39 protein-coding genes, 1 tRNA gene, 1 pseudogene and 1 riboswitch (1 of these 42 cut by a window edge) are annotated in these 57671 nt (G+C 61.0%); of the genes and pseudogenes, 19 read left to right on the plus strand and 22 right to left on the minus strand.

Annotated elements, in window-relative coordinates:
* Window positions 1-298: 298 nt before the first annotated feature.
* From HMPREF2980_RS08270 to HMPREF2980_RS08290, 5 genes are all read right to left on the minus strand, one after another.
* Window positions 299-371, minus strand: a tRNA-Asn gene (locus tag HMPREF2980_RS08270).
* 215 nt (window positions 372-586) lie between these two features.
* Window positions 587-2713 (minus strand): DNA primase, encoded by a 2127-nt coding sequence (gene dnaG / locus HMPREF2980_RS08275; RefSeq protein ID WP_070691338.1) that lies wholly within the window; start codon window positions 2711-2713, stop codon window positions 587-589.
* Between the two features lie 132 nt (window positions 2714-2845).
* Complete coding sequence (dusB, locus tag HMPREF2980_RS08280) at window positions 2846-4012, minus strand: tRNA dihydrouridine synthase DusB (protein WP_049341672.1); 1167 nt, start codon at window positions 4010-4012, stop codon at window positions 2846-2848.
* Window positions 4013-4233: 221 nt separating this feature from the next.
* Window positions 4234-5211 (minus strand): GNAT family N-acetyltransferase, encoded by a 978-nt coding sequence (locus tag HMPREF2980_RS08285; RefSeq protein ID WP_049353282.1) that lies wholly within the window; start codon window positions 5209-5211, stop codon window positions 4234-4236.
* 128 nt (window positions 5212-5339) lie between these two features.
* Window positions 5340-6719, minus strand: a complete 1380-nt coding sequence (locus tag HMPREF2980_RS08290; RefSeq protein WP_044150674.1) for a glycine--tRNA ligase — start codon at window positions 6717-6719, stop codon at window positions 5340-5342.
* Window positions 6720-6951: 232 nt separating this feature from the next.
* On the opposite strand from HMPREF2980_RS08290, the gene HMPREF2980_RS08295 reads away from it, so the two are divergent.
* On the plus strand, window positions 6952-7167 hold the full coding sequence (locus tag HMPREF2980_RS08295) for an RNA-binding S4 domain-containing protein (RefSeq protein ID WP_005507051.1): 216 nt from the start codon (window positions 6952-6954) through the stop codon (window positions 7165-7167).
* A gap of 418 nt (window positions 7168-7585) precedes the next feature.
* Here HMPREF2980_RS08295 and HMPREF2980_RS08300 read toward each other — a convergent pair whose 3' ends face one another.
* Window positions 7586-8338, minus strand: coding sequence for an alpha/beta hydrolase (locus tag HMPREF2980_RS08300; protein WP_070691340.1), 753 nt, complete (start codon window positions 8336-8338; stop codon window positions 7586-7588).
* A gap of 94 nt (window positions 8339-8432) precedes the next feature.
* Between HMPREF2980_RS08300 and HMPREF2980_RS09655 the strand changes: the two are divergent.
* A pseudogene (locus HMPREF2980_RS09655) lies at window positions 8433-8714 on the plus strand (MerR family transcriptional regulator); the annotation flags it as partial.
* A 72-nt stretch (window positions 8715-8786) separates the two neighbouring features.
* Window positions 8787-9248: a TipAS antibiotic-recognition domain-containing protein gene (locus HMPREF2980_RS09660; RefSeq protein ID WP_246823716.1), complete on the plus strand. Its 462-nt coding sequence runs from the start codon at window positions 8787-8789 to the stop codon at window positions 9246-9248.
* Between the two features lie 137 nt (window positions 9249-9385).
* On the opposite strand, the gene HMPREF2980_RS08310 is transcribed toward HMPREF2980_RS09660, so the two are convergent.
* The 3 genes from HMPREF2980_RS08310 to HMPREF2980_RS08320 all read right to left on the minus strand — a co-directional run bounded on the left by HMPREF2980_RS08310 (window position 9386) and on the right by HMPREF2980_RS08320 (window position 12971).
* Window positions 9386-9736: a MerR family transcriptional regulator gene (locus HMPREF2980_RS08310; protein ID WP_070507770.1), complete on the minus strand. Its 351-nt coding sequence runs from the start codon at window positions 9734-9736 to the stop codon at window positions 9386-9388.
* 356 nt (window positions 9737-10092) lie between these two features.
* Complete coding sequence (locus HMPREF2980_RS08315; RefSeq protein ID WP_210399299.1) at window positions 10093-11436, minus strand: homoserine O-acetyltransferase MetX; 1344 nt, start codon at window positions 11434-11436, stop codon at window positions 10093-10095.
* A gap of 188 nt (window positions 11437-11624) precedes the next feature.
* Window positions 11625-12971: a bifunctional o-acetylhomoserine/o-acetylserine sulfhydrylase gene (locus tag HMPREF2980_RS08320; protein ID WP_070643958.1), complete on the minus strand. Its 1347-nt coding sequence runs from the start codon at window positions 12969-12971 to the stop codon at window positions 11625-11627.
* 103 nt (window positions 12972-13074) lie between these two features.
* Window positions 13075-13187: riboswitch (SAM riboswitch) on the minus strand.
* A gap of 340 nt (window positions 13188-13527) precedes the next feature.
* On the opposite strand from HMPREF2980_RS08320, the gene HMPREF2980_RS08325 reads away from it, so the two are divergent.
* The 5 genes from HMPREF2980_RS08325 (at window position 13528) to HMPREF2980_RS08345 (ending at window position 19941) form a co-directional block, all read left to right on the plus strand.
* Entirely contained in the window at window positions 13528-14514 is a 987-nt protein-coding gene (locus tag HMPREF2980_RS08325) for an ABC transporter ATP-binding protein (RefSeq protein WP_070691345.1), read from the plus strand.
* Entirely contained in the window at window positions 14511-15371 is an 861-nt protein-coding gene (locus HMPREF2980_RS08330) for an ABC transporter permease (protein ID WP_070604765.1), read from the plus strand. The genes HMPREF2980_RS08325 and HMPREF2980_RS08330 overlap by 4 nt, the downstream gene beginning before the upstream one ends.
* Window position 15372: 1 nt before the next feature.
* The gene (locus HMPREF2980_RS08335; RefSeq protein ID WP_070691347.1) at window positions 15373-16218 is read left to right on the plus strand and encodes an ABC transporter; all 846 of its coding nucleotides are present in this window, start codon (window positions 15373-15375) and stop codon (window positions 16216-16218) included.
* An 84-nt stretch (window positions 16219-16302) separates the two neighbouring features.
* A complete protein-coding gene (rsgA, locus tag HMPREF2980_RS08340) occupies window positions 16303-17535 on the plus strand; it encodes a ribosome small subunit-dependent GTPase A (RefSeq protein WP_070691349.1) in 1233 nt (410 codons plus the stop codon).
* Window positions 17536-17763: 228 nt separating this feature from the next.
* Window positions 17764-19941 carry a S9 family peptidase gene (locus HMPREF2980_RS08345; RefSeq protein WP_070691352.1) on the plus strand — a complete coding sequence of 726 codons (2178 nt, stop codon included), beginning with the start codon at window positions 17764-17766 and terminating at the stop codon, window positions 19939-19941.
* Window positions 19942-20453: 512 nt separating this feature from the next.
* Here HMPREF2980_RS08345 and gatB read toward each other — a convergent pair.
* From gatB to HMPREF2980_RS08390, 9 genes are all read right to left on the minus strand, one after another.
* Complete coding sequence (gene gatB, locus HMPREF2980_RS08350; protein ID WP_070667176.1) at window positions 20454-21959, minus strand: Asp-tRNA(Asn)/Glu-tRNA(Gln) amidotransferase subunit GatB; 1506 nt, start codon at window positions 21957-21959, stop codon at window positions 20454-20456.
* The gene (gatA, locus tag HMPREF2980_RS08355; RefSeq protein WP_070691355.1) at window positions 21959-23563 is read right to left on the minus strand and encodes an Asp-tRNA(Asn)/Glu-tRNA(Gln) amidotransferase subunit GatA; all 1605 of its coding nucleotides are present in this window, start codon (window positions 23561-23563) and stop codon (window positions 21959-21961) included. The genes gatB and gatA overlap by 1 nt, the downstream gene beginning before the upstream one ends.
* A 15-nt stretch (window positions 23564-23578) precedes the next feature.
* Window positions 23579-23875 (minus strand): Asp-tRNA(Asn)/Glu-tRNA(Gln) amidotransferase subunit GatC, encoded by a 297-nt coding sequence (gene gatC, locus HMPREF2980_RS08360; RefSeq protein WP_005507016.1) that lies wholly within the window; start codon window positions 23873-23875, stop codon window positions 23579-23581.
* Between the two features lie 215 nt (window positions 23876-24090).
* Window positions 24091-24840 carry a transglycosylase family protein gene (locus tag HMPREF2980_RS08365; RefSeq protein WP_070686401.1) on the minus strand — a complete coding sequence of 250 codons (750 nt, stop codon included), beginning with the start codon at window positions 24838-24840 and terminating at the stop codon, window positions 24091-24093.
* A 697-nt stretch (window positions 24841-25537) separates the two neighbouring features.
* A complete protein-coding gene (ligA, locus tag HMPREF2980_RS08370; RefSeq protein ID WP_070691544.1) occupies window positions 25538-27721 on the minus strand; it encodes an NAD-dependent DNA ligase LigA in 2184 nt (727 codons plus the stop codon).
* A 284-nt stretch (window positions 27722-28005) separates the two neighbouring features.
* On the minus strand, window positions 28006-28899 hold the full coding sequence (locus HMPREF2980_RS08375; protein WP_070691358.1) for a PP2C family protein-serine/threonine phosphatase: 894 nt from the start codon (window positions 28897-28899) through the stop codon (window positions 28006-28008).
* Complete coding sequence (locus HMPREF2980_RS08380) at window positions 28896-30047, minus strand: adenylate/guanylate cyclase domain-containing protein (RefSeq protein ID WP_049345199.1); 1152 nt, start codon at window positions 30045-30047, stop codon at window positions 28896-28898. The genes HMPREF2980_RS08375 and HMPREF2980_RS08380 overlap by 4 nt, the downstream gene beginning before the upstream one ends.
* Before the next feature lie 291 nt (window positions 30048-30338).
* The gene (locus HMPREF2980_RS08385) at window positions 30339-30827 is read right to left on the minus strand and encodes a glucose ABC transporter permease (RefSeq protein WP_070691360.1); all 489 of its coding nucleotides are present in this window, start codon (window positions 30825-30827) and stop codon (window positions 30339-30341) included.
* A 108-nt stretch (window positions 30828-30935) separates the two neighbouring features.
* On the minus strand, window positions 30936-31877 hold the full coding sequence (locus HMPREF2980_RS08390; RefSeq protein ID WP_070691363.1) for a biotin--[acetyl-CoA-carboxylase] ligase: 942 nt from the start codon (window positions 31875-31877) through the stop codon (window positions 30936-30938).
* Window positions 31878-32097: 220 nt separating this feature from the next.
* Here HMPREF2980_RS08390 and HMPREF2980_RS08395 point away from each other — a divergent pair, with 220 nt between their 5' ends.
* The 6 genes from HMPREF2980_RS08395 to HMPREF2980_RS08420 all read left to right on the plus strand — a co-directional run bounded on the left by HMPREF2980_RS08395 (window position 32098) and on the right by HMPREF2980_RS08420 (window position 41085).
* The gene (locus tag HMPREF2980_RS08395) at window positions 32098-32379 is read left to right on the plus strand and encodes a YciI family protein (protein ID WP_070691366.1); all 282 of its coding nucleotides are present in this window, start codon (window positions 32098-32100) and stop codon (window positions 32377-32379) included.
* 311 nt (window positions 32380-32690) lie between these two features.
* Entirely contained in the window at window positions 32691-34292 is a 1602-nt protein-coding gene (locus tag HMPREF2980_RS08400) for an acyl-CoA carboxylase subunit beta (RefSeq protein ID WP_070691369.1), read from the plus strand.
* Window positions 34293-34357: 65 nt separating this feature from the next.
* Window positions 34358-34756 (plus strand): acyl-CoA carboxylase subunit epsilon, encoded by a 399-nt coding sequence (locus HMPREF2980_RS08405; RefSeq protein WP_012903982.1) that lies wholly within the window; start codon window positions 34358-34360, stop codon window positions 34754-34756.
* 298 nt (window positions 34757-35054) lie between these two features.
* The gene (locus tag HMPREF2980_RS08410) at window positions 35055-36143 is read left to right on the plus strand and encodes a restriction endonuclease (protein ID WP_070507799.1); all 1089 of its coding nucleotides are present in this window, start codon (window positions 35055-35057) and stop codon (window positions 36141-36143) included.
* 491 nt (window positions 36144-36634) lie between these two features.
* The gene (locus HMPREF2980_RS08415) at window positions 36635-39097 is read left to right on the plus strand and encodes a restriction endonuclease (protein ID WP_070691372.1); all 2463 of its coding nucleotides are present in this window, start codon (window positions 36635-36637) and stop codon (window positions 39095-39097) included.
* A 230-nt stretch (window positions 39098-39327) separates the two neighbouring features.
* Window positions 39328-41085 (plus strand): DUF885 domain-containing protein, encoded by a 1758-nt coding sequence (locus HMPREF2980_RS08420; RefSeq protein ID WP_070691375.1) that lies wholly within the window; start codon window positions 39328-39330, stop codon window positions 41083-41085.
* A 150-nt stretch (window positions 41086-41235) separates the two neighbouring features.
* Here HMPREF2980_RS08420 and HMPREF2980_RS08425 read toward each other — a convergent pair whose 3' ends face one another.
* Both HMPREF2980_RS08425 and HMPREF2980_RS08430 read right to left on the minus strand, forming a co-directional pair.
* On the minus strand, window positions 41236-42528 hold the full coding sequence (locus tag HMPREF2980_RS08425; protein WP_070634135.1) for a glutathionylspermidine synthase family protein: 1293 nt from the start codon (window positions 42526-42528) through the stop codon (window positions 41236-41238).
* Window positions 42529-42662: 134 nt separating this feature from the next.
* Window positions 42663-43604: a hypothetical protein gene (locus tag HMPREF2980_RS08430; protein WP_070691379.1), complete on the minus strand. Its 942-nt coding sequence runs from the start codon at window positions 43602-43604 to the stop codon at window positions 42663-42665.
* A 445-nt stretch (window positions 43605-44049) separates the two neighbouring features.
* Between HMPREF2980_RS08430 and HMPREF2980_RS08435 the strand changes: the two genes are divergently transcribed.
* The 4 genes from HMPREF2980_RS08435 to HMPREF2980_RS08450 all read left to right on the plus strand — a co-directional run bounded on the left by HMPREF2980_RS08435 (window position 44050) and on the right by HMPREF2980_RS08450 (window position 50253).
* Window positions 44050-45465, plus strand: a complete 1416-nt coding sequence (locus tag HMPREF2980_RS08435) for a dicarboxylate/amino acid:cation symporter (RefSeq protein WP_070691381.1) — start codon at window positions 44050-44052, stop codon at window positions 45463-45465.
* Between the two features lie 333 nt (window positions 45466-45798).
* On the plus strand, window positions 45799-46506 hold the full coding sequence (locus HMPREF2980_RS08440) for a Maf family protein (RefSeq protein WP_070691384.1): 708 nt from the start codon (window positions 45799-45801) through the stop codon (window positions 46504-46506).
* A 150-nt stretch (window positions 46507-46656) separates the two neighbouring features.
* Entirely contained in the window at window positions 46657-48477 is a 1821-nt protein-coding gene (locus tag HMPREF2980_RS08445) for an acetyl/propionyl/methylcrotonyl-CoA carboxylase subunit alpha (protein ID WP_070691387.1), read from the plus strand.
* A gap of 375 nt (window positions 48478-48852) precedes the next feature.
* Window positions 48853-50253: an MFS transporter gene (locus tag HMPREF2980_RS08450; RefSeq protein ID WP_070691390.1), complete on the plus strand. Its 1401-nt coding sequence runs from the start codon at window positions 48853-48855 to the stop codon at window positions 50251-50253.
* Between the two features lie 158 nt (window positions 50254-50411).
* Here HMPREF2980_RS08450 and HMPREF2980_RS08455 read toward each other — a convergent pair whose 3' ends face one another.
* Window positions 50412-51830, minus strand: coding sequence for an NAD(P)H-quinone dehydrogenase (locus tag HMPREF2980_RS08455; protein WP_070691393.1), 1419 nt, complete (start codon window positions 51828-51830; stop codon window positions 50412-50414).
* Window positions 51831-51984: 154 nt separating this feature from the next.
* Entirely contained in the window at window positions 51985-55734 is a 3750-nt protein-coding gene (gene mfd / locus HMPREF2980_RS08460) for a transcription-repair coupling factor (RefSeq protein ID WP_070691396.1), read from the minus strand.
* Between the two features lie 555 nt (window positions 55735-56289).
* On the opposite strand from mfd, the gene HMPREF2980_RS08465 reads away from it, so the two are divergent.
* Window positions 56290-57671, plus strand: partial view of a fibrinogen-like YCDxxxxGGGW domain-containing protein gene (locus HMPREF2980_RS08465; RefSeq protein ID WP_070691399.1) — the 5' portion only. 985 nt of this gene lie beyond the right edge of the window; 1382 of the gene's 2367 nt are visible here — the first part of the coding sequence; the start codon lies at window positions 56290-56292; its stop codon lies off the right edge, out of view.

Genomic DNA, 57671 nt, shown 5'->3' on the forward strand with positions numbered 1-57671 from the left:
CCCCGCCGAGGGCGTAAGCCCGAGGACCTGGAGGGAGCGCCCCAGCGCCTGCGTATGGCGGAGTGGTTACTGATTCATGACTTGGAGAGAACGTTCCGACTGGACTCGAACTAGCGAGGCGAAGATTTTCCGAGCGCGCGAGGAAGTAAAACCCGTTACCCCCGCCGAGGGCGTAAGCCCGAGGGCCCGAAGGGAGCGCCCCAGCGCTCACGAAGGGTGGAGTGGTTACTGGTTCGAGCCAGAGTAACGTATATAGCAAGAACCCCGGAACTTCGTTCCGGGGTTCTTGCTATATCTGCTCCCCCGACTGGACTCGAACCAGTAACCCTTCGATTAACAGTCGAATGCTCTGCCAATTGAGCTACGGGGGATTATTTTGTTTTTGTTGTTTGGTTTCCCTTGCAACGAGTAATAACTATACCGGGGCTGTTTGGGCTCCGCAACTCGAAATAGCGTGAAGTGTATCACTCTTTAGATTGGGAGCTTGGGCTCCGGTTAACCCGCGCTACTCCCCCACCCCCCCCCCGGCTGTCTGCGGAACGTAAAACGTTGAGCAGACAGCCGGGGCTCTCACAAGGAACCGCACCTAGCCGCGCTGTGCGGCGAGCTGTCGGCGGCGCATTTCCAGTTCGAGAAGCTGACGCTGTACCGCTTCGAACTCTTCGTCGTCGGGGTTGGCGCTGAGCTGTTCCAGGCGCATCATCAGGTCGGATTTTTGGCGGGCGATTTGCTGTTCGAATAGGGCGTTGAGCGCACCAGTCACAAAACCGGGCAGACGCTCAGCGCTACTGACCGGTAGCGGTGAGACGGCGAGCTCTGCGATGGCGGGGTGTACGCCCTCCACAGCGCCGGAGCGCACGCAGTTAATCCATTCGATGCCGGGGGTGGGCGCCATGACGGTTGCCGCGTGAATAATGCCGGCGGCCACCTCGCGGTGGGTGCGGTAGCGGAACTGCACAGTGGCGAGGTTACGCCACTGTTCCACACTGATGAGCTCGGGGTGCTGCAGGGCAATCTCAAGTGCCGCCTTTTCGAGGCGGGCAACCGGGTCGCGCGGGTCGGGGGTGAGGAATTCCTCGACGGCGGGGGCGGTCACCTCCGGCTGGGGTGCGGCGGGCTGAATGCTACTCGGCGGGTGCGCGGCAGCGTTCTGCCCTGCGTAGGCGCTGGGTGCGGCGTGGTCTTCTGGTGGCGGTGCGTCGTAGGCGGGGTCGTAGGGCGCGTCAGCATGAACTGCGCCCTGAGCACCCGCGTAACCCGGCGCGCCCACGTAACCCTGAGCGCCCCCATAGCCCGGCGTGCCCGACACTCCCTGCGGCCCCTCATTCAGACGCTCGTAACGCGGCGCGGCGGCGGTAGCCTCCGCCTGCTGGGGGCGAGAAAGCTTCGGGTGGTTCTGCGCGTACGCCACGGCACGCTGAATCTCGTCCAGCTCCAGGCCGAGCTGGCCGGAGACCTTACGCATGTAGGCGGGGCGCAGGTCACGGTCCTTAATGCCGGCAATAATCGGGGCGATAGCGCGCATCGCCAGCACGCGGCCCTCCAGGGTCGCCAGGTCGTACTTGGCGAGGGTCGAATCAATCGCGAACTCGAAGAGCGGGCGGCGCGAAGCAATCAGCGAGCGCACGGCGGCGTCGCCCTTGTGCAGGCGCAGATCGCAGGGGTCCATGCCGTTCTCGGCTACCGCTACGAAGGTCTGCGCGACGAAGCGCTGATCCTCCTGGAAGGCTGCCATGGCGGCCTTCTGTCCTGCGGCGTCGCCGTCGAAGGTAAAGATGATTTCGCCGCCGGAGCCGTCGTCGGTAATCATGCGGCGCACCATCTTGATGTGGCCGGGACCGAACGCGGTGCCGCAGGTGGCTACGGCGGTGGTGATGCCGGCAAGGTGTGCCGCCATGACGTCCGTGTAGCCTTCCACGATGACGACCTGCTTGGTCTTGGTCATATCGCGTTTTGCCAGGTCAATGCCGTAGAGCACCTGGGATTTCTTGTACAGCTGCGTCTCGGGGGTGTTGAGGTATTTGGGGCCCTGATCGTCATCGAAGAGGCGGCGGGCACCGAAGCCGATGGTTTCTCCGGCGATGGTGCGAATCGGCCACATGATGCGGCCGCGGAAGCGGTCGTACAGGCCGCGGTTACCCTCCGAGAACATACCGGTCGCCTTCAGCTCCTCATCGGTGAAGCCCTGGGAACGAAGGTGCTTGAGCAGGTGGTCCCAGCCGCGCGGGGCGTAGCCGACACCGAACTTGCGGGTTGCGGCGGGGTCGAAACCGCGGGCGCCGAGGAAGCGCTGCGCCTCCTGAGCATCAGCGCTGTATAGGTTGCGTTCAAAGAACTCTGCGGCAATCTTGTGCGCATCGAGCAGGCGGCGGCGCATACCCGCCTCGTAGCGGGCGCCGGGCTTACCGCCCTCATAGTGCAGGGTGTAACCAATACGGGCGGCTAGACGCTCCACCGTCTCAACGAAGCTGGTGTGTTCCATCGCCATAACGAAGGAGTACACGTCACCGGATTCACCGCAGCCAAAACAGTGGTACGAACCGACCTGCGGGCGCACATTGAAGGAGGGCGTGCGCTCGTCGTGGAACGGGCACAGCCCCTTGAAGGTGCCTATACCGGCGCTTTTGAGGCTCACATAGCCTTCAATGATTTCGCGGATATCGGTACGGGCGCGGACTTCGTCAATGTCTTCTTTGCGGATCAATCCAGCCATAAACTCAATTCTACGGTGAGGGTCAACAGGTAGCCTCTGCATGCGTTGCAGGAGCGGCAACATAGCGCACGAACAGGCTCGTAAAAAGGATGCGCCGCGACGCGCAAACAGCACGCCGCGGCACACAAGTGTTTAGCCGCCGGAAATATCCAGCTCAGCCTCCACCAGGCCCAGACGCTCAGCGTCCCCCAGGATGCGCGAATCCAGCCAGCCGTCGGGCAGGTGCGGCTGCTTGGGGCTACCGGCGCGACCTCGCGAACCCTCCACGGCGGCACCAGGGTAACCAATCGAGTGGTCCAGCTGAGCAATCAGCTCACGGAACGTCGCCAGGTCGGGCACCTGAGCCATCTTCGCGCGCAGCTCACCGCCAACCGGGTAGCCCTTGAAGTACCACGCCACGTGCTTGCGGATCTCACGCAGGCCTCGAGTCTCATCGCCGAAGGTTTCCACCAGCAGTTCTGCGTGGCGGTAAATCATGTCCGATACCTCAGTCAGGGTCGGGCGGATACGCTCCGACGAACCCTCAAACGCATTCTGCAGGTCACCAAACAGCCACGGGCGACCCTGGCAGCCGCGACCAATCACGACGCCGTCCACGCCGGTCTGCTCAACCATGCGCACCGCATCCTCAGCGGAGAAAATATCGCCATTACCCAGGATCGGCACATCCGGAATCAGCTCGCGCAGCTGCGCAATCGAATCCCAGTCAGCCTTACCCGAATAATGCTGAGCTGCAGTACGACCGTGCAGAGCAATCGCCGCGACACCGGCATCGCGCGCAATCTTGGCGGATTCCAAGAACGTAATGTGGTCATCGTCGATGCCCTTACGCATCTTAATGGTCAGCGGAATATCGTTGCGGGACGCCTCCTTCACTGCGGTCTGCACAATCGCAGTGAACAGGTCAGTCTTCCAAGGCAGGGCGGCACCGCCACCGCGGCGAGTCACCTTAGGAGCCGGGCAGCCAAAGTTCAAGTCAATGTGGTCGGCACGGTCCTCTTCAACGACCATGCGCACAGCCTTACCGACGTTAACCGCGTCCACACCGTAAATCTGGATGGAGCGGATCTTCTCGTCCGGGTCATGCTCAATAATGCGCATGGACTCGGGCTTACGCTCCACGAGGGCGCGCGCAGTCACCATCTCGGTCACGTACAGGCCGCCACCGTATTCACTGCAGAGACGGCGGAAAGCCTTATTGGTCACGCCAGCCATCGGGGCGAGGACCACGGGGGTGTCAACGGTCAGTTTGCCCAGCTTCAGGGGCGGAAGAGTCAGACGGGGTGCTTCAGAATTCACCCCTATATTGTGGCATACGGGGGCAAATCGGGAACCGGACTCAGCTGAGGGGATACAGCGGGCACAGTACAGCGGCACGGCAGCCGCACGGAGGCGCAGCAGCACAACACAGCACAGGCTCAGCAACCGCAAGGAGGCGCAGGTACGCGAGAGGGGCGGAGGAGCATTCCACTCCCCCGCCCCTTCAGCAAGAGTCAGCCAGCAGGCTGGGTACCGAGAACCTACTCGGTCACGTAAATGTAGGTCGGATCACCCTCCACCGAGGCAGTGCCGGCACGCAGCAGCACGTCGGTCACCTGAACCAGCGCCTCCATGGCGTCGTCAACCTCAACCAGCACCGGGTACTTAGCGCTCAGCAGGGACAGCACCTGCATAATCGCCTCCACGGCACCCTCATTATCAAAGTCATAACCCAGCAGCAGCTCGGTGGCGGTCTTCTCATCCACCAGCGCCGCCTCCGGGTCAGTTTCGAAGGGGTGGTAGCTCACCGCAAACGCAACAATCGGGCCCTTCTTACCCTCTGCGGCCGCCTCACGAATATGGTCACGAAGCACCACGGCGCCAAAGGCACGCACCTCATCCGAGAGGAAGTAGCGGTTCACCGTGCCCAGACCCACCTCAGCGGGAACATCCCACTCATGGGCGCGGCGGTAGAACTCCCAGAGCGCGGCGGTCAGCTCAACCGAACCGGTCGCCAAATCCTCAATCGCCTGAGTCTCGTTACCGTCAGCATCCTCACGCAAAGACACCGGAGGAATCGCACCCGGCTCCACACGCACCATGCGGGAACGCTGAATCAGCTTCATACCGGCCGCCTGCGCGAACTCCTCACCATCGCTAAACGGTGCAAGCTTCACGCGCAGAGCAGTGGTCTGACCGTGCGCCGCCGCAATCTCACGCAACGCATCCAGCAGGGCGGTACCAATGCCCTGACGGCGGTGATCAGCAGCCACCTCAATGTAGGACCACAGGCGCGTCGGATGCAACAGCGAAACAACCACAGTACCCGCAGCCACCGGCACACCAGAAACAGTCACCACCAGGGTGCGGCTAAACGGCGCATCCGTATCCGGGCCGAAAAGGCCACGCTGGCGCTCCTCAACCTCATTGCGGGCAGAGTTCCAAATCTCAAGCAGGGCAAGGTCATCACCCTCCTGCCAAGGGCGAACCTCAAATTTTTCGCTGAGGCGTTCAGCCATATCCGTGCACCTTTCCTTCGCTCGCGTCAAACGTGCCAATCAGTCTAACCAGGGTAGCCCAAATACACGACGGCGGGTAGCCTCTTTCGCTCTAAGAGGCTACCCGCCGACCATGTTATAAATTATTTTTAGCCTGCCAGGCGTGCAGCCAGGTAAGACTTCACCTGATCCAGAGCCACACGCTCCTGGTTCATGGTGTCACGCTCGCGGATGGTCACAGCCTGATCCTCGAGAGTGTCAAAGTCCACGGTGATGCAGAACGGGGTACCAATCTCATCCTGGCGGCGGTAACGGCGGCCAATAGCGCCCGCCTCGTCGTAGTCCACGTTCCACAGGCCACGCAGCTCATTCGCCAGCTTAGTTGCCGGCTCAGACAGCTCAGCCTTCTTCGACAGCGGCAGAACAGCAGCCTTCACCGGTGCCAGGCGCGGGTCGAGCTTCAGCACGACGCGCTTATCCACGCCACCCTTAGTGTTCGGTGCCTCATCCTCGACGTATGCGTCAACAAGGAACGCCATCATGGAGCGGGTCAGACCGAAGGACGGCTCAATCACGTACGGCACGTAACGCTCACCGGTAGCCTGGTCGAAGTACTCAAGCTTCGCGTTGGAGTGCTCATTGTGCACGCCCAGGTCGTAGTCGGTACGGTTCGCAACACCCATCAGCTCACCCCACTCGGAACCCTGGAAACCGAAGCGGTACTCAACGTCAATAGTGCCAGCCGAGTAGTGTGCACGCTCCTCCTGAGGAACGTCGAAGCGGCGCATGTTATCCGGGTTAATGCCCAGGTCAACGAACCAGTTCCAGCAGTCCTCAACCCACTCGTTGAAGTACTTATCAGCGTCATCCGGGTGCACGAAGTACTCGATTTCCATCTGCTCGAACTCACGAGTACGGAAAATGAAGTTACCGGGAGTGATCTCGTTACGGAACGACTTACCAATCTGGCCAATACCGAACGGCGGGCGCTTACGAGAAGCAGTGACCACATTGTTGAAGTTCACGAAAATACCCTGAGCGGTCTCCGGGCGCAGGAAGTGCAGACCCTCCTCATTATCAACCGGACCCAGGTAGGTCTTCATCAGACCGGAGAAGTTCTGCGGCTCAGTCCACTCGCCACGAGTACCACAGTTCGGGCAAGCAATTTCATCCATGCCCTCAGCCGGGCGGCCCTTCTTCGCCTCAAAGTTCTCCAGCAGGTGATCCTGACGCAGACGCTTGTGGCAGGACAGGCACTCAACCAGCGGGTCGGTGAAGGTCGCCACGTGACCGGATGCCTCCCACACCGCACGAGGCAGAATAACAGAGGAGTCCAGGCCAACCATGTCCGCACGGGAGCGGACGAAACGCTGCCACCACTGCTGACGGATGTTTTCCTTCAGCTCTGCACCGAGGGGGCCGTAGTCCCATGCGGAGCGGGAACCGCCGTAAATTTCACCGGCCTGGAAAACAAAGCCGCGGCGCTTCGCGAGCGCAATAACGTTATCGAGGGTGGACTTTTCAGCCATAGTTACTCCTTCTGCCCCGCCACCGGCTGTGACGTGCGTGAGTTCGGGTTCATAAGGGACGCGACCCAGAACGGGGCGCCCGTATTCGCGCTCATCGGCGCAATATGCACACTTTTTGATGCAAGACACTAGGGTACCATCACCACCCCACCCCTGGGTATGCCTACCCGACCCACCACTCCCCCATTTTTACCGGACGCCAGGATGCACCCGGCGGGATAAACTAGGAAGCATGGAAGAAATTTTTATTCGCGACGACATGATCCGCCTCGGCCAGTTCCTCAAGCTCGCCAACCTCGTAGAGGACGGCGCGCAGGCACGCGAGGTCATTCAGCACGGCCTGGTAAAGGTCAACGGCGACATTGAGGAAGCACGCGGCAAGCAGCTGCACCCCGGCGACACCGTCACCCTCAACGGTGTGACCGTGAAGGTTGCGCACGAGGACTAGCCTAACCTCTTATTCCATTTGAGATAGGGCGTCAGGATGAGGGACGGTGTTCGTCCTCGTTCCTTTCCCTACCCCCTACCGGAGGCGGGGCGCGCCGCATATTTCCTCCGCGCCTACGCAGGGGCACCCGTCACCCGGACGCTCCGCCACTCCTCGCTTCGCAACGGAGAGCGTCCGGGCTGACACCCTGAGGGCGCATCCGGAAAACACGGCCGCACCCGCACAGTACCCCAGCGCGGAAAGGCGGTATCGTCCGAACGTGACATCAGGGTGCCCGAAGCGAAGCGAGGGCGGGTTCCCTGTAGGAACGAGGACGATAACCGCCTTTCCAAGTGGAACTGCACAGAACCGAGCGGAAGCAGAACTACACGTAAGGCCCCCGAGTCATGATGACTCGGGGGCCTTCCCTATAGCCGTTTTAGGCGTCAGAGCCTTCCACGGTGCCGGTCGCCTCCGCAACTTTCTGCGCACGAATACGCGGCTCCTTACCCTGCACCTTCACCTCCAGGAACTCGCCCACATGGCGAATCTCCATGGCGCTCACGCCGTGACCCGCACCGGCGTACAGAACCTTAATGCCGTCAGTGTATTTGCGGATCCAGTCGTAGGTGTAGTTCACCATCTCCTGCGGGATGACGGGGTCTTCCTGGTCGCGGCCGAAGAACACCGGCAGCTCGGTCTTCTTCAGCTCCTCATCCTTGAAATAGGGCGAGTCGGAGTCCACGGCGTAGCCGGACAGGCCCACCACGGCGGCGAACTCGCCGGGAGCGTGACGCACCATCGAGGTTGCGATACCCATGCCCTGCGAGAAGCCCAGCAGGGTCACCGAGGCGTACGGGGTGCGGTTCGCGCGTACCCACTCCAGCACGTAGTCGCTGGCCTGCTCGATGGCGCGCTGATCGGATTCGAGCTGCTGGTTTAGCGGGTACCACTGGTAGCCGATAGCGTCCGCAGCGATGTAGGCGCCGGTCGAGTCCGCGGAGAACTGGCTGCCAACCGGCTGCGGTGCACGCATGGAGGCGTAGGTGAAACCCTCCTGCGGAAGGTGCGCCGCCAGGGACAGCAGGTCGTGCTCCTGGGAGCCGTAGCCGTGCAGCATGAGCACCAGGTGGGTGCCTACACGTTCGTTCTCGGGGCGGGTGTATTCGACGACGTATTTGTTTTCGCTCATGCACCCATCTTAGCGAGGACTCCTCCACAAACCTGCACCGCAGGTTCCGCCGCTAGCTTGACCCTCACCTAACGTGAGGTTTTAGAGTGAAACCATGGACGCGAACAGAACACCGCCTGACGGGCAACACGAATACACCGTAGGAGAAGCGGCATCATTGCACGGGCTAACAGTGCGCACGCTTCACCATTGGGAGCAGCGGGGCTTACTCAACCCGGCACATGATGAGTTCAACGGGTACCGGTACTACACCGATACAGACCTTGAACGAATCACCGTCATCATGGGATACCGCGCCACCGGCATGAGTCTTGACGCTATTCACAAAATACTGCAGGACGAAGCGAACAGCACCGAGCATCTGCTCGCTCAGCGGGATATGCTTCAACGCAAAATCGCCGCGTACGGGCGCATGCTTGAAACCATCGAACACCTTTTGGAGGACGCTATGGCACCTAAGAATGAGCAGCTCAGCGCTGCCGAAAAAGCAGAGATTATGGGTGAGGGGTTCAGCCTCGCCCACCAGCAGGAAGCGCAGGAACGTTACGTGAAAACTGACGACTGGGCTGAATACCAGCGCCGAACTGCAACGATGAACCGTGCCGACTGGCAGAACGGCAAACAGCAGGTTGACGAGGTAGAGCAGGCCCTCGTCGAGGCATTCAACCGCGGCGTGCAGCCGGGCAGCGAGGAGGCGAACGCGCTCGCCGAGCGGCACCGCGCCTCTCTGTTCTTTTTTGAGGTCACCCCCGCCAAGCACGCTATTCTAGCCCGCGGCTACGTTGAGGATGCCCGCTTCAAGGCTCACTACGAGAAGCTCGCGACCGGGCTTGCAGAATGGTTGCGGGATGTCATCTACGAGAATGCTCGTGCACACGGTGTCGACCCTGATGAAGCCGCCTGGGGTTAAATCTTTGGCTGAAAATACCCAGTAGCTAGGGGTGAGTAGCTGAGTGTGAAAGCTGAGCACAGAAAAACGCCCGGTATTCCCAACGTTGGGAATACCGGGCGTCGGCGTGCATACCTGCATGAAAATTAGACGGCTATCTAGCGGGTGCCATCGAGGTGACGGCGGTGCTCCTGAATACGGCGATCCAGGTGCTCAAGGTTCTGCTGCAACCCCACAATCTCATCCTCAATCTTCTGACGGGCACGCTCCATCACATCAATAGATAGAGCGTGGTCGTCCGGATTGCTCAAAATCGTGCGAATATCGGCAAGACTCATTCCGGCCTGACGGCAGGTAGCAATAAACCGTGCCGAGGAGATGGACTCCTCGTCAAAAACGCGAGTTCCGTGAGCATCACGGGGCACAGCAATGAGCCCCTCTTTTTCGTAATAGCGCAGGGCGTGGGTGCTCACCCCCAACTGCTCCGCTACCTCTTGAATACTTACCACAGCTTTAATGCTATGGGGTTAGAGCGGGTCTAAAGCAAACCGAGAACCCTTACTCTCCAGTGCAACAGGAGGCTACTTCCGCGGTATCTCGCGGAGACCTTCTAAAACACCTCAAAAACCGGAAAATATTCCCTGACTTGGCACGATACCCGTCAGGCGGGCACAAAGAAACGCCGGGCACTCGCGCTATGCGAGTACCCGGCGTCCTATAACCCAACCGTCAAGGTGAACGTTAATTCTCAACGGAGGGAAGGACAGTTGAGAATACCCAGCCATTCCCTCACAATCCCACACCCACTGTTTGGATAAAACAACATTCAACAGGATGCGTGAAACGCCTTCGGGTGCCGGTCGAGTTAGCGATTAACAGCGCCGTACAGACGAGTCATCGATTCCAAAGCTTCACGTTCACGCTGCGCCTCACTCGGGGCGGCGGATTCATCTTCAACGCCGAGGGCGCGCGCCAGAATCTTCTCCACCTGCTTCGCCTCAATCAGGAAGCCATCATGGCCGTGGTTCGACTCGATAATGTCCACGGTAACCGGGGTGGGCAGCGCCTCCGCCAGGCGGTGCGACTCGTGCGGGAAGAACAGACGGTCCGTATTCACCGCCGCAATCGTCCACTCGCAATCGGTGTGAGCCAGCGCCTGCGCCAGGGTGCCGCGGCCACGAGCCACATCATGCGAAATCAGTGCCTCGTTGACTGCCAGGTAGCTGTTCGCGTCAAAACGCTCAACCAGCTTGGCGCCGTGGTGGTCCAGGTAGCTTTCGATAGCGTAGCGGCCACGCGGCTCACCCAGGGAGCCACCCACGGTGCTTTCGCCGCGGTTTTCCTCGCGACCGAAGCGGTGCTCCAGCTCGGCGGGGCTACGGTAGGTGGTGTGCGCAATACGGCGCGCCAGGGCAAGACCCGCAGTCGGCGCGGGACCGTTGTAGTAGTCGCCACCGGCGAAGTTTGCGTCCGAACGAATTGCAATGTTCTGGGTGTGAGCCCAGGAAATCTGCTCGGCAGTAGCCGAAGGGCCGGAGGCGATGACCGCGCATCCGCGCACCAGCTCAGGGTTGGTTGCCGCCCATTCCAGGGAACGAGCGCCGCCGAGGGAACCACCAATCACGTAGCGGAAGCTGGTCACACCCAGTGCACGAGCCAGGTGCGCCTCCGCACGTACGGAGTCGCGGATACTGACCTGCGGGAAGCGGGAACCCCAATGCTCACCGGCACCCGGGTAGCCTTCGGGAATGATGCTTGCCGGGCCGGTGGAACCGTAGCAGCCGCCCAGAATATTGGGGGCAATCACGAAGTAGCGGTTGGTGTCCACGACCGAGCCGGGGCCAACGATGCCTTCCCACCAGCCGTCCGATTCGATAGCGCGAATCAGCGGGGCGGGCATATCCGGGGTGGGTACGCCACGGGAGACGTGCGTGTCGCCGGTGAGCGCGTGCAGAATCAGGATGGCGTTGTCGCCAGCCTCGTTGAGGGTGCCCCAGGTTTCGTAGCCGATGGTGACCTGCGGCAGGGTTACGCCGGATTCGAGCTCCAGGTCGCCGATGTTCAGCTGACGCAGGTAGCCTTGCGCTTCGGGGTGCTCGCGCTGGGTGCCCGCCACGGGGATGGGTGCGGTGACAGGCTGGTTGATAGTTCCGGATTGTTTGGAGCTGGACAGCGTGGTGCCGGACTGGCTAGTGCTCTGGGTGGTCATGGGGTCCCTTCACTGGGTTGGCCGGCGAGGTGGTGCCGGGTGTGAGCGGGGTACTCGTCTGTGGGTAGAAGAAGCAACAGGTTGGGCGGCAGCAACGCCGCTCAGTCACAAAAAGCTCCGTAACGGGGAATCCGCAGGTGGACCGAAAAACCGTAGCTTTCGGGTCCACCTGCGGGTTGCATCACCGTTTAGGAGAGGGTGTCGAAGCCCAGCTGCAGGTCGGCGAGAATATCGTCGATGTTCTCAATACCGACTGCCAGGCGCACAAAGTTCGGGTACACGCCAATCTTCTCCAGTTCCTCGGCGGAAAGCTGGGAGTGGGTGGTGGAGGCGGGGTGAATCACGAGCGAGCGCACGTCACCGATGTTCGCCACGTTGGAGTGCAGCTTCAGCGCGTCCACGAAGTCGCGGGTCTGCTCCAGGGTTGCACCCTTGAGGGTGAAGCCGAGCACCGCGCCGGGGCCCTTGGGCAGGTACTTCTGTGCACGCTCGTACCAGGGGGAGGATTCCACGCCAGCCCAGATAACCTTGTCAACCTGCGGGTTTGCTTCGAGCCAGTGGGCGACCTTGGTGGCGTTCTCAATGTGGCGTTCGATACGCAGGGAGAGGGTCTCCAGACCGATGCCGATGTTGAAGGCGTTGGTCGGGGAGATTGCGGCGCCGGTGTCACGCAGCAGGGAGACGCGTGCCTTCAGGATGTAGGAGAGGTTCGCACCGAATGCGGAGTCCTTACCCAGGTCGCGTGCGTAGACCAGGCCGTGGTAGCCGGGTGCGGGCTGGTTGAACTTGGGGAACTTCTCGGGGTCTGCACCGTAGTCGAAGTTACCGGAGTCAACAATCACACCGCCGATGGAGGTGCCGTGGCCGCCCAGGTACTTGGTGGCGGAGTGGACGACCACGTCCGCGCCGTGCTCGATGGGGCGCAGCAGGTAGGGGGTGGGCACGGTGTTGTCCACGATCAGGGGTACGCCGTTTTCGTGCGCAATTGCGGCAATGGGCTCAATGTCGAGCACGTCGTTGCGGGGGTTGGGCACGGACTCGCCGTAGAAGAGCTTGGTGTTGGGGCGGACTGCGGCGCGCCATGCATCCAGGTCGTCCGGGTCCTCAACGAAGGTGGTTTCGATACCGAGGTCGGCGAGGGTGTACTTGAGCAGGTTGTAGGTGCCGCCGTACACGGAGGGCGATGCGACCACGTGGTCGCCGGCGCCGGCAATGTTCAGGATTGCGTAGGTGATAGCTGCCTGACCGGATGCCAGCAGCAGCGCACCAACGCCGCCTTCCAGGGAAGCGATGCGGTTTTCGATAGCTTCCTGGGTGGGGTTGTTGAGGCGAGTGTAGATGGGGCCCAGCTCGGCGAGGGCGAAACGGTTCGCTGCCTGCTCGGCGCTGTCAAAGACGAAGGAAGTGGTCTGGTAGATGGGTAGTGCCCGAGCTCCCGTTGCGGCATCCGGCGCCTGACCTGCGTGAATCTGGCGGGTTTCGAACTTCCAACCTGCGGGGTTGGCGGGAGTCGGGACGGTAGTGTTGTTGCTCATGCGTGGCTCCTAATGGGGATTCTTAGGGGGCCGCATGCCGACGGTACAGGAATCGTCGTCGAATAATCCTGTCACGATTGATGTACCGTTTTCGGTCACATCGGTCCCGCGCTTGCGTCACGCTTGTGCGTGCCGCCTGGTCTTCACCCAGGGCACCCCACCGCGGAGGAGGGTTGCCGGCCAGCTAGCTGGGGCTTGTCGCTGGCGCTCTTGACCTGTATTCAGGGTGTCACAGGGCACGGGGCGGGGTCAAGGGTTTTGTGGGTAGACGGCACTTTAAGACATTTCATTGCAAAGATGACGTTTTTTAACGTCCGTAACAAAAAACCGCCTGCAACAAAACGTTGGTGACAATGCCGGGTGGGGCAGCCGGGTTTGGAGGACCCCCTTCCACATACAGTAACCCCCATCACTTTTATCCGCGCTTTTCGGTACACTGAGACTACAACACTGACTACATATACATTCGCGCAGGGCGCGGCTCACTACGCCGTTTATCCTGCTCAGCATCCCTCCGGTACAGGGGCCAGAGGGTCATACCCGAAGGTTACCTACCATGTCTCTTGTTCTTGATGCGGCGCAGCTCAGCCGCGTCTTTGGCAAAGGTGAAAACGCTTTTACCGCCGTCGACCGGGTGTCGCTTCGCGTTAGCTCCGGCGAGATTCACGCTCTCCTAGGCCCCAATGGTGCGGGCAAAACGACGACCGTGCAGATGTGCTCAACCCTGCTCACTCCTACCGGTGGTAGCCTCACCGTGAATGGCGTTGATGCCATCGCTCACCCGCAGCGGGCACGCCGTCACGTGGGTCTCGCACTCGGCGGGGATAGCGGCTTCTACCCGCGCGCCAGCGCCCGCGACAACCTGCTCTTCTTCGCCGATGTTGCGGGGGTTTCCGGGCGGAGCCGGCGGCGCGAGGTGGACCACGCCCTAGCCCGCGTGGAACTCACCGATGCGGCGGCGCGACCCTTTCAGGAGTTTTCCCGCGGCATGAAGCAGCGGTTGCACATCGCTCGCGCGCTGCTCGGCTCCCCCGCCCTGCTCCTGCTGGACGAGCCGACCAACGGGCTCGACCCCGATATCGCCCTGACCGTGCGAACCCTCATCCGCTCCCTCGCGGAGGACGGCGCCGCCGTTCTGCTGACGAGTCACCTACTGGGCGAAATCGAGGACCTGGCGCATACCATCACCGTTTTGGGCGCCGGTTCCGTTGCGGTGAGCGGCAGTCTCGAGGACGTTGCCGCACACGCCGGTATTGCCGCCACGACTGTGGTTCAGGTGGATCCCACCGCCACCGAGGGTCTTGATACACTACGCGGATTCCTCCACGATAAGGCGGCGGTACTTTTTGCCCCGCGTGGTTCCGGCTGGGAACTGACCCTCTACTGGCACGGCGAGCGCGCCACGTTCGAGGCGGGCGAGGCGCACCGCATCCTGGCGGAGGGGCTCGCCGCCGCGAACATCGGGGCACGAACCGAGCCGTACACGCGCCCGGCAACCCTGGAAGAGGCATACCTGGCGATGGCGGAGGGGCTCAAGCGATGAGTACTCAGACGCGACGCTCGGAAGAGTCCCAAACCCGGGGCCAGCAGTACGACCTGAGGCAGGAGTGCGCCCGCCAGCTGCGGCTCATGGGATTTAGCCTGCGACAGTTCCTGACGGTCCCGTACTTTATTCAGCTGCTCATCAGCACGGTGCTCGGGTCGGTTATCCTTCAAGCGCTCGCCGTGCACGCGGCGGCCCAGAGCTCCGCGGGTCACTCCGTTGACCCAACTCTCGCGTGGACCCGCGCGGGCATTGTGGGCATGTGGTCGGTCTGCGTCGTGTCGGCGGGCATCATTAATTTTGAGCGTTTCCGTGGGACCCTCGTGTACCTGTGTTCGGGGTCGATTTCTCCGGTGCGGGTGTTGGCGGCTATCGTTTCGAGCGCCTCCATTGTGGGCCTGGCGGCTTTGCCTCTATCGTGGGCGGTTTGGGCTCTCGTAACGCTAAACCCGCAGGTCACGGACTTTTCTGCCCTCTGGCCGCGCTACGTTCTGGGCGTTCCCCTGCTGTGGCTTGCCTGCTTGTCGGTCACGTTCATGATTGCGGTGTTCTTCGTGGCAACGCCGAACGCTATCGCCTATGAGGAGCTTCTGCTCGTGCCGGTGTTTATTCTTTCCGGGGTTCTTTTCACGACCGTTGAGGCGCCTGCCTGGCTGGATGCCGCGGGCGTGCTCATTCCCCTGCAGGCGCCGGTTCACCTGCTACTTGGGCGTACCGCCATCACTACCCCGGCGGATGCGCTCCTACCCGTGGCACAGACTCTGGCTGTGAGCTTCATCTGGGCGTTGTGCGCCTTCCTCTTTGCTCGGAAGGCTCTCGCCTCCGCCCATCGTCGCGGCACTCTGGGGGCGATGTAGCGTGCGTGTTCTCTCTACTGATTCTCTGCCCGGCGTGGTGCGTCGGGCGCTGTCTACCGCCTCTATTGGCTGGTCATCTTCTATTACCTTCGCAACCCTCGGAACGGCCATCACGACCCTGGTTCTCGTACCCGGTCTTAACGTGCTTTTCACGGTGCTTTTGGGCGCCGACCTCGCCGCGAACGATACAGTACGCATCGGCTGCGCGTCTGCTCTGATTGCCACCCTCAGCTCCGTGGCAGCCGGTATTGTCGCGCGCGTTGCCACCGACCGGTGGATTGGCGTCTTCGAGTACGTGTGTACGGCTCGCCCGGTGGATGCTGGCTACTGGCTCGGTGCGGCGGCGGTACCCGCGTTGCTGGCATCCGTGACGGGTCTGAGCAATGTGGGCATCGTGTGGTTACTGTCCCTCACGGCACCCTCTACCGGGGCGGCTTCGGGGCTTCTGATTGGAGCCATTGCGCTGATGCCGGTTGCGGTTCTGGGCGGGGTCTGCCTGGGCATTTTTGCCGCCGGGCTCGGTCTGTACCTGTCGGATCCGTACACGGGGTCGAATTTTCTGTCGATTATTCTGCCGGTGAGCGCGGGCGTGATTGTGCCGGTGAGCACCTACCCCGGCTGGCTTGCGTGGGTGTGTTCGTGGGTCCCCGGGTCCCGGCTGGTGCAGGCGCTGGATATTTCGGCTTTGGAGACACCCGGCAGCGTTTCGGGCGGCGCCACCCAGGAGCTCTTTGCGTCCCTGGAGGCAGACACCGCCCTGGCGGTACTCTACGCCGCAATCGGATTGGGGCTTACCTTCCTTGCCACCCGCCGTATCCGTGCCGGTGCCCGCGCCTCGCTGCTATAAGTGTTGAAACCCAAGAAAAGATAAAAAGAACAAACCGTTTACTCACCCGCTACCCGGGCGCCGCGACCAAGAAAGACTATTCCTGTGACCGTTACTCCCGCTTCATACACCTTAGAGACTTTAGGGTTCGACCCCTCCTGGCAGGGCGCGGCAATTCGCGCCGCGTTCACCCTCGACGGTACTCTCGAGGATTTCACCCTCGCCCGCGTCAGCGCCGTGCACCGCACCCGCTGCGAGCTACTGACCTGCGAGCGGGGCGAGCTCGTGAAGCTCTCCGCTCCCCTGCGTCCGGTCGAAAACGACTACGGCGAAGAGGAATACCCCGTCGTGGGTGACTGGGTGCTCGCCCAGCCCATCCCCGGAACCGGCGGTGAAACCCACCCCGCAGAGCATAAGCCCCTCGCGATTCTGCCCCGGCGAAGCTACCTCACCCGCCCCAGCGCCACCCGAGAATCCGCGGATCAGCCTGTCGCCGCCAACGTGGATATGCTCTGCATCGTTGAGCCCTGCTTCCCCGAGCCGTCCATCGGGCGAATCGAACGCTACACCGCCCTCGCGCACGCATCCGGGGTGCAGGTCGCGCTGATTCTCACCAAGGGTGACCTGGTGACGGCCGAACAGCTCGCCGGCTACGAGGAATCCCTCGCGGGCGGCGTGGATGCGGTGCTCACCGTCTGCACGGATAACGGCTACGACCCCGCACCGGTCGCGGAACTCGTTGCCGGACGTACCGCCGCGTTCCTGGGCCGTAGCGGCGCCGGAAAATCCACTCTGGTCAACGCCCTGCTCAACCCCGGAGTTGACCCCCGCGAGGATAGCCAAGAATATCAGGTGCAGGTCACCTCCACGGTCCGAGATGCTGACGGCAAGGGGCGCCACACCACCACCAGCCGCCAGATGATTGTTTTACCCGGTGCTGGATACTTCGGTGCTGGAGAATCCGGCGCAGAAGGCTCCGGCACAGAATCCTCAGCTGGCACAGTGCTGATTGACACCCCGGGCGTGCGAGCCCTCGCCGCCACGAGCGATAGCGCTGCCATTGACGAAACCTTCGACGACGTCTCCAGCTACGCCTCCTCCTGCCGGTACAGCGACTGCTCCCACGGCTCCGAACCCGGATGCGCGGTGCAGCAGGCGCTCGCCGACGGTTCCCTCGACCCCGAGCGCTTCGAACGCTACCGCAGGATGATGGCGGAATCCGCGCGCCTGCGCCTGCGTTCTCAGGAGCGCGAGTACCGGCAGAGTAACCGCGCCTTCACGAAGGCGAACAAGGCGGGCCGCCGCACGCTCATGTCCATTAAGGGACGCGCCAACTAGCCGATAAACGCGCACGCCCCGGCGAGGCTACCGCGGGGCTTCCACAGGCTGAGCCGGGCAGCCCCGCACATGCCGCAATATAGTAGCCTGCCTCACTCTTCGATACACTAGAACTAGGCGTGCCCACACTCCCCCGCGCATCCTCCCCGCCACCCGGCGGCGCAGGAACGCGGGCGCAGACGGCACACACCATTCACAAACCCATAACTCAATGAAAGAGGTGGCAGCATGGCTGAACAGAACCTCACCCCGCCCGTACCGAAGAAGGTCGAGCACCGCCGCGAACACCACGGCGACGTCTTCATCGACCCCTACGAATGGCTCCGCGACAAGGAAAGCGAAGAGGTCCTCAACTACCTCAAGGCAGAAGCCGAATACACCGAAGCTGTCACCGCAGACCAGCAGCCCCTCCGCGAATCCATCTTCAACGAAATCAAGGACCGCACCCTGCTGTCGGATCTGACCGTCCCGAACCGTATCGGTGACTGGTGGTACTACAGCCGTATGGTGCCCGGTGGCCAGTACCCCGTCTTCTACCGCTACCCAGCCCTGCACGAAGGCGATGAGGTGGTTCGCTACACCCCGCCGACCGTCACCCCCGGCGAAGTACTAGAGGGTGAAGTCGTCATTCTCGACTGCAACGAATACGCAAAGGACATGGAGTTCTTCTCCCTCGGCAGCTTCCAGCCTGCACGTAACGGCAAGCTGCTGAGCATCTCCGTGGACGAGAAGGGCGACGAACGCTACGAGCAGCGCTTCCTCAACATGGAAACCGGCACCTTCCTCGAAGACACCATCCCCAACATTGCGGCGGGCTCCTTCTTCATCAACCACGCCGAACAGCTCATCTACCTCGTGCCCGACGAGTCGTGGCGCCCCTGGCGTGTCTACGTGCACGACGTCGGGCAGGGCACCGAAGACCACCTGATCTACGAGGAACCGGACAACACCATGTGGCTCGGCGCCGCCATGAGCTCCGACCGTTCCTCCGTAGTCATCACCAGCTCCAACTCCGAGTACACGGAAGTGCGCCTCATCCCCACCCGCGAACCCAAGGGCGAGCCGACCCTGCTCATCCCCAAGAGCGCGGGCATCGAATACTATGCCGAGCCGCTCAACATTGCCGGCGAGCAGCACCTGCTGATTCAGCACGACTACAATGCGTTGAACTCCGAGCTGGTCCTCGCAGATATGCCGCGCGAGGGCGAAAGCCTCGAAGAGTACGCGCAGCGTTGGGTGCCGGTCATCCGCCACAGCGAACACGTGCGCCTGGAGGGCTTCACCTTCACCGCAACGCACCTGGTTGTTACCGCCCGCGCGGACACGACCACCCGCATCTTCCTTGCACCGCGTGAGCAGCTGCCCATCCAGTGGCGCCGCCGCCGCCCCGCCGGTGTGACCTTCATGGAACCTGCCGGCTTCGACGAGGAACTGTACACCGCCTCCGTGCTGCGTGCGGAGAACTACTCCCCCGTGCTGCGTATCGCCTACACCTCGTACCTGACGCCGCGCCGCGTCTACGACTACTTCCCCATGTCGCAGACCCTGCTGCTGCGCCGTGAAACCCCGGTACTCGGCGGCTACAACCGTGAGGACTACCGCGCATACCGCGACTGGGCACCGGCGGCGGACGGCACGCTCATCCCGATCTCGGTGATTCACCGCGCCGACCTGGACATGAGCAAGCCGCACCCGGTCATCCAGTACGGTTACGGCTCGTACGAGTCATCCATGGACCCGATGTTCTCCATCCCGATGCTGTCGATCCTGGACCGCGGCGTCATCTACGTCATTGCGCATATTCGCGGCGGCGGCGAGATGGGCCGCTCCTGGTACCAGAACGGCAAGAAGCTCGCGAAGAAGAACACCTTCACCGACTTCGTGGACGTCACCAGCTACATTGCGGCTAAGCCGTGGGCTGATGAGGCGCGTATCGGCTGCTACGGCGGTAGCGCCGGCGGCCTGCTCATGGGCGCCGTCGTGAACCTCGCCCCCGAAAAGTACGCCGCCTGCCTGGCTGCCGTACCGTTCGTGGATGCGCTGACCACCATCCTCGACCCGGAGCTGCCGCTGTCGGCGATGGAGTGGGAAGAGTGGGGCAACCCGATTGAGGACCCGGAAGTGTACGCCTACATGAAGTCGTACACCCCGTACGAGAACATCCGCCCGGTCCGCTACCCGGCAATTGCTGCGGTGACGAGCCTGCACGATACGCGCGTGCTCTACGTGGAGCCTGCGAAGTGGGTTGCGGCGCTGCGTGAGCAGATTGACCCGTCCTCGCCGGTGCCGCTGCTGAAGATTGATATGTCGGGCGGTCACGGTGGTGGTTCGGGCCGGTATACGCGTTGGCGCGAGATGGCGTGGGATTACGCGTTCCTGATGAGCAACCTCGGCGTTACTGAGTAGGCTATAACCAAGCAAGCCACGCGTTAAAAAGAACGCTCCGTCTGTATCTAAGTGATACGGACGGAGCGTTCTTCGTTTAAATACGTTGCGTTACTGGAGGGACAGTGTTCGTCCTCATTTCTCCCCTCACTAAGCAGGGGCGGGGCGCCGCATATTTCCTCCGCACCTACGCAGGGGCACCCGTCACCCGGACGCTCCGCCATCTCCTCGCTGCGCTGCGGAGAGCGTCCGTGTGACACCCTGAGGGCGCATCCGGAAAACGCGGCCGCACCCGCACAGTACCCCAGCGAGGAAAGGCGGGATCGTCCGAACGTGACATCAGGGTGCCCGAAGCGAAGCGAGGGCGGGTTCCCTGTAGGAACGAGGACGATAACCGCCTTTCCGTGCGGAATCCAAGCGGAACCGTGCATCCCGCGCAGAACCTGGAATGGGACAAGAGAGCACGAAAGAGGCGCCGCCTCCCACCTCGGGAGACAGCACCTCTTTCATTAGAGCCGGGTCAGCAGAAAAGCTTAGCCTTCCACGCCGCACTCAGCCAGGATCAGCTCACGCACGCGGGCAGCGTCAGCCTGACCGCGGGTAGCCTTCATAACCTGACCGACGATAGCGCCAGCAGCCTGAACCTTACCGGCACGGATCTTGTCGGCAACGTCGGGCATTGCTGCCAGGGCTTCCTGAACGGCTGCGGTGAGCGCGCCGTCGTCAGAGACCACGGCGAGGCCGCGTGCCTCAACGATTTCGGCGGGGGTGCCTTCACCGGCGAGGACGAACTCGAGCACCTGGCGGGCGATCTTGTCGTTGATCTTGCCTTCGGAGATGAGCGCTTCGAGGGCGACCACGGTTGCGGGCTCCACGCCGAGGGCGGTGAGCTCAACTTCAGCCTGCTTTGCGCGGCGGGCAATCTCGCCCATCCACCACTTGCGGGCTGCTGCTGCGGTTGCGCCTGCGGCGACGGTCTCTTCGATGACGTCGAGTGCGCCGGCGTTGACTACGTCGCGGAACTCTTCGTCGGAGTAGCCCCATTCGCCCTTGAGGCGGCGGCGGCGCTCTGCCGGGGGTTCGGGCAGTTCGGCGCGCAGACGCTCAATCCATTCGCTGTTGGTGACGACCGGTACGAGGTCCGGTTCGGGGAAGTAACGGTAGTCGTCAGCGTCGGACTTGGGGCGGCCCGAGGAGGTTTCGCGGGTGTCTTCGTGCCAGTGGCGGGTCTCCTGGGTGACCTTTTCGCCGCGTTCGAGGATCGCTGCGTGGCGGCGAATCTCGTAGCGGACGGCGCGCTCGACGGAACGGAGGGAGTTCACGTTCTTGGTTTCGGAGCGGGTGCCGAACTTCTCTGCGCCCTTGGGCATGAGGGAGACGTTGGCGTCGCAGCGGACGTTACCGCGTTCCATACGGGCGTCGGAGATGCCGAGGGAGCGTACGATGTCGCGGATTGCGGCAACGTAGGCGCGTGCCAGTTCGGGTGCGCGCTCGCCGGCGCCGACGATGGGTCGGGTGACGATCTCGATCAGGGGCACGCCTGCGCGGTTGTAGTCGACCAGGGAGGAGGTTGCGCCCTGGATTCGGCCGTCTGCGCCGCCGACGTGGGTGAGCTTGCCGGCGTCTTCTTCCATGTGGGCGCGCTCAATTTCGACGGTGAAGATGGTGCCGTCTTCGAGCTCGACGTCCAGGGAGCCGTTTTCCGCGATGGGGCCGCCAGCCTGGGAGGTCTGGAAGTTCTTCGGGGAGTCCGGGTAGAAGTAGTTCTTGCGGGCGAAGTAGGACTTGTCTGCAATGTCGCAGCCCAGTGCCAGGCCGAGCTTGATGGCGGACTCAACGGCGGTCTTGTTCACCATGGGCAGCGCGCCGGGCAGGCCGAGCGATACGGGGGTGATGTTGGTGTTCGGAGTATCGCCGAACTCGTTGGGTGCGGAGTCGAACATCTTGGTCTTGGTGTTCAGTTCGACGTGCACCTCGAAGCCGAGGACCGGGTCGTACTTTTCGATGGCTTCTTCGAAGCTGAGGACTTCTTCACTCATTACTTGGTTCCCCCAAAGTCAAAGTCGCGGATCAGAGTTTCGGTGTCGGGCAGGCTCTTGTAGAGCGGTGCGCCCCATTTTGCGGTGAGCAGTTCTTCCAGTGCTGCGCCGACGCGGTAGAGGCGTGCGTCTTCGCGTGCGGGTGCGGTGAACTGGATGCCGACGGGCAGGTTGTTCTCTTCGGAGAGGCCGCCGGGCAGGGAGAGCGCCGGGACGCCTGCCAGGTTGACGGGCACGGTGGCGACGTCGCCCAGGTACATGGCCATGGGGTCGCCTTCGGTCTTCTCGCCGAGCTTGAACGCGGTGGAGGGTGCGGTCGGGGAGATCAGCACGTCGCACTTTTCGAAGGCGGCGGCGTAGTCGCGCTGGATGAGGGTGCGCACGCGCAGTGCGGCGCCGTAGTAGGCGTCGTAGTTACCTGCGGACAGTGCGTAGGTGCCGAGGATGATACGGCGCTTCACCTCGTGGCCGAAGCCGGCGGCGCGGGTGGCGGCCATGACGCGTTCGATGGTGACGGGGCCGTCCTCGGGCACGACGCGCAGGCCGTAGCGGACGCCGTCGTAGCGTGCCAGGTTGGAGGACACCTCGGAGGACATGATCATGTAGTAGGCGCTGATGGCTTCGGTGACGGAGGGCAGGGAGACCTCGATGATCTCTGCGCCTGCGGCACTCAGCTCTTCAACGGATTCGCGGAAGCGTGCGAGGACGCCTGCTTCGAAGCCTTCGCCGTTGCCGCCGCCGAGTTCCTTGATGACGCCGATGCGCAGGCCGGACAGGTCGCCCTTGCGTGCGGCTTCTGCGCCTGCCTTGGCTTCTTCAACGAAGTTGCCGGGCTCATCGGGCAGGGAGGTTGCGTCGAGCGGGTCGTGGCCTGCGATTGCTTCGTGGAGCAGTGCGGTGTCCAGGACGGTGCGTGCGACGGGGCCTACCTGGTCGAGGGAGGATGCCATGGCGATGACGCCGTAGCGGGAGACGGAGCCGTAGGTGGGCTTGACGCCGACGCTACCGGTCAGTGCTGCGGGCTGGCGGATGGAGCCGCCGGTGTCGGTGCCGAGTGCCAGGGGTGCCTGGAAGGCGGTGACGGCTGCTGCGGAGCCGCCGCCGGAGCCGCCGGGTGCGCGGTCGAGTGCCCAGGGGTTGCGGACTACACCGAATGCGGAGTGCTCATTGGAGGAGCCCATTGCGAATTCGTCGAGGTTGGTCTTGCCGAGGATGGGCATGCGTGCTTCGCGGACCTTGCGGGTGACGGTGCCGTCGTAGGGGCTCATCCAGCCTTCGAGCATGCGCGATGCTGCGGTGGTGGGCTGGCCCTTGGTGACGATGAGGTCCTTGACGGCGATGGGTACGCCTGCGAGCGGGGGCAGTTCCTTGCCTGCTGCGCGGTCTGCGTCCACTGCGGCTGCGGTGGCGAGTGCTTCTTCAGCGTTGATGTGCAGGAAGGCGTTGAGGCCGCTCTTACCGTCTGCTCGGTTGTCGCTTAGGGGTGCGCCGTCGGTGGCTGCGATGCGGTCCAGGTGTGCCTGGGTGAGCTCGACGGAGGTGATTTCGCCGGATGCGAGCTTTTCTGCTGCTTCTGCGGCGGTGAGCTGGATCAGTTCGTTCACTTGGTTGTTCTCCTCTTAGTCTTCGTCGAGGATTGCCGGCACGCGGAACTTGCCGTCCTGTGCGTCGGGGGCGCCGGAGAGCGCCTCTTCCTGGGTGAGGGTGGTGACGGGTACGTCTTCGCGGAAGACGTTCTCGAGGGGGATGGGGTGGCTGGTCGCGGGGATGTCGGCAGTTGCTTTCTGCGACATGGTCTCAACGGATGCGACGATGACGTCCAGCTCAGACGCCATCGCGGTGAGTTCTTCATCGGTCATCTCAATGAGTGCCAGCGATGCCAGGTGCTTTACCTGTTCAAAGGTGATGGCAGACATGGTTCTCCCGTAGTTTGTTTTCTTGTCTCTTCTCTAGTGTAGTGGAGGTTGCGTTTTCCGTCTCATTGGGGGTTGGAGGGTTTACCTGCTGGTTTGCGTGGTCAGGCGGTGTTCTCCTCCCCTGTTTTCGGGTTAAATGCTCAACGCCCCGCTCCTCGTGTGAGGTGCGGGGCGTTGGGCTACAACGTGTCCACGTTACGCTTGGGGGTTAATCCTTAGGCGGGGATGGTCAGAACCTGGCCGGGGAAGATCAGGTCAACGTTGTAGATGATGTCGGTGTTCGCAGCTGCGATTGCCTGGTAGCCGCCTGCAACGCCGAGCTTTGCAGCGATCAGCGAGAGGGAGTCACCGGGAACCACGGTGTAGGTGCCTGCTGCAGCCTTGGGAGCTGCTGCTACGGGAGCCTCAACTGCCGGTGCCGCTGCGGGAGCTGCGGGAGCCTCAACTGCGGGTGCAGCGGGTGCTACCGGTGCAGCGGGAGCTGCGGGTGCCTCAACTGCTGCGGGTGCAGCCTGAGCTGCAGGAGCTGCGGGTGCAGCCTGTGCCGCGGGAGCGGTGTAGGTCTGCTGGGTCTGCGACTGTGCAGCCACGGTGGTGGTGGGCTCGGTGTAGGTGGGAGCTGCGCCGGTCTTGCCGTAGAGGCCAAGCTTAGCGGAGCATGCGGGCCATGCGCCCCAGCCCTGGATAGCGAGCAGACGCTCGCCAGCCTCGATCTGCTGTGCACGGGTAGCGGTCGCGGGGGAGCCGGACATGCCGACGCCGTTCCAGGACTGCTGGGTGAACTGCAGACCGCCGTAGAAGCCGTTACCGGTGTTGATGGACCAGTTGCCACCGGACTCGCACTGTGCCAGTGCGTCCCAGGTAGCACCGTCTACTGCGTTTGCAGCGGGCATCGACATGGTAGCTGCTACAGCGCCACCGATGGCGAGAGCTGCTGCGGTACGACGAATGGAAGTGTTCTTCATAATGCTCCTTGGGGCCGTCCCCGCTCGTTCCGTCCCCGGAACTCTAGCGCGCCGCCGCTCACCCTTTGATAACGAAGTAGGTTACTCATATTCTGGCTCTACCATGTGAGCGGCTCTCCACCGATTTCATGTCACCGTGAGCGATTCTGCACTTATGTGCGGAATCCGGGTGGCACTTCCTCGATGGGGACGTGCGGTAGAACCGGGCATCGTTTCAAGCATTCCAAGCTTGAAACCACACAGGTGATTCTCTTGCGAGAATCCATCTGGTCTCAAAGATAGCCGAGGTTTTTTATGATTCCAACCTGATTTCAAGTTCACAGTGAACGTCCCGGGTTCTCCCAGGGTTCTTTCAGGTTAAAAGTGCAGGAAACATTAATCAAGACCTAGAACCCCGCGTATCTTAAGGGTTTCACCCCGGAATTTCGGGGTTTTCTAGGGACTTAACCCCGAGTGCACTCCCCCACTGAGCTTTCCGATTCGGGGTGAATGAGCACCACCTTTAAGGGTTTTGAACGGCGTGTAAATATTTTTTAAATATTTCTTCGCTTTGGGAGTGTTTTAAGGCGCTTCCACCTTAAAAGCTGTGGTAATTACAAATGCCAAAAATTGGCATTCAGGCTCTGGAGCACGCACTCCAGAGCCTGAATGCTCTATATATTGCAGGGGTCAGATTCAGATGACCCCGCTACCGGGTCTACTCGGCGGTAGCCTCAACAGCCTCCGGACCACCCTCGAGCAGGGCGGTGAAGCCCTCTTCATCCAGAACCTTCAGACCCAGTTGCTGAGCCTTATCCAGCTTCGAGCCGGCGTTCGCGCCAGCGACCACAAAGTGGGTCCTCTTAGATACAGAACCGGATGCCTTACCGCCGCGAGAAATAATGGCTTCCTTCGCACCGTCACGGGTGTAACCGTTCAGCGTGCCGGTCACGACCACGGTCAGGCCCTCCAGGGTGCGCTCCACGGACTCGTCACGGGTATCTTCCATGCGCACACCGGCGGCAGCCCAGGAGTCCACCACCTCGGCGTGCCAGTCCTCAGCGAACCACTCAATAATAGAGTCGGCAATCGTGGTGCCCACACCGTCCACAGCGGCGAGGCGTTCACGGTCAGCCTCGCGGATCGCCTGCATCGAACCGAACTCCGCGGCGAGCGCGCGGGCAGCGGTCGGGCCCACGTGGCGAATCGAAAGGGCAACCAGCACGCGCCACAGCGGCTGTTGCTTTGCCTTCTCCAGCTCGGCGAAGAGGTTCAGCGTATTCTTCGTGGGCTTCGGCTCGGGGCGTGCCTTGGTCGGCTTGGTGTAGAAGTAGGGCACGCGCTCCATCTTTCCGGTGCCCACACCCTTGACCTTCTTCTCACGTTCGATGGTGACCTCGCGCAGGTCCTCAATGTTGAGGCTGAACAGGTGCGCCTCGGTGGTCAGCGGAGGGGTGTCCGGGGTTGCAGGGCTGGTGAGGGCCTTTGCTGCTTCGAAGCCGAGCGCCTCAATGTCGAAGGCGCCGCGGCTTGCCGCATAGTACACGCGCTCGGTCAGCTGCGCCGGGCAGGAGCGAGGGTTTGTGCAACGCAGGTCCACGTCGCCTTCCTTGCCGGGGGCAAGGGGCGAGCCGCAGGAGGGGCATTCGCTGGGCATGACGAACTCGCGTTCGGTGCCGTCACGTAGGGCAACCACGGGGGCGACAATCTCGGGGATCACGTCGCCTGCCTTGCGCAGCACCACGGTGTCACCGATGAGCACGCCCTTAGCCTTGACCACGTCCTGGTTGTGCAGGGTGGCTCGTTCCACGGTCGAGCCGGAGACGAACACGGGCTCCATAACACCGTAGGGGGTCACGCGGCCGGTGCGTCCCACGTCCACGCGGATGTCCAGTAGCTTGGTGTGCACCTCTTCGGGCGGGTACTTATACGCCACCGCCCAGCGCGGCACGCGGGAGGTGTAGCCCAGCTGAGCCTGGGTCGCAAAGTCGTTGACCTTAATGACGATGCCGTCAATTTCGTGCACCAGGGAGTGGCGCTGCTCGCCGTACTTGTTAATGAAGTCGAACACCACCTCGGTGTTATCGGCGATTTCGCTGTAGGGGCTCACGGGCAGACCCCAGGAGGCGAGCAGGTCGTAAGTCTCGTACTGAGTGGCAATATCCAGGCCGGTGCGCGAACCGATGCCGTGCACGTACATGCTCAGCGGGCGCGAGGCGGTAATCGCCGCATCCTTCTGGCGCAGCGAGCCTGCCGCGGCGTTACGCGGGTTCGCGAAGGGGTTCTTACCTGCGGCAATCATGGACTCGTTGAGCTTCTCAAAATCAGCGGAAGAGATGAACACCTCGCCGCGGATTTCAATCTCCTCGGGGTGGTTCTTGCCGCTCAACTGCTGCGGGATGCTCGCGATGGTGCGCACGTTGTGGGTGACGTCTTCGCCGGTGGTGCCGTCGCCGCGGGTTGCCGCACGCACGAGGGTGCCGTTGCGGTAGAGCAGGTTCACCGCCAGGCCGTCGATCTTCAGCTCGGTCAGCCACTGCGGTGCGCTACCGGTGAGGTTCCGGGCGCTCTCCTCGGTCTTGGTCAGCCAGGCGCGCAGCTCTTCGAAGGAGAAGACGTCCTCGAGGGAGTACATGCGCTGCAGGTGGGTGACGGGTGCGAAGGCCTCGATGGCTTCGCCGCCGACTTCCTGGGTGGGCGAGTCGTTGGCGATCAGGTGCGGGTGCTCCGCCTCAATGATTTCGAGGCGGCGGTAGAGCTTATCGTACTCGGCGTCAGAGAGGAAGGGCGCGTCCTCGTTGTAGTAGGCGCGGCGGGCGGCACGAATCTTATCGGTCAGTTCCGCGTACTCAGCACGCAGGGCCTCGGTAATCTCCACGGTGTTTTCTGCGGTGTTTTCCACGGAGTTTTCTGCGGGGCTCTCTGCTCGAGTCTCGGCGGTGGCAGTCTGCTGGGTGGTGTTGTTCTCAGTCACCCGTCCAGTCTAGCGTTTTTGCTCCGCCTCTCCCCTATCGCTCGTCATATTGGCAGGTTCCTCGCGCGCGAACACTGGCGCAAAAACACCGTAGCCACTTCCCGAATCGCGCTTCCTTAGTTTCTGTGTGCAGATACAGTTCACCCCCACCTCCTGAAGGCACTCGCACGAGTACCCGAAGAGAGCGGGGGGTGAATCATAAGGTATGAAGTTTAGGCCTCGACAGCGTCAGCAACAATCACCGTAATGTTGTCGCGGCCGCCGGAGCGCAGCGCCTCGTGCTGGAGCACGTCAGCGGCGTCCTGCGGGTGGCGAATCGAGGTGAGTACGCGCGCCATGTATTCGTGCGAAAGCTCACCGGAAAGGCCATCGGAGCAGAGCATCAGGCGGTCACCGGCGCGGGCGGGCAGAACCCAGAAGTCCGGTTCCCAGTAGTTGCCGGTACCCAGCGCACGGGTAATCACGTTGCGGCGCGGGTGGGTCAGCGCCTCCAGGGCGGTAATCTGACCCTCGTCAACCAGGTACTGCACCTCGGAGTGGTCGCTCGTGACCTGCTCCAGCGAGGCGGAACCCTCAGAGCCGGGCAGCTTCTCCATGGCGGAGTGGTGAATACCGTCGTCCTCACGTAGCAGACGGTAGGTTCGGGAGTCACCCACGTTGAAAATAACCCACAGGTTACGGTCACCGATGTTGGTCAGCCAGGCGCCAGTGACGGTCGTGCCTCCAGCGCGGGAAAGTGCCTGCTTAATTTCTTCGTTGGTTTCGCCGAGAATATCGTGCAGGCGGTTCAGGGTGCCCACGATTTCGTTGTTGAGGACGGTGTTTGCGCGGCGACGGCGCTTGGCGGGGTCGGATTCGTCAATGGCGGCGAGGCGTTCAGCGTAGGCCTGCTGCTCCTCTTCGCTACGGCCACCGGGCATGGTGAAGAAGGGCGAGTAGGCAAGCTGACGCACGCACAGACGCGATGCTACTTCGCCGGCTTCGTGGCCTCCCATGCCGTCCGCGACCACGCAAAGGGAACCGGCGACGACCATCGAATCTTCGTTATTTTCTCGATGTGCGCCGCGGTGCGTTGCACCACCGGTACGTAGTTTCAGTTCAGTCATGAGAGGTCTATCTCCATTGTGTAGTTCGCGCGACGAGTCACCGCCACGGGGTCTACGTTACCAAAGCTTCTAACGTTTCGCGTCCCTTGAGAGGTGAGAGTATAGCGATTTCCCACCTGTCGGAGCGTGTTTGCTGTCTCATTATCGGTCAGCACGGTACCCGGTTCAGCGAGGGAGACCAGGCGCGCAGCCAGGTTCACGCTGGAGCCGTACACGTCGCCGCGGTTAGCCAGAACCTCGCCCCAAATGAAGGCGACGCGGGCTTCCGGTAGCTGCGGGTCGGCGCCGATCTTTTCGGAGAGCTGCAGGCTAATTTCTGCGATAGTGTCCGGGGTTTCGGTGAGGAAGAAGACTTCGTCACCGAGAGTCTTAATAATGCGACCGCCCAGGGGCGCAATAACGTCCAGGCAACTCTGCTCAAAGTGGTTGATGAGCTGAGAAAGAGCCGCCGCGTCTAGGTTACGTACCAGGGAGGTGTACGAGACCAGATCCACGAATCCTACACCACGCACCAAGGGCAGGCGGGAGAGGCCGGAGGTGGTCACGTTGTTTTCGCGCAATCCCAGGCGCAGGATTCCGGCGTACATCTGACGGCGGTATGCGTACAGCGCCAGACGCTCGAGAACCTCAAGGTAGCGTGGGAAGTCTTTAAGAAGCTTGCGGCGGGCATCATTATCGCTGAGGTTTTCGGTGACCATGATGTTGTGCACGAGCGCCTCAATCTGCCAGGCGACGGTACGGTCGGTCAGTTGACCTTCAGCGCGCACGAGGGATGCCACATATTCCATGCGAATGTCGCCGTCTGCGTCCAACTTCTGCAGGTCGGCGAGCATCTGCACGTCTGTTTCAGTGAAGTAGGGCGAGTGGTTGGCAATTGTCGGGAAGCCTATATTGTGCCAGATACGCTGGGCGGTTTCGAGGGGAAGTCCGGCGCATTCTGCGGCTTCTACGGGGGTGTAGCGGCGCCCCTGTCCCAGGAGCGACTTTTCGAGGGCTCGGATTCCCGCCTTGGATTCCTCGTCGCGGTAGATATTGTTCTGGGCGAGGTTCTGCAGAATTTTGAGGTTCAGCATTTGGGTTTCGGGGCCCATGGTGGCGCCGGTACCCTGCGGAGAGTGCGCAGGTTCATGGTGGTCTGCCGTGCTCATTGCCGCTGCCGCTCCTTTCATATCTGCCGGATCATCTGTTCTGTCGTGCGGATGCGCTGGCGTGTGCCGTGCGTCGATTGTGCACTGCTTCACTGTATAGCGCCTTGTTAATATACCCCTCCGCTGTGGTGTTTGGGTCACAAAAGCGCCCGCACCCTAGGATAGTTTAGTGGAGTAATTCACATTTAAGAATACTCTAATCCGCATTTTTTCGGCAGATTTGGCGGCTGATTTAGGCTCTGAGCCAACCCGACAGATCCCGCCCGAGTCAGCGGCGGGGGCGAAGAAGCTCTAAATATATCGAGAGCGTAGGGCGTAGTAGTCGCGTCGGGCGGCTTTAATTTCTTTTTCAAAACGCTTCGGGTCGGGCACGTAAGTCAGGCGGTGATGCACGCCGCGGCAGACTACGTACACCGAACCGTAGCCTAGCCAGGCTCCCGGGCCGCGCTGTTTTGCCCAGCGCTCCCCCATGGAATCCAGGTAGAGGGATTCATCTCCGGTTCGGGTCATCACACCGCGGCGAACCACGAGCCGGTGGGTGGTCAGCAGGTAGTAGGTGGTTGCCCAACGCCAGGCGGTGCGCACGGCACCGAGCAGGGTACCTACCGCACAGATTGTGCCGAGAGTCCACAGAATCGGTGAGGACCGTGCCGTGGAGGCGAAGGTTGACGCGGCGATTGCAACCAGCAGGTAGGCAAGCGTGGGCAGCAGGGCACCGTAGTGCTGTCGGGTCGCAATGATGACATGCTCACCGGGGTTGAGTTTTCCGCGCAAACGCATGGTGTTCCTTAGCTGTGCTGGTTGTTGTATTCCGGCTAGAGGCGCCGGTTGAGGTGGTGCGGGTTCGTTGAGTGTAGCCGTGCCGGGCTGAAATTTTAGGGGCTGCTTCTAGTGTGCCTGCTGAAAATCTCCGTAGCTACCGTTGGCGGGGCGAAGGTGCTCAATATCGCCCACCGCGTAGGGCTCCAGGGTTCCGTCCTCGCGGCGGATGAGGATGCGCCCCTGCGCGTCGAGGTCTTCAGCAACGCCTTCTACGGTGCTTTCGTCGGGCAGGCTCAGGCGCACGCTGGCTCCGAGGGTTGCGGTGGCAGCGCGCGCCTGGTCAAGCAGGCTGAGGCTCTCCGGGTTGAGCGGGTCGGGGCGTTCCGGGTCGCCGCCGGCGCGCACGAAGGCGCGGTAGCGGCGAGCGAAGATGCTCAGCAGTCGGGTGAGGACCTCGGAGGAGTCAACCGCGGCACCTGTGCATAGACTCAGGCTGGTGGCGGTGGGTACGGGCAGCTGTTCGGCGGACATATTCGTGTTCTGACCGATGCCCACAATAATGCTGCGCTGCCCCTCGGTGGAGCCGCTTTCGGGAACGAGCTGGGCGAGGATTCCGCAGCCTTTGGCACCCTGTGCGATGACGTCGTTGGGCCATTTGAGGGCGGCGTCCACGCCGTAGCTGCGCCAAATATCGACCACGCTGAGCCCGGCGATGAGGGTCAGCCAGTGGTAGCTGCCGTCGGGTAGCTCTCGGGCGAGCGGGTCTGCGGAGGCGTGCGGGCGCACCACAATGCTTGCGGCTAGGCAGGCTCCGGGAGGGGCGGTCCAGGCTCGGGCGAGGCGGCCGCGTCCGGCGCTTTGGTAGAGGCTGGCGTAGACGGAGAGCTCACCGAGCTGTTCACGTTCGGGGTCGGTGCCGTCCATGAGTAGTTCGCGGGCGCGGGTGGTGGTGGAGTCGACTTCATCGTAAAGGTTTACGCTGGAGTACCCGGTTTCCATTGCGATGGTGCGGATGCGCGGCGCATCCAAAACCGAATGATCGCTCTCGATGTGCATGTTCTTCTCCATAGCCTGCACCTTTCTACTCTGTTCGAAACTACTCTGCAGTATGCCGACCCGTCACCGAAACCTGCCAGCTTCTACCGAGTCGCACTGGTTTCTCACCATACCAATTTCTTGCCGCCGGTGATGCCCGCCCGGCGCCCGAGACGGTACATTAGACAGTGAGGGTGCATCAAGCACCGACCGGCTGCGGAGGTTCCTCCGCCCTGCTCGAAAGAAGACCGCTATGGCTTATTACGCAATTACTTACGTTTACGCTGCTCCCGAGGAGCAGGCGAAGTACCGTCCGGCTCACCGCGAGTACCTTGGTTCGCAGATTGAGGCGGGCAACCTGATTGTTTCCGGTCCTCTGCTGGACGGTGAGACTCCCGCCGGCGCTCTGCTGATCGCAAAGGTCGACTCCGTTGAGGCCGCTGAGAAGCTGGTTGCTGGCGACCCCATGAACATTGGTGGCGCGGTTCTGTCTCACACCGTGACCGAATGGAACCCGGTCCTGGGCACCATCTAAATTTTGCAAAGCTAGAGTAGCTTGAACCCCCTTTTCGCCGACAAGGATTGCCGGCGCGAGAGGGGGTTTTCTGCATCGTGTCTCTGCGCTCTAGATGCCTCTTCAGCGCTCTTCGCGCATCATTGCGGGCGGTGCGTGCATAAAAGTGTATCTAGTGTTGATATTCTGGCTTCTCATCTGGCATATGTGGGCTAGTTCGCACTATAGTTGAAAGATATGCACGTTGTTCAAGAGTGCTCTTCGGGCACCTGAGCACCCTATCACCGCAACCACTGGCTCCCGACGATCGGGTGGAGCAGGAACGAGGAATAATGTCCGAGAACCTCCAGCAGGATTTTGACTTGAGCACCACCGCCGGTAAGCTCGCTGATTTTTATGCACGTCGAGAGCGCAGCTTCGCGCCCAGCGGTGAGGCAGCTATTGAGAAGCAGCACGCACGCGGCAAGAACACCGCCCGCGAGCGCATCGACATGCTTCTGGACGAGGGTTCTTTCGTAGAGTTTGACGCCCTCGCCCGCCACCGCACCACCGCATTCGGCATGGAGGCGAAGAAGCCTCTGGGTGACGGTTTGGTCTCCGGTTACGGCACCGTGGACGGTCGCCTGGTTGCCGTGTATTCGCAGGACTTCACCGTTTACGGTGGTTCTCTCTCGCAGGTGAACGGCGAGAAGATTGTGAAGGTGCAGAAGTTCGCTCTGAAGAACGGCTGCCCGGTTATCGGCATTAACGATGGTGGTGGCGCCCGTATTCAGGAGGGCGTGGCTTCCCTGGCGATGTTTGCCGATATTTTCCGCATGAACGTGCGCGCCTCCGGTGTGGTTCCGCAGATTTCGGTCATTATGGGCCCCTGCGCTGGCGGTGCCGCGTACTCCCCCGCTCTGACTGACTACATCATCATGGTGGATAAGACCTCGCACATGTTCATTACCGGCCCGGACGTCATTAAGACCGTGACCGGTGAGGATGTGGACATGGAGACCCTCGGTGGTGCGCGTCAGCACAACTCGGTGACCGGTACCAGCACCTACCTGGCTGAGGACGAGGAAGACGCTTTCGACTTTGTGCGTGAGCTCCTCGAGTTCCTGCCCTCGAATAACCTTGCAGAGTCCCTGCCCCTGGAGCATGACCAGGAGGCGCAGGTGTGCGTGGACGATTTGGATTTGGATACTCTCATCCCGGATTCTGCGAACCAGCCTTACGATATGCGTGCGGTCATTGAGTCCGTGGTCGATGACGGCCATTTCCTGGAGATGCAGGCGCTGTACGCTCCGAACGTGATGATTGGTTACGCCCGCGTTGAGGGCCGCACGGTCGGCATTGTGGCGAACCAGCCGATGCAGTTCGCCGGCTGCCTGGACATTTCTGCATCCGAGAAGGCTGCCCGCTTCGTGCGCCATTGCGATGCGTTCAACATTCCGATTCTGACTTTTGTGGATGTTCCCGGCTTCCTACCCGGCACCGATCAGGAGTTCAACGGCATTATTCGCCGCGGCGCTAAGCTGCTCTACGCTTACGCGGAGGCGACCGTTCCGCTGGTTACCGTCATTACCCGTAAGGCGTACGGCGGCGCGTACATTGTGATGGGCTCGAAGAAGCTGGGTGCCGATATTAACCTGGCGTGGCCCACCGCTCAGATTGGCGTGATGGGCGCTCAGGGTGCGGTGAATATTCTGTACCGTCGTGAGCTGGCTGCTCTGGCGGCTGAGGGTGGCGATGTTGAGGCTCGCCGCGCTGAGCTGATCACCAAGTATGAGGAAGAGTTGCTGAACCCGTACCAGGCTGCTGAGCTGGGTTACATTGACGAGGTTATTGCCCCGAGCGAGACTCGCGTGCGCATTATTTCATCGCTGCGTGCCCTGCACGATAAGCGTGCGTCTACCCCGGCAAAGAAGCACGGCAACATCCCGCTGTAGGCTTCCGTTGTGCCCGCACCGTCTGTGGCGCGGGCCTTCGCACGATTTAGGTTTTCTAAGGAGGCGTGCCTTTGGCAGGCTACAACCCGCTGAGTTATTTCTCATTCGGTAAAAAGAAGGATAGTTCGGAGGCTGCTGAGAGCCCCGAGCAGCTTGAGCGTAGCTCCGCACATTCTTCTGCGCACGCAGATACCGCATCCAGCGCCCCGCCGAAGGATTCTGCTCAGCCTTCGGTAGATGCTGACGCTGAGCAGGAGCCTCTACTGAAGGTGGTTAAGGGCTCCCCCACTCCGGAGGAGATTGCCGCCCTCACCGCTGTGGTTGCGATGATGCAGGCGAGCGCCGCAAAGCAGGAGCAGAACTTGCTGGTGGGTGCCGCTTCGCGCATCCTGAACCGCGGTCAGCGCCTGGGTGTTTCGTTGCGTCCCGGCCCCGGTTCGTGGAGGCGCGCTCGCCCCATGTAATGCGGGCTGCTAACTATGCTTCTTATATTCCCGTCACGCCAGCCGGTGTGACGGGAATATATTGTTTTGCCTCAAATTCAAGATTTATATTGCGTTATTGTACATCTAATGCGCTGGTTCTTGCGGTTTTGTCATATTAGAAACGATAAAGCGATGATGATACGCCCTGATGCTACGATGTATATACCATCACAATAGTGTTAGTAAATTGGCAGGGACCATGGCAAAGATGCTGAATAAAAACCATAGGCCCCCACCGGATGTCTATATCACGCTTCTGTTGCCGACGCTACGGCGCTTGTCGAAGACTGTGCCCCGCACCGCCGCCTATGTTAGCGAGCAGTTGCGGCAGCAGACTAAGGCATTGGGGTCGAAGAAGAACCTACCGGCTCTTGAATCCACCGATTTTGCGGTGGCTGTGCGTACCACCTTGAAAATCTTGGTGGCACTTCGTTATGCCCAGCTTATGCCTCGTTTGACCCCGTGGGAGAAGAGGAAGTACCTGCTCACTCCCCTGGGCGCCGAGCTGACCTGCACCCCGCATCTGCACGGTTCGGTGCCGCCGCGTGTGGTGAAGCAGGTGCAGGCGTTGTGCTCTCAGAGTTTGACGGCAAAAAGCGTGAAGAAGCTGAAGAAGCAGGCGAACGCGCTACTGGAGAATGCGCAGGAGGAGCATCGCCTCATTTTTGGCACTCCTGATACCGGCGTCCTTCATGCTCTGCCGCATTTCTCAGGCGCTGATCATGCTGATGCCGCCACCGCTGCTTATGAGGCAACCGGCGCGGCGCATCTTGCGCATGCTTTGAATTCTGCGGAGGCTGCGGGGTCCTGGCCCGCCGGTCAGTCACCTCTGGATATTATTTTGCGTGCCAGCGATTCGCCGGTGATTCACGCTCAGGCTGAGTTCGCGGAGCATTTTACGCAGGATTTGATTCAGCATATTCACGCGGTGACGCCAGAATATTTTGAGCAGATTGTTGCCGATATTTTTACGGCTCTTGGTTTTAACACCGAGGTAACCGGCGGTGCTGATGATAAGGGTGTTGACGTTATTGCCCGCTATTCTGATGGCCTGGATTTCGCGCCGATTTATATTCAGGTGAAGCATTATTGCGGAACTATGAAGGTCACCCCCAACGAGATTCAGAAGCTTGCCGGTGCAGTGCTTCTGCACGGCGGCCTGCAGGGTGTTTTGGTGACCTGCGGTGCTTTTGCGCATCCGGTTCCCGAGTATTTGCAGGGTTTGCCCGGCGCTCGCAATATTGCGCTGGTTGATCGACACCAGTTGGTGGAGCTGATGATTCGTCACCGTGTGGGTGTTCTTGATGGTGAGGGCGAGTGCGGTTACCGCATTGACGAGGAGTATTTTGCCCGCGGCTTGGAGTAGCCGGGGTGTTTCTGGGGCGAGTTATTTCTCTCCGAATATCTCTGGCCTTCATGCATTTCCCACGTCATTTCACTTAATGTATTTTCACTTTTCCTTGAGGATATTTTTCATATATCGGTTGGTTTTAGAAAACTAGGTTATTTCCTGAACCAGCCGATACAATGGGAGGGTAATGCGTTATATATACTCGCATTATTTCACGAAGTGTATATACCCGTGACGGTATCAGCACTTCACCATAATTTATAGCGTTCTTTCTGAAGTGTTCGTCATAGAAGACGGTACGTGAGCGGAACGTGCTGAGAAATCTACCGTTCCTACTTCTCTTCACGTACTTCTCTTCACAAGGGGTTACCAAAGTGGGTTACCAAAGTGTCGACCCAAAAATAAAGATGGTGTCGCCCAGTATTGTGTGAATATTTTCCCGCTCGAATGACTGCACTTTATGAAGAACGCCTGCACGATAAATAACACTAGATAAGGAGCCCGGCGTGGCTTTTGTGAATAAAACAATGCTCCATATCGATCATTCCGAATTGCACTCTTTGCAGCAGGAAACCTCGTGGGAGGCTCTACCCGAGGAAGCACGCACTCTCAGCATTGCGGCGGCTTTCTCTCTGCTCCGCCATTTTGAGCGCGCGCAGGATCGTGGCGAGAAGGTTTTCTTCCCCGATATGTACACCCCGGTTGGCGTGGACCTGGGTTTCAACATGACTCAGCGTTTCATTGCGGTCGGTGACAATGTCCTCTTCCGTGAGGCACTCAATAAGCTGATTGCGGCGCTGGTCAATGCTGATTATCTTGAGGTGTCCCTCAGCCAGTTGCATCCGGGCAACCTGCACTACACCCTCAGCGAGGCTGGCCGTGAGCTTTTGGGTACCCCGAAGGAACAGCAGGCGCAGGTTCTTCTGCCGGTTCTGCCTCTGCAGAGCGGCGTGTACCTGCACTATCTGAAGCAGTTCTACCCGGTTCTGCTCTCGCACATTACGGTGCGTGAGCTTCTGCCCATTGTCCTGAGCGTTACCCCGTCCTACCCTGCGGCGGCGCCCGTGAAGATTCGCGAGCTGGTGCTGCGTGAGTGCGGTTTCGTGCAGGGTTGGTACGGTCTGTCGTATCTGGAGCAGCGCATCGTGGAGCCGGTGATTGCTCAGGCGTTGAGCCTGCTGACCCGTGAGGGCTACCTGCGCACCAAGACCATTCACGAGCACACGGATTCGCCGCTGACGCTGTACTCGCTGTCCCCGTCTGCGAAGGAGCTGGTGGCACGCCACGAGGAGACTGGCGTGCCCGCAAGCGAGCTGAGCTCCGTGCTGGCGCTGGTTAAGGATGAGGGCACCTCGATTACCGCTGAGGATATTGCCGCAACCGATGCTCTGCTGACCCATATGGGCGTTCTTCTGCTCGATACTCTCAACGACCACGGCGCCGATGTGGAGCTGAGCCTTCCGAGCCTGGAGCAGGTCTTTGACCGCGACGAGCGCATCCAGCAGGCGTCCTCGAACCCCTATTTTGTGCAGATTGACGCGCAGGATTACCTCTACGATGTGCTGATCGCCCACCACTACCTGTCCGAGCGTGAGACCGTCTACTCGTTGGGTCCTGCTTTCGCGCCGGCTATGGCGCAGATGGTTGAGCCGAGCGTTCAGAAGCTGGTGGCTTCGGCTCTGCTGGATCCTGCAGCGGTGGATGCTCTGCCGTACCCGCATCAGTTGCTGTACCCGATTCTGAAGCTCGTGGAGGAGAACCCGCGTATCTCCTACTACGACATTTACGATGAGTTGAAGCTCGCCCTGGATATCCCGTACCTGCAGGGTGAGATTGCTCCGCACCGTTATAAGCTGACCCCGCGTCTGCGTAACCGCTATTCGGTGGCGATGCACGTGCTCAAGGGCGAACGCTACCTGAACGCTCTGCGTGAGGGTACCGGTCGTACTTCCCGCAAGAACCCGGAGCGTTACGAGCTGAGCGAGGCGGGTAAGGAGCTGCTCAAGCGATTCCCGGAGGGTGCTCCGGAGGCGGTGACCGCCCGCATGGCGCCGCTACCGCCGCAGTCGCTCAAGCACAAGCTGCCTCAGGATATTGCGGCTGAGCTGCAGGCTCGTGAGGAGGCTCTTCAGGCTGCTAAGGAGGCACGCGCGGCGGAGCGTCAGGCTCGCCTGGCGGCTCGTGAGGGTGCTTCGCGTGAGCCGCTGGCTCCGGTGCCGGGTGCTTCTCCGGCGTTGTTGGCGCGTCCGGCTGGTTCGCCGGTAGCGGCTCCTACCCAGGCGACTACTGCCCAGGCACCCGCTGAGGTTCCGGCGGCACCGGTCGCTGAGGCTACCGCCCAGCCTGCTGTGTCCACTCCTGCTGTTTCTGCGCCCGTTGTGGCTCCTGCCCAGCCGGTTGTTTCCACTCCGGCTGTTTCTGCTGCTGAGCCCTCGACTGCTCTGCAGGTGGCTGCCACTCAGGTGCGTGAGGCTCTGAAGCGTTACCGTCAGGTCTTCCGCCGTGAGGCTCTGGCTCCGGCGCTGGCGCAGGTGTCTGAGGAGCGTTTCCGCCGTATTGGTTTCGATCTGTTCCTGATGCGCGGCTACACCGTGGAGCCGCTGGAGGCTCGGGGTGTGGACGGCGTGGCGACCCCCGCCACCGGTGAAAAAGAGCGAGCGTTCTACGTTCGTACTCTGCGCCCGGCATCTAACGGCGTGCTGTCCGCGAGCGTTCGGCCTCAGGACATTACCGCGTTCTTCCTGGCAATTCACGCCCGCGGCGGTCAGCTCGGCACCTTCATCACGAACGCCACATTCAGCGATGAGGCGTACGACGAGTTCATCCGCTGCTCGACCAAGTACCCGAACATTCTGGTGGATCTGGTATCCGGCGATGAGCTGCAGGACCGCCTCATTGCGCACCGCCTCGGCGTGGTCCAGAGCGCGAACGGTCTGCTCGGGCTCAACGGTGAATACTTCACCGGCTAAGTCGCCAGCTAGCAGCTTGTAACCCATCTGGGTGACGCCCCGGTCTTCCTCTCCTGCACGTTCAGGAGAAGAAAGCCGGGGCGTTTTCGCGCATCCTCCCCGGTGAGTTGTCCACAGGTGGGCCCTTTTCTTGGCGTTCGGTGCCGCTCAGCACGTAATATTGCCGGTTTAAGCGACCCATATCACCGAAAATCGTGGTTGAAGGCACACCCCTGAGTTAGGATATGAACATGAGCACTTACCAGGAACTTCCCAGCATCTACCGATTGAAGCGCTCGCTGACCGACGTCGATCAGATTGCTAACGAATATTTTGAAAAGGTCCTCGACCTGAACCCCGTCCAGGCGACCGAGCTTGGCCGTAAGGGCGTAGAGACTCTGTACCCCGACTACTCGCCCGCCGGTGAGAAGGCTTTTGCGCGCCTTACGAAGAAGACTTTGAAGAAGGTCGATAACGTCCTGCCTATTGATGACGTTGACCTGGTCACCCTGGATGCTCTGCAGGAGCGCCTGAGCCTGTACCGCAAGCAGCACAAGGCTGGCTTTGGTGGCTGGCAGCTGAACAATATTGCCTCCGTCCCGCAGGAGGTGCGCTCGGTCTTTGACCTGATGAAGCGCAACACCCAGCAGGATTGGGAGCACATTATTGGTCGTATGCACCGCGTGACCGAGGCGCTGGAGGGCTACATCCAGACCCTTGAGGCGGCTCGTGAAGAGGGCAAGGTCGCCCCGCGCCGCCAGGTGGATATTGTCATTGAGCAGACCGCCGCGTACTACGCTCCCAGTGGTTTCTTTGACGAGCTGGCCGCTGAGGTCGCCGAGGCTGTCCCCGCGCTGAAGGACGAGGCTGCCGCAGGTGCCGAAGCTGCTAAGGAAGGCTACCGCCGCCTCAACAGCTACCTTGTGGAGACGCTACAGCCGATCGCTCCCTCCCGCGACGCTGTGGGCCGTAAGGCGTACAGCCTGCACTCCCGTTCGTTCCTGGGTACCACCATTGACCTGGACGAAACCTACGCCTGGGGCGTGAAGGAACTGGAGAGCATTATCGCTCGTCAGCGTGAGGTTGCCGAGGAGATTGAGCCGGGCGCAAGCATTGAGCGTGCGAAGCAGCTACTCGATGAAGATCCGGCACGTCAGCTGCACGGCACCGATGAGCTGAAGGCATGGATGCAGAAGCTCGCCGACGCCGCGGTGGAGAACCTGGCGGATACTCACTTTGAAATTGGCGGCCCCATGCGCCGCATTGAGTGTTGCATTGCGCCCACGAACGAGGGCGGTATTTACTACACCGGCCCCTCCCCCGATTTTTCGCGTCCGGGCCGCATGTGGTGGTCGGTTCCCGAGGGTGAGGACACGTTCACTACCTGGCGTGAAACCTCCACCGTGTACCACGAGGGCGTTCCGGGTCACCACCTGCAGATTGCTATTGCTACGGCTCTGCAGGGCACCATGAACTCCTGGCGCACGAACATGCTGTGGGTGTCCGGTCACGGTGAGGGCTGGGCGCTGTACGCCGAGCGCCTCATGGAGGAACTGGGCTACCTGAAGGATCCGGGTGACCGCATGGGCATGCTGAACGCTCAGCGTATGCGCGCCGCCCGCGTGGTCTTCGATATTGGTGTTCACTGCGAGATGCCGATTCCCGCTGAGTGGGCTGAGCAGCTGGGCGTTGAGCCGGGCACCATCTGGACTTCTGAGCTGGGTTACGAGTTCTTGAAGCTGAACCTGGACGAGTCCGAGGGCCACCTGCGTTTCGAGTTCCTGCGTTACCTGGGTTGGCCGGGTCAGGCGCCGAGCTACAAGATTGGCGAGCGCCTGTGGCTGGAGCTGCGCGATCAGGCTCTGCGCCGCGGCGATGACATGCGTGCGTTCCACACTCGTGCGCTTCTGCTCGGTTCGGTGGGTCTGGACACTCTGCGCCGCGCCCTGACCGATGAGATGATGCTTCCTCTGGATACTGAGGATGACGATGACGAGGACGACGAGTAGCCTCTAGACGAGTACCCTCTGGACTAGAGCCTCCGCATAGGAACTCTATAGATGAAGCCCCCGCTTCAGCTTTGCGGCTGAGGCGGGGGCTTCGCTGTATTTTCGTGTCTTCTGAGGTCTATGTCCTCTGAGGTCTATGTCTTCTGGGGGCTATCCGAAGTTTGCGGTGCCGGGGTCGGTGGTGCCGAATCCCATGCCGGAAGAGTCGTTCAGATCCACCAGGTGCGGGGCAAAGCGGCACCAATAGTCGGTGAGCGCGCCGTTCGATTCGCGGATGCCCACGCCTACGGTGCGTCCATCGACCACCCACACGCCGAGAATGGGGTGGCTGACCGGATTGATAATGCCTTCGTAGCGCGGTGCCGGGATGTACTCCTGGTAGATGAATTCGCTTTCGGGGGCGTTGGCGAAGAAGTCGTCGTCTTCGGGCTTGATGAAGACGTCGTAGTCGGGGGCGTAGATTTCTACGCCGTCGCCTTCGCGTCCGAAGATGGGCTTGCGAACCCAGTTGCGCATGCCGCCGCGGTGGCCCGCGTAGGTGGGTACGAGGTTCGGGTGGCCGGGGTACTTATCCCAGAGCGCGGCGAGCAGCAGCTTATTGGAGAGGAACATCTTCCACGCAGGCTCAATCCAGCGGTCCATGGCGCCGTGGTAGGCGAAGAGGAGCTTGTCGTAGCCTGCTTCGCTGTCGGTGACCAGGTCTTCCCAGGGGTAGAGCTTGAAGAGGTTGGTGATGCGCCGTCCCTGTGCGTCTTCCCAACTCTTGGTGTCTTCGTTGAAGATGACTTCGTCGATGGGAATCATGTGGGTTTTGATGCCCGCCTGCTGTGCCGAGTAGGCGATGAGCCAGAGGTTGTTGTAGTCCTCGTTAGTCTCGTCAATCTCGGGGGGCACGTGCGCCAGGTGCAGTACGGGCTGCACGCCCGCGGTGATTTCGGGGGCGAAGATGTGGCGCCAACGGTTGGTGAAAGCTTCGCCGATTTCACCCCAGTGGGCGTAGCCGCGGGTGTCGAGGCGCTGGTCTTTCGCCCAGGTTTTCTGGCTGACTGCCGCCTCCACGATGCCGGTGGGGGTGTCTGCATTGTATTCGAGCAGCTTCATCGGGTCGCCCGGCACACCGGAGTAGGTGAAGTCGAAGCGGCCGTAGAAGTCGGCGTCGCGGCGGTTCCAGGATTCTACGGCGAGGTTGAACGCTGCCTGGGGCAGGCCGAGGGTGCCAAACGCGCCGGAGGCAATGTACTCGACGGTTTCCAGGCACATGCGGTGCATTTCTTCTGCCTGGGCGCGCACAGAGTCCATTTCTTGCGGGCTGAAAATGTATGCGGCGTATTCGTTCCAGTAGTGGTCGGTGTCGTGGGGGCCGTCCACGCTGTAGGTGAGGCCTTCCTCAATGATGACGTTCTCCCAGTCGGGTCGGCCGACGGGAAATTCTTCGCGGCGCATGAGGGGCTAGGCTCCTTCGAAGTAGTGAATGGAAAGCGGTGTTGTTACGTCACCGCGGGTTTGGTTGTTCTAGTGAGGAAAATGCGGGCGGGACCGTTCAGTCCCTGCCCGCATTCAGTGTGATGGCTTATGGCTTAGCCGCCGGAGGTACCGCCGCCGGACTTCGAGCCGCCACCGAAACCGCCCTTGCTGCCGGACTTCGAGGAAGAGCCAGACTTGGACGAAGAACCGGACTTTGAGGACGAACCCGACTTGGAGGACGAACCGGACTTGGAGGTGTTCGACTTGCTGTAAGAGCCGGTGCTACCGCTATTGCTGGTGCCCTGCTTACCGCTGGAGACCGAGCCGGTGGTCTTATTACGCACCGAGGAGGTCTTACCGGAGTTGCTGGTGCCGGTCACCTTGCCCGAGGAGACGGTGGAGGACTTCTTCGCACTACGGTAGGAGTCTTCGAAACTACCGCCCTTGGAGGACACGCCGCTGTAGACGGTGCCGTTGCTGGGGCGGGTGGTGCTGCCTCCGGAGAGCTTAGTACCCACACCCGGAACCGTGGGGGTGCCGGTGGAGTTTGCGGCACTCTGGCGACCTAGGTAGTACCAAAGGAACGCATTCGAATTATTGTGAGTGGTGGTCGAACCAGAAGTGCCCGAAGACCCAGAAGATCCGGAGGAACTAGAGGAACCCGACGAGTTCGAGGAGCCCGAGGAATCGCTGCTGGATGAGTCGGTCGGCTCCTGAACGCTTGCCTTCTCACATTCGCTATCTTCCACGCGCAGGCCGGTCTTCGCGTCCTGGCAGACGCGGGCGTACTCTTCGCCCTGCGACAGGAACGCGTTCTCTTCCTGGTGCATGGAGTTGTAGGCGAAGATGCCACCGCCAACCAGCAGCACGCCAGCGCCCGCTACGGCAATCATCTTGGCGATGCCGGGGCGGGTCGCACCCAGGTTCAGGGTCTGCTGGGCAGAGGTCTGTGCGGCGCGGGTAGCAAAGTTGGCGACTGCTTCCATGCGGTTGCCGGGCTTCTTCGGGCCGTTGGGGGTGGTGGTTCCGCCGGGGTATTGGGGAGCAGAACTCATGCATCTCTCCTTGAAAGGTGGTGCGTGGCGTATTGCTCAACGCGTATATGAAGCTGAGTGGGTACAGCATCATCCGGCGACTTTCGCCGGACTATCGGTGTGATTCCAGCATATCAAGCTCTAGCTTTCGGCTTATTAGCTGACGGCAAAATCTCAGCAAGCTTCCCCGCATGTTGCGCAGTTGTTTCCTTTCTGTTTGCTTTTGCGGCGATTCCTAATTAACTATCAGCCGCTTTAACCGCCTATTGGGGAGGTGGCAGCTGGCGGCGGCGTTGCTGGTTGGACTGCGCTGCTGGCGGCATTGCTGGTTAGACTGCGGGATGTACAGCCGAAAGGTCCCTTCGGAAAGTCACGGTTCGTCACACATCCCCTACACTGCACCGGATTGAAACACTTCTTCACACAAACTCGCGCCCGAGTGCACAAAAGTTTTAGAGTATGCCACATGTCTACACCGCATGCATCATCTCGTTCACGTCTGCCCAAGTGGGCTACTTCTTTCGGCAACCAAATCATTGCCTCACTCATTCTGGGTATTGTTCTCGGCGCGCTCGCCCTCGCACTGGGCGGGGATGCGAAGAACAATCCCAACTGGCTCATGGTGACCTTAGATACCATCGGCTCCTCGTACGTTACCCTGCTGAAGGCGGCCGTTGTTCCGCTGATTTTCACCGCCGTGGTCGCTTCCATCTCGAACCTGTCGCAGGTGACTAATGCGGCGCGTCTGGCGGTTAACACGCTCATCTGGTTTGCGATTACCGCGTTCTTCGCGGTGCTTATTGGTATTGCGATGGGCCTCATTGTTCAGCCGGGCGTGGGCGCGCAGGTGCAGGGCAAGGCGTACACCGGCTCGACCGGTTCGTGGACCGCGTTCCTGACCGGCCTGATTCCGGTGAACTTCTTGGGTCTGGGCGTCAGCGCTAAGTCCGGTGATTCCGGCATCACCGCCTCGGCATCCTTCAACGTGCTACAGATCCTGGTCATTTCCGGCGCGGTCGGCATTGCCGCGCTGAAGGTCGGCGAGGCCGCTAAGCCCTTCATTGACGTGGTCAAGAGCGCTCTGGCGATTATTCAGAAGATTCTGTGGTGGATTATTCGCCTGGCACCGCTGGGTACCGTGGGTCTGATTGCTAAGGCGGTGTTCGCGTACGGTTGGGCGTCGATGGGTTCGCTGGTCGCGTTTGTCATCGCCCTCTACATTGGCCTGCTGCTGGTCTTCCTCGTGGTCTACCCGATTATTGTTCGCGCGAACGGTCTGTCGGTCCGCCAGTACTTCTCGGGTGTGTGGCCGGCGCTCCAGCTGGGCTTCGTGTCCCGCTCCTCAATGGGTTCGATGCCGATGACCCAGACCGTTGCCGAACGTAACCTGGGCGTTCCCCGCGCCTACGCATCCTTCGCCGTTCCGCTGGGTGCGACCACCAAGATGGACGGTTGCGCCTCGGTTTACCCGGCTCTTGCCGCGATCTTCGTGGCTCAGTTCTACGGTATTCAGCTGGACTTCACCCAGTACCTGCTGATTGTGATGGTGTCCGTACTTGGTTCGGCTGCGACTGCCGGTACGACCGGCGCTATCGTGATGCTGACCCTGACCCTGTCCACTCTGGGTCTGCCCCTGGACGGTGTGGGTCTGCTCCTGGCGATTGACCCGATCGTTGACATGGGTCGTACCGCTCTGAACGTTGCCGGTCAGGCTCTGGTTCCCGCGATTGTGGCTCGCCGCGAGGGCATTTTGGATGAGGAGCTCTACAACGCTCCCCGTTCTGAGGGCGGCTTCGTGGCTCAGGAATTCTACGATGAGCGCATCGCCGGCGAGGCGCAGCGACTTCACGAAGTAGAGGACGCAGGCGCGGTACGCCGCTAATCTGACGAAGGCTCACGCACACGGCGCTAGGCGGTACCGCTTAGCGCCGTGTTGCTTCTCCGCCACCCATGCCCCCAGCATGAGCGCACAGCACGGGCAAAATACATTTGTCAAACGTCATAAAAGTGTCACTATTGATTCTTTTTTTCTTTAACGATTGAGAAGAGTTATGATTTTGAACGGCGTGTTCCATCTCCTACGTGGTTGAGGGGGATGGGACACGCTCTTTTCGTCCCCCCCCCCTTACTTTTCTACCCATTCCCCCAGCTTCTTGACACCCTTCAATCTGCACTCGAGGGTAAGGCTCACCCGCAAGGCTCTAAAATAGAACCTATGAGTACCACACCGATCCGTTTGATTCTTGCATCCGCATCCCCGGCACGCCGCAAGCTCCTGGAAGACTCCCGCATCGCGTTCACGGTGCGCGTCTCCTCCGTAGATGAGGACGCCGCGCTCGCTACCGCCAACGAACAGGCGCGAGCACAGGGACGTGCGGGACTCACCCCTGCTGAAACCGCATCCCTGCTGGCGCAGCTGAAAGCGCAGGCAGTTGCCGCTGAACTTGCTGCTGAAGGTGTGCGGGATGCGCTGGTTCTGGGCTGCGATTCGGTGTTCGAGTTTGACGGCGTTGCCTACGGTAAACCGCACACTGCCGAGGCGGCACGCGAGCGCATCAGTGCGATGAGCGGCAACTACGGCGTACTGCATACCGGTCACGCGCTCGTGGATTTACGCGGTATTGAGCCGGGCGCCGCACTGCCTGTTGCTTCCGACCTGCCTACCGTTTCCGAACTGCGCAGCGCCACCGTCCACTTTGATGAGCTCAGCCCCGAAGAAATCGAGGCGTACATTGCTACCGGTGAGCCGCTCTGGGTGGCGGGATCCTTCACCCTGGACGGTTACGGTTCGGCGTTTATTCGCGGTATTGAGGGTGAGTTCCACACGGTGGTGGGCCTGTCCATCCACGCACTACGCGATATGCTGCGCCGCCGCGAAGTAGCGGTGACCGAGTTGTGGCTACCGCCCGAGGAAGAGAATTAGAACCAACCCACAGTATAAATCTGTCTCAAAGCGCGCCCTGAAATACACATTGTTGAACACCAATCGATAAGATAGAACAGTATGATGCGCGTTATATTCGCCAATCCTGCCGATGTATCCTTGGAGCAGGAGATTAAAGGAGAGCTTTAAGTGACTCAGCACCAGGCAGAAGCCGCCAAGAAATTTACTGCAGTCCCCGGCCGCCACACCGGCCCGGTCAGCAAGATTCTTATCGCTAACCGCGGTGAAATTGCTGTCCGCGTGATTCGCGCAGCCCGCGATGAGGGTCTGCAGACCGTCGCCGTCTATGCTGACCCCGACCGCGACGCCCAGCACGTAAAGCTCGCCGATGAAGCCTACGCTCTCGGCGGTGCCACCGCGGCACAGTCCTACCTGGTGATGGACAAGCTCATTGAGATTGCCATCCGCTCCGGTGCTGACGCCGTGCACCCCGGCTACGGTTTCCTGTCTGAGAACGCGCAGTTCGCGCAGAAGTGCATTGACGCTGGCCTGACCTGGATTGGCCCCTCCCCCGAGTCCATTACCCAGCTGGGCGATAAGGTGGCGGCACGCCACATCGCGCAGAAGGTGGGCGCTCCCCTGGTGCCCGGCACCAAGGACCCGGTCAAGTCTGCCGATGAGGTTATTGCTTTCGCTGATGAGCACGGTCTGCCCATTGCGGTGAAGGCCGCATTTGGTGGCGGTGGCCGCGGCATTAAGGTGGCGCGCGACCGCGAGAGCATTGTTGAGATGTACGAGTCCGCCGTGCGCGAGGCAACCGCGGCGTTCGGTCGCGGTGAGTGCTTCATCGAGCGTTTCCTGGATTCGCCCCGCCACGTTGAGACCCAGTGCCTGGCGGATGCACACGGCAACGTTGTGGTGGTTTCCACCCGTGACTGCTCCCTGCAGCGTCGTAACCAGAAGCTCGTTGAGGAGGCGCCCGCACCCTACCTGAGCGATGAGCAGAACGAGCGCCTGTATGAGGCGTCCCGCGCGATTCTACGCGAGGCCGGCTACCAGGGCGCAGGCACCTGTGAGTTCCTGGTCGGCACCGACGGCACCATCTCCTTCCTTGAGGTCAACACTCGACTGCAGGTGGAGCATCCGGTTTCCGAGGAGATTTCGGGTATTGACCTGGTACGCGAGCAGTTCCGTATTGCCCGCGGCGAGAAGATTGAGGAGAAGGACCCGGTTCTGCGCGGTCACTCCTTCGAGTTCCGTATTAATGGTGAGGATGCGGGCCGTTCCTTTATGCCCGCCCCCGGCACTATCGAGAAGATGACCGTCCCCACCGGCCCCGGTGTTCGCTGGGATTCGGGCTTCGTGGCTGGCGACGTTATCGGCGGTAACTTCGACTCCATGCTGGCTAAGCTCATTGTTACCGGCGCAGATCGTAAGCAGGCTCTGCAGCGTGCCCGCCGTGCCCTGGCTGAGCTGACCATTGAGGGTATGCCCACCGTCATCCCGTTCCACCGCGTCGTGCTGGATGACTCCGCCTTCGCACCGGCTGAGGGCGGCGAGTTCAAGGTGCACACCCGCTGGATTGAGACCGAGTTCAACAACACCATCCCCATGTACTCCGGTGCACCCGGCAGCGTGGACTCCGATGAGGACGAGCGCACCACCGTGGTTGTTGAGGTCAACGGCAAGCGCATGGAGGTGTCCCTGCCCGATCTGGGCGGTGGCGCTAAGCCTGCCGCTAAGCCCGCATCCAAGACCCGCAAGTCCCGTTCGGCACGTAGCGCGGCGAAGGGTGGCGGCGACGAGCTGACCAGCCCCATGCAGGGCACCATCGTGAAGGTAGCGGCTTCTGACGGCGATACCGTCGCTGAGGGCGACCTTATTCTGGTGCTGGAGGCGATGAAGATGGAGCAGCCCATTACCGCGCACAAGGCGGGTAAGGTTTCGGGCCTGTCGGCTAAGGCCGGCGATACCGTCACCTCCGGTGCGGTGCTGGCGACCATTAAGTAACGCTCTATCTCGATACTGAGGTCTCGCGACTGCAAGCGCTATAGGCTATACGAATCCCCCGGAAGGGTATGAGGTAATGTCTCGTATCTTTCCGGGGGATTTTCCATGTCCGCTCTTGTCTGCTTCTGTGGGGTTTGAGCGGCCCCCTTATTGCGATTACGTCCAGATAGTGGCTGTATTTGTTGGGTCTTTTCTGAACAGAGTTATAATGTTGCACTTTAGAGGAGCCTTTCAGATTCCTACGCCCACCGCACCCACCCGGTGCGGTCACGGCACCCGATACGCGCCTACGGCACACCCGCCTCACGCGCTGACCGGTAACGGACGCCCCGGCTCCACCTGTACACACAGTTCACCATTTCGGGAGTTTTCCTTATGAGCACCTCTGCACCCGACACGAAAGTGTCTGCTGCATCGGTGAAGAATACGACTCCTCGCAGTCGAGTTATTCTCGCCTCGCTCGTTGGTACCACCATCGAGTTCTACGATTTCTACATTTACGCCACCGCAGCAGTGGCTGTGTTCCCCGTGCTGTTCTTCCCCTCGAAGGACGCAACCACCGAACTTCTGGCTTCCTTCGCGACCTTCGGCGTCGCCTTCATTGCCCGCCCCCTCGGTTCCGTAATCTTCGGTCACTTCGGCGACAAGATCGGTCGTAAAGCAACCCTCGTCGGTGCGCTACTGACCATGGGTCTGGCGACCTTCATCATCGGCCTGCTGCCCACCTACCACCAGATTGGCCTGTGGGCACCGACCATGCTGACCATTATGCGTTTCTGCCAGGGCCTGGGTCTGGGCGGCGAATGGTCCGGCGCGGCACTGCTTGCCAGCGAATACGCTGAGGAAGGTAAGCGTGCACGCGCCGCCATGTGGCCTCAGCTCGGCGCGCCCATCGGCTTTGTCTTCGCCAACGGCTTCATGTTGCTGCTGACCAGCTGGATTTCCTTCAACTCCGCAACCGACGGTAAGAACCTTGATCACCCCTTCCTCATCTGGGGTTGGCGTATTCCGTTCCTGCTGTCCATCGTGATGGTCGCCGTTGGCCTGTACGTTCGTTTCAAGCTAGAGGAGACCCCCGTCTTCGCCAAGGCTGCCGCTAACAACGAGAAGGTGAAGACCCCGCTCGTTGAGGCGTTCAAGGTCGCTTGGTGGCCCATGATTCAGGGCACCTTCATCATGGTGGCGTGCTACGTTCTGTTCTACCTGATGACCGCGTGGGTTCTCTCCTACGGTATCGGCAAGGCTGATAAGGGCGGCCTGGCGATCCCCTACCGCGAGTTCCTGATCATTCAGCTGATCTCCATTATCGGCTTCGCAATCTTCATCCCGATCTCGGGTTGGCTGGCTGACAAGTACGGCCGCCGCACCCAGCAGTTGTGGACCACCATCGCTATGGCGGTCTTCGGTCTGTCCTTCGGTCTGTTCATCTCCCCCTCCGTTGTTGGTACCGGCGCGAACGCAAACGCCGCAGTGGTTACCCTCTTCATCTTCATCGGTATGTGCCTGATGGGTCTGTCCTTCGGTTCCATGTCCGCATACCTGCCGGAGCTGTACCCCACCAACGTGCGTTACACCGCCAGCGGTATCGCCTACAACGTGGCGTCCATCCTCGGTGCGGCGCTGACCCCGTTTGTGGCTGTTTGGCTGAACACCTCCTACGGTGTGGGTGCCGTGGGCGGCTACCTGGCGTTCGCCTCGATCCTGAGCGTTGTCTTCATCCTGCTCACTCACGAGACCCGTGACGTGGACATGAACGCTGTCAGCACCACGAAGTAAAGCTTCGCAGGGGCTAACGCGTCTCTCTACGGCAAAGCGGTGGGGGTCGCCTCCTGAATTCCTTAGATTCAGGAGGCGACCCCCACCGCTTTTATACTGTTCCGGGATGCTGCACCAGGCGGGGAACGCCCAGCTCAGCACCTAACAGGTTTTGAGCCTTACAGACCGCGAGTGTGCAGCTTGCGTGCAGCCTCAGCGATAGAGCCCGAGAGCGAGGGGTAGACCGTGAAGGTATCCGCCAGGTCATCCACCGCGAGCTTCTTCTCCACCGCCAGGGCAATGGGGTAAATCAGCTCGGAAGCACGCTGACCAACCACCACGCCACCAATGACGGTGCCGGAGTGGCGGCGAGCAAAAATCTTCACAAAGCCGTCGCGCATCGCCATCATCTTCGCGCGCGGGTTCGTGCCCAGCTGCAGGGTCACCGCGTCGCCGCGGTAGGCGCCCTCGGCAAGGTCCTTCTCACTCACGCCTACAGTCGCAATCTCCGGGGAGGTGAAGATGTTCGCGGCAACCTTATCGGTACGCAGCGGGCGCACCGCATCACCGAGGATATGCGCCATAGCGATACGGCCCTGCATCGCAGCCACAGAAGCCAGCGGGTACACGCCAGTGCAGTCGCCGGCAGCGTAAATGCTGTTCACGCTCGTACGGGACACACCATCCACCTTAATATGACCACTCGGGGTCTGCTCAACACCGACGTCTTCCAGGCCCAAATCTTCAGTGTTCGGAATCGAACCAATAGCAACCAGGCAGTGAGTGCCAGAAACCTTACGACCATCCGACAGAGTCACAATAACGCCGGAGCCATCCTCAGTACGCTCAACAGCAGCCGCACGGGAACGCGGCATCACTCGCACGCCGCGACGCTCAAAGACGTCCTCCAGCACGCGAGCTGCGTCCTCGTCCTCACCGGGAAGCACGCGGTCACGCGAAGACACCAGCGTCACCTTCGAGCCCAGACCGTTATACGCCGACGCGAACTCGGCACCGGTCACACCCGAACCAATCACAATCAGCTCCTCGGGAACCTCGGAGAGGTTGTACAGCTGAGTCCAGGTCAGGATGCGCTCGCCATCGGGCATACCGGTCGCCATTTCACGCGGATGCGTACCCACCGACAACAGCACAAAGTCTGCGTGCAGGGGGTAGACGAGGCCCGCCTCATCGGTCACCTGCACGGTGTGGCGGTCAAGAAGCTTACCGGTACCGTGAATAATCTTCACACCAGCAGAGGCCAGGGCACGCTTAATGTCGGCAGACTGCTGCTGGGCCAGGTCGCGGACTCGGCGGTTCACGCGGTCCATATCAACACGAAGCTGCGGCGCCTTACCCTTCGTGTTTTCAATGCCCAAGCTACCCGCCTCGGAGAAGCGGGTCATCATATCCGCCGTAGCGATCAGCGTCTTAGAGGGCACAACGTCAGTCAGAACGGCGGCGCCACCAATGGCGTTGCGTTCGATCAAAGTCACGTCCGCGTTGGATGCGGCAGCCACCATCGCTGCCTCATAGCCGCCGGGGCCACCACCAATAATTACAATTCGCTGAGATGCGTAGTTCACCTTTGAAGTCATGCCTTAATTGTGAGCTATGCCGCCCCTACGGGGCAAACGCACTCGCCGTGCAGATATGCCATATTGTGGCAACCTGCACGGCGAGCATCTTCATGGTTCGGCATCATGGTTCGGCCGCCCGATATGACAGGGCGACACCTACCCCTGTAGGTCTCTACTCCTCGAGAGCCTGCGGCTTCTCGGCATAAATCGAGTTAATGAACTTCTCAGCCCACTGCAGCATCGCGCCGTCCACCAAGTCCTTACCGCCAACCGGCATGGTCTTCGGGCGCGGAACCAGCGTCAGCCAGGTATCCATGCCCTTCGGCTGAGCGTGCGTGGACCCCGGATACACGCGCTTCAGACGCATCTGACGGGACTCCGGCAGCGGCGTAGCGGTCACCACACGCACCTTCGGCCCCAATACCACCAGCTCATGAATACCGGCGGCACGGGCGTGCATACGCACCGTCGCCACGGCAAGCAGGTTCTCTACCGCCTCCGGCAGCTCGCCGTAACGGTCAACCAGTTCCTCGCGTGCCTCCGCAATCTTCTCTTCGGTATCGGCGGCGGCAATCTGGCGGTATGCCTGCAGGCGCAGACGCTCCGAGTCAATGTAGGTGTGCGGAATATGCGCGTTGACGGGCAGGTCAATCTTCGTCTCGATCTCGCGCTCTTCCTTCTCGCCGCGGTAGTTCGCCACCGCCTCGCCCACCAGACGCAGGTACAGGTCAAAACCCACACCCGCAATGTGACCGGACTGTTCGCCACCGAGCAGGTTGCCGGCACCGCGAATCTCCAGGTCCTTCATCGCGAGCTGCAGGCCCGCACCCAGCTCATTGTGGGTCGCGACGGCCTTCAGACGCTCGTGCGCAATCTCGCCGAGGGTCTTATCCACCGGGTACAGGAAGTACGCGTAGGCGCGCTCGCGGCCACGACCCACACGTCCGCGCAGCTGGTGCAACTGGCTCAGACCGTAGTTCTGGGCGTGGTCCACGATGAGCGTGTTCGCGTTCGAAATATCCAGGCCCGTCTCAACGATGGTGGTGCAGACCAGCACGTCAAAGCGGCGCTCCCAGAAGTCCACAATAATCTGCTCCAGGCGCGATTCGCTCATGCGGCCGTGGGCGGTGGCGATGCGCGCCTCCGGCACGAGCTTGCCGATTTCGGCGGCAACGTCGTCGATGTCAGCCACGCGGTTGTGCACGAAGAACACCTGTCCTTCACGCATGAGCTCGCGGCGGATTGCGGCGGTAATCTGGCTGTCTGTTCGCGGACCGACGAAGGTCAGCACGGGGTGGCGTTCCTCCGGCGCGGTGGCAAGGGTGGAGGTCTCGCGAATACCGGTTAGCGACATTTCCAGGGTGCGCGGAATCGGGGTAGCACTCATGGCGAGCACGTCCACGTTGGTGCGCATCTGCTTGAGCTTTTCCTTATGCTCCACGCCAAAGCGCTGTTCCTCGTCAATGATGACCAGGCCCAGGTCCTTGAACACTACGCTGTCCGAGAGGATGCGGTGGGTACCGATCACCACGTCCACCGCGCCGGATGCGATTTCTTCGGTAATCTGGCGGGTTTCTTTCGCCTTCTGGAAGCGGGAGAGCACGCGAATCTTCACGGGGAAGCCCGAGAAGCGCTCGCTGAACGTCTCGTAGTGCTGCTGGGCGAGCAGGGTCGTGGGTACGAGCACGGCAACCTGTTTGCCGTCCTGCACCGCTTTGAATGCGGCACGTACGGCGACCTCGGTTTTGCCGAAGCCCACATCGCCGGAGATGAGGCGGTCCATGGGGATTTCTTTCTCCATGTCTTCCTTCACCTCGTGGATGGCGGTGAGCTGGTCGGGAGTCTCGTTATAGGGGAAGGATTCTTCCAGCTCTCGCTGCCAGGGAGTGTCTGCTGCGAAGGCGTGACCGCGCGATGCCTGGCGAGCCGAGTAGAGTTTCACCAGGTCAGCAGCGATTTCCTTGACGGCTTTGCGAGCGCGGGACTTGGTCTTAGCCCAGTCGCTACCGCCCATCTTGGACAGGCTCGGGTTCTCGCCACCCACGTAGTTGGAAATCAGATCCAGCTGGTCGGAGGGCACGAAGAGTCGGTCGGGTGCGCCGCCACGCTTGGTGGGGGCGTACTCGATGACCAGGTATTCCTTCATGGGCTGCACGCCGTTGACCGGGGATGCACCAGCCACCGGGCGGGAGGTCATCTCGACGAACCTGCCGATGCCGTGACGCTCGTGCACCACGTAGTCGCCGGGGTTCAGTGCGAGCGGGTCAACCGCATTGCGGCGGCGGCGCGTTTTGAATTTCTGTCCTGTGGCGCCTCGGGGTGCGTAGGTTCCGCGGCGGCCAAGCAGTTCGGCTTCGGTGAAGACGGCGAGCTTCGCCTCCTCGATGAGGAAGCCTGCGGAGGCGGGTGCCTCGCAAACCTCGACGATGCCGTGTTCGAGGTCGCCTGCGGGGTCCTCCTCGAGGCTGGTTCGGCGGGCTGCGGGTACGGCGGGTGCCCCTTCGCCGGAGTGGAAGAGGTCGATGAGGCGGTCGGTGGAGCCGCGGCCGTTGGTGAGGGCGAGGACGGTCCACTGTTGGCCGATGAGGTCGCCGACCTGGCAGAGCATGCGTTCGACGGATCCGTTGAATGCGGTTGCGGGGGTGGCGTTGACGGTGTAGGTGTCAATTCCGTCTTCGATGGCGTCAGCGATGTTCTGGTTTTCGAGTGCGCCTGCGGCGGCATCTTCGAGCAGGTCTGCGTCGGTGACGAGTTCGGTGATTTCCCACCAGCTGAGCTTGGCTTCGAGTGCCTGTGCGGTGGTTTGGTCGATGGTGCGGAATCCGCTGTCGCTCATACGCAACTGGCCCAGGTCGATGGGTGCTACTGCGTCGGCTTCTGCGGAGGTGTCCCATGCGGCGGCGAGGAACTCTTCGTTGGTGGCGACGAGGTCTTCGGCGCGGGCACGCACGCGTTCGGGTTCGACGTTAATAATCATGGACCCTGCCGGCATCAGCTCGGTGAGGGTGTTCATGGATTCGATGAGCAGCGGGGTAAGCGATTCCATGCCTTCGACGTAGATTCCACCCGCAATCTTCTCAAGCATGGCTGCGGCTGCCGGGTAGTCGGCTTTCAGGCGGGCGGCGCGGCTCATGACCTCGGGGGTGATGAGCAGTTCGCGACAGGGCAGCAGGGTGAGTTCAGTAAGTTCTTCTCCCCCGCTGAGGGTGCGCTGGTCGGCGACGGAGAAGTGGCGCATTTCGTCGAGTTCGTCACCGAAGAATTCGAGGCGGACGGGGGTGGTTGCGGTGGGCGGGAAGACGTCGATAATGCCGCCGCGTACGGCGTATTCACCGCGCTTGGCGACGAGGTCTACACGGGAGTATGCGGCGTCGTTGAGGCCTCGTACTACATCTTTGAAGGGGTATTCTTTGCCGCGGATCAGGTGCACGGGTTCAAGCTTTTCAATGCCGGTGACGATGGGCTGGATGACGGCGCGTACGGGTGCGATGACGACTTGGGGGCGTTTAGCCGCGTCCCCGGTCATGGCGCGCAGTACCTGCAGGCGGCGGCCTACGGTGTCGGAGCGCGGTGAGAGGCGTTCGTGGGGCAGGGTTTCCCAGGCGGGGAAGAGCGCGATGTCTGCGGCGGGCAAGTAGGAGCGCAGGGCTGCGGCGAGGTCTTCTGCTTGACGGTCGGTGGGGGCGATGATGAGGCTGAGCGCTTCGGCGGTGGTATCGCGTACTGCGGTGGAGATGTCTGCAATGAGCGCGGCGTGGGTTCCGGCGACGGCGCCGATGAGGGTGCGTGCGCTACGTTCGGTGGGCTTCGCGGAGGCGGCGGTGCGGATCGCGGCCCAGCTGCTGAGTTGGTTGAGGGTGTTCAGGAGGGGGTGCAGGGGTGCTTCGAGGGGCTGTGCAGTAGCTTTTCGGGTGGTGCTCACGGGTTCTCCTGAGTCTGGGGTCTTCGCTTGCGGCGGTTGAGCTGGTGGAGGGCTGCTATGGATGGTCGGTATAGAGCGGTGCCGGTTTGGGGCGTCCGAGTGAATTTGCCTTTATTTCATGGTGCTTTTTGTGCGTTTTGGGGTGTTTTTTGCGGCTTTTCCATTGTATGACTTGTCTGCTTTTTCTGGCATTTTTCTCTTGTATTCTCTGTGATGGAATATATTCCTTTTTGCACTCGGTTGTCGCTTTCGTGGGTGATATTTGAGTATGGTTTTCTTCCGTGTCCGTTCCTGTGCCACAACGTTCATCACATGGGGTGCAAATCACACATCCACGGGCATCTTTGCACTTTGTGCACCATTATTTTCACAGCTTAATCCTGTACCCTAATCATTAACACTTAGAGAAAAACCAGACAGTATATCCCCTTCCGGATTCTGTTTACCTCTTCCAACCAACCTCAGGTTTTCAGTATTTACTGCGGTTTTTCTAGTGCGCTAAATTCACCGTATCTTTCGATGTTTCTTCCGGAACGTCGCATCAGAAAGACGCATATGACAACCACATACACGAACAAACCCGCTGAAAAGCGCCATGCCCATTCATGGTCTGCTAAGAAGTGGGGTGCTTTCGCACTCGCTTTTGGTACTGCTTTTACTGCGGCACCTCTTACTCCTACTACTCCCGCCTCGGCTGCGACCGGAACCCATGACGGTTCCAGCAGCGATAAGGCGGCTGCTTCCTGTTACGAGGTCAAGCAGGTTAATCCTTCCGCCTCCTCTGGCACTTACTGGCTGTACACCCCGCAGATGAGCGGCCCGGCGCAGTTCTACTGCGATCAGGAAACTGATGGCGGCGGCTGGGTCATGATTGGTCGCGGTCGTGAGGGTTGGACCGAGTCTTACAACGGCACCGGCGACCCGAACCAGCTGCATCAGAACCCCACGGGCCCTTCTGCTTTTACCCCGGTCCAGCTTCCCGCAAACACTGTCGATGCTCTGCTGAACGGCATTAAGCCTCAGGACCTTCCCGATGGCATGCGCCTGCACCGTGCCCACAATGCAAGGGGCACCCAGTGGCAGAACGTTTATGTTCAGCGTCCTCAGACTGAGCAGTGGACCTGGGCGATGAGCTACGGTCAGCGTTGGGGCACCGTGAAGTTCACCGGTGCCGGCATTAACCGCACCGCTCATATGGGTCGTCATGCTTCGGAGATGGCTCCGGGTATTACCACCAGTTCTGTTCGTTTCTTCGCGAACCCGAACCAGGGCTACCAGATTGGTTTTGCGTACGGTGCGCTGGTGAACTTCGGTAATGAGAATCCGGATTCATACATTTACCACAAGCGTGGTTCCGCTGGTTACTCCATCCCCTTTACTCAGGTGTTCCTGCGTCCGAAGCTGACTCAGCGTGACTTGAACTTCTCGCAAATTGGTTCTAGCTCTGCCGCTAGCAACCGTCGTGCTCTGCCGAATAGCTACACGATGCCCGTTCGTTGGCGCACCAGTGAGCAGACTGGCACCGGCAAGAAGAACGAGATGAACACCTACGTTCAGGCTATTACTCAGGTGGGCGACACCGTCTTCACCGGTGGCGACTTCAAGTACGTGGAGTCGGCTGGTGGCGAGCGCGTGGACCAGTCGTACCTGGCGGGCTATAACGTGGATTCGGGCGAACTGGTTCGCTCTTTCCGTCCGACTTTCAACGGTCAGATTAAGGCTCTTGAGGCTCTGCCGAATAACCGTCTGGCGGTTGGTGGCGAGTTCACCGAGGTTAATGGCGAGAAGGTCAACCACTTCGTCATTCTGGACGCAACCACCGGCCAGATCGACCGCACGTGGGATCTTCAGGTTCAGCGCCGTAATGGCGATGCAGTTCAGGTGAAGACCCTGCTGGTTCAGGACGGTTACCTGTACATTGGCGGTAACTTCACCCA

Origin of the sequence: Rothia sp. HMSC076D04 (assembly GCF_001814645.1) — a bacterium.
In the GTDB taxonomy this organism is placed as follows: Bacteria; Actinomycetota; Actinomycetes; order Actinomycetales; family Micrococcaceae; genus Rothia; species Rothia mucilaginosa.

Bases quoted from the DNA above. Each gene is read 5' to 3' on its own strand.
- dnaG (WP_070691338.1), bottom strand. From the start codon at position 2,713: ATGGCTGGATTGATCCGCAAAGAAGACATTGACGAAGTCCGCGCCCGT.
- HMPREF2980_RS08285 (WP_049353282.1), bottom strand. From the start codon at position 5,211: ATGGCTGAACGCCTCAGCGAAAAATTTGAGGTTCGCCCTTGGCAGGAG.
- HMPREF2980_RS08290 (WP_044150674.1), bottom strand. From the start codon at position 6,719: ATGGCTGAAAAGTCCACCCTCGATAACGTTATTGCGCTCGCGAAGCGC.
- HMPREF2980_RS08295 (WP_005507051.1), top strand. From the start codon at position 6,952: ATGGAAGAAATTTTTATTCGCGACGACATGATCCGCCTCGGCCAGTTC.
- HMPREF2980_RS08300 (WP_070691340.1), bottom strand. From the start codon at position 8,338: ATGAGCGAAAACAAATACGTCGTCGAATACACCCGCCCCGAGAACGAA.
- HMPREF2980_RS09660 (WP_246823716.1), top strand. From the start codon at position 8,787: ATGGCACCTAAGAATGAGCAGCTCAGCGCTGCCGAAAAAGCAGAGATT.
- HMPREF2980_RS08315 (WP_210399299.1), bottom strand. From the start codon at position 11,436: ATGACCACCCAGAGCACTAGCCAGTCCGGCACCACGCTGTCCAGCTCC.
- HMPREF2980_RS08320 (WP_070643958.1), bottom strand. From the start codon at position 12,971: ATGAGCAACAACACTACCGTCCCGACTCCCGCCAACCCCGCAGGTTGG.
- HMPREF2980_RS08325 (WP_070691345.1), top strand. From the start codon at position 13,528: ATGTCTCTTGTTCTTGATGCGGCGCAGCTCAGCCGCGTCTTTGGCAAA.
- HMPREF2980_RS08330 (WP_070604765.1), top strand. From the start codon at position 14,511: ATGAGTACTCAGACGCGACGCTCGGAAGAGTCCCAAACCCGGGGCCAG.
- HMPREF2980_RS08345 (WP_070691352.1), top strand. From the start codon at position 17,764: ATGGCTGAACAGAACCTCACCCCGCCCGTACCGAAGAAGGTCGAGCAC.
- gatB (WP_070667176.1), bottom strand. From the start codon at position 21,959: ATGAGTGAAGAAGTCCTCAGCTTCGAAGAAGCCATCGAAAAGTACGAC.
- gatC (WP_005507016.1), bottom strand. From the start codon at position 23,875: ATGTCTGCCATCACCTTTGAACAGGTAAAGCACCTGGCATCGCTGGCA.
- HMPREF2980_RS08365 (WP_070686401.1), bottom strand. From the start codon at position 24,840: ATGAAGAACACTTCCATTCGTCGTACCGCAGCAGCTCTCGCCATCGGT.
- HMPREF2980_RS08375 (WP_070691358.1), bottom strand. From the start codon at position 28,899: ATGACTGAACTGAAACTACGTACCGGTGGTGCAACGCACCGCGGCGCA.
- HMPREF2980_RS08380 (WP_049345199.1), bottom strand. From the start codon at position 30,047: ATGAGCACGGCAGACCACCATGAACCTGCGCACTCTCCGCAGGGTACC.
- HMPREF2980_RS08385 (WP_070691360.1), bottom strand. From the start codon at position 30,827: ATGCGTTTGCGCGGAAAACTCAACCCCGGTGAGCATGTCATCATTGCG.
- HMPREF2980_RS08390 (WP_070691363.1), bottom strand. From the start codon at position 31,877: ATGGAGAAGAACATGCACATCGAGAGCGATCATTCGGTTTTGGATGCG.
- HMPREF2980_RS08395 (WP_070691366.1), top strand. From the start codon at position 32,098: ATGGCTTATTACGCAATTACTTACGTTTACGCTGCTCCCGAGGAGCAG.
- HMPREF2980_RS08400 (WP_070691369.1), top strand. From the start codon at position 32,691: ATGTCCGAGAACCTCCAGCAGGATTTTGACTTGAGCACCACCGCCGGT.
- HMPREF2980_RS08420 (WP_070691375.1), top strand. From the start codon at position 39,328: ATGAGCACTTACCAGGAACTTCCCAGCATCTACCGATTGAAGCGCTCG.
- HMPREF2980_RS08425 (WP_070634135.1), bottom strand. From the start codon at position 42,528: ATGCGCCGCGAAGAATTTCCCGTCGGCCGACCCGACTGGGAGAACGTC.
- HMPREF2980_RS08430 (WP_070691379.1), bottom strand. From the start codon at position 43,604: ATGAGTTCTGCTCCCCAATACCCCGGCGGAACCACCACCCCCAACGGC.
- HMPREF2980_RS08435 (WP_070691381.1), top strand. From the start codon at position 44,050: ATGTCTACACCGCATGCATCATCTCGTTCACGTCTGCCCAAGTGGGCT.
- HMPREF2980_RS08440 (WP_070691384.1), top strand. From the start codon at position 45,799: ATGAGTACCACACCGATCCGTTTGATTCTTGCATCCGCATCCCCGGCA.
- HMPREF2980_RS08450 (WP_070691390.1), top strand. From the start codon at position 48,853: ATGAGCACCTCTGCACCCGACACGAAAGTGTCTGCTGCATCGGTGAAG.
- HMPREF2980_RS08455 (WP_070691393.1), bottom strand. From the start codon at position 51,830: ATGACTTCAAAGGTGAACTACGCATCTCAGCGAATTGTAATTATTGGT.